Here is a 57671-nt window from a genome sequence, read left to right on the forward strand (position 1 = left end):
TTCCATGACCGCGACCGGAGCGAAGTTCTCCGACGCGATCATCTCCAGGGTGGACTGCTGACGGTGCAGCTCGGCGTCCACGGCCGCCGCGACATCGGGGTCGAGCTCGTGAAGAGGGGTGTTCAGCACAGACATGGGTACGGCGCCTCAGCTTCCGGAGAACTCGGTGTACTCGTCGGCGGACATCAGGTCGGCCTGCTCCTCGGAGACACGGACCTTGAAGAGCCAACCGCCCTCGAACGGGGCCGAGTTGACCAGGGACGGGTCGTTCACGACGTCCTCGTTGGCCTCGACGACCTCACCGGTGACGGGGGCGTACAGCTCGCTGACCGACTTGGTCGACTCCAGCTCGCCACAGGTCTCACCGGCGGTCACGGTCGAGCCGACCTCGGGCAGCTCGACGAAGACCACGTCGCCGAGGGCGTTCGCGGCGTGCTCGGTGATGCCGATCGTGGAGACACCGTCAGCGGCGGGCGACAGCCACTCGTGTTCCTTGCTGTAACGCAGTTCCTTGGGGTTGCTCATGGCCTGAATTCTCCTGTACGCGGGGAGGTGGTGGTGCAGACGGGTGACGACGGGGTGCGGGGGACTACTTCTGCCGCTGGTAGAAGGGCAGGGCCACGACCTCGTACGGCTCGTGGGTGCCGCGGATGTCCACGCCGACGCCCTTCGTGCCGGGCTCGGCGTGCGCGGCGTCGACGTACGCCATCGCGATCGGCTTGCCCAGGGTGGGGGACGGGGCGCCGGAGGTGACCTCGCCGATGACCGTGCCGTCGGCTCCGCCCGCGGCAACGACAGCCATGCCGGCGCGGGGCACGCGGCGGCCCTCGGCGATCAGGCCGACGAGCTTGCGCGGCGGGTTCTGCTCGGCGCGCTCGGCGGCGCTCGTGAGGGCGTCGCGGCCGACGAAGGCGCCCTCGTTGGCGGTCTTCTCGAACTTCACGACGCGGCCGAGGCCGGCGTCGAACGGCGTGAGGTCGGTGCTCAGCTCGTGCCCGTACAGCGGCATGCCCGCCTCCAGGCGCAGGGTGTCGCGGCAGGACAGGCCGGCCGGGACCAGGCCGTACTCCTGGCCGGCGGCGGTGAGGGCCTGCCAGACCTGCTCGGCGTGCTCGGGCGCGAGGAACAGCTCGAAGCCGTCCTCGCCCGTGTAGCCGGTGCGGGCGATGAGGGCGGGGGCGCCGGCGACGGTGCCGGGCAGGCCCGCGTAGTACTTGAGGCCGTCGAGGTCGGCGTTGGTGACCGACTTGAGGATGGCGGGGGAGTGCGGGCCCTGCACGGCGAGGAGGGCGTACGCGTCGCGGTCGTCGCGGACCTCGGCGTCGAAGCCCTCGGCGCGCTCGACGAGGGCGTCGAGGACGGTCTGCGCGTTGGAGGCGTTGGCGACGACCATGTAGGTGTCGGCTTCCAGGCGGTAGACGATCAGGTCGTCGAGGATGCCGCCGTCCTCGCGGCAGATCATGGTGTAGCGGGCGCGGCCGGGCTTGATGGAGCCCATGTTGCCGACCAGGGCGTGGTCGAGGAGGTCCGCGGCCTGGACGCCGGTGACGGTGATCTCACCCATGTGGGAGAGGTCGAAGAGGCCGGCGGCGGTGCGGACGGCGTTGTGCTCGTCGCGCTCGCTTCCGTACCGCAGGGGCATGTCCCAGCCCGCGAAGTCGGTCATGGTCGCGCCGAGCGAACGGTGCAGCGCGTCGAGCGCGGTACGGCGCGGCGATGCGGATTGGCTCATGTGTGTGGCTCCCGGGGGCATGACTGGCGAGGTCGTCCTCCCCATCTGTCATCGGAACCCGTGGTCTCACAACCTGGGGTTCACAACCTGAGAGGTTCGCCGGGAGCCCGGCTTGCACCTTGGGTGGAGCCACGACTGCGGCTCGCTTTTCAGATCTGCCTCGCCCGCGCGGTAAGTGGGCCTGAGAGATTCAAGGGAGGATCTTGCTCCTTCGGCGCCCCGATGCTGGTCGGGGGCTCTCCCGCGCGGATTCAAGCGGCCGGTATGGAGTTGGCCCGCACATCATTGCATGCCGCCGCCCGGGGTGGTCGGGCCGCTGCGGATCTGTGACCGGGGGTGCGGTGGAACCGGTTCCGGCGTGGCCTGAGTCCTGAGGGGGAGAGCGGGTGACGAGGGCTGTGCCACAGGTGAGGACGAGGGGTGTGCCACAGGTAATGCCGTAATCCGCTTGTGTCGCATTACCGTCTCTTTACAGTGGGCGGGGAAGAGTCGCGTGACCGAACGGGGAGGACGATCACGGTGCACAAGGCCAGCGCGTATCCGGCGATGACCGCGACGAGCGGTGTCGCGGTGCCCGAGCAGCCGGGCGCTGCGGCTGCGGAGGCGCGGGCCGGACGCGCCCTGGGGCCCGCGCCGGTGGTGCGTGACCTGCGGGACCGCGCGGGCCGTGCCCCGCGGCAGCTGTGCTTCGGCGCGGGCGACCTCGTGGTGGTCTCGGGCCTGCCGGGCAGCGGCAAGACGACGCTGATCGACCGCGTGGTGGCCTCGCCCCGTTTCGACTCCCAGGACGCCCGCGACCGCTGGGCCCGCCGCATGCCCCGCTTCCTGCCGTACGCGGTCTACCGCCCGCTGGTCCGGGCCGCGCACTACGCGGGGCTGCGCAGGGCTCTGCGGTCCGGCGCGAGCGTCGTCGTGCACGACTGCGGTACGCAGGCGTGGGTGCGCCGCTGGCTGGCCCGTGAGGCGCAGCGCCGGGGCCGCGGCCTGCACCTGCTGCTGCTCGACGTCGACCCGGGCACGGCTCTCGCCGGTCAGCGCGAGCGCGGCCGGGGCGTCTCGCGGTACGCGTTCGCGCGGCACCGCAGGGCCGTCGGCCGCCTGGTGCGGGACGCGGAGCGGGGCCGGATCCCGGCGGGCTGCGCGTCGGCGGTGCTCCTCGACCGGGACGCGGCGGACCGGCTGCGGGGGATCGGCTTCGGTCGCTGAGTGCGCTGAGTGCGCTGAGTGCGCTGGGCGGCTGAGAGAGCTGAGCACGGTGAGCGCGTTGACCGCGCCGGGAGTTAGGGTCTGTGGCGCAGGTCGGACATGTGGTCGGACACACAGCTGAGCAGGGCGGCAGAGGTACGAGATGGACATTCCGGTACAGGGTGCGCAGGGGCCTCAGGGGCATCCGTACGGAGGGTGGCCGGCGAACGAGCTGGAGGAGGTCCTCGCGGCCTCGCTCGGCGCTCAGGCCGCGCCCGGCCCCTCGTCGGCGGGCGCCCGGATCCTGCAGGTGCTCGGCCGCAGCCGGGTGTGGGTGCCGCTGCCCAACGGCGGCAGCCGGGAGAGCCAGAACCTCGACCTGCCGACGATGGACATCGGCGGCGCCGCGTACGTACCGGTGTTCAGCTCCGAGGGCGAGCTGAAGCGGGTGGCCGGGGAGCACATGTCGTTCACGGTGGCGCCCGCGGTGGAGTTCGCCCGCGGGCTTCCGCCACTGCTCGGCATCGCGGTGAACCCGGAGGGCACGGTCGGCGTTCCGCTGCCGCCGCCCGCGGTGGCCGAGCTGTGCCGGACCGGCCGCACCGAGCTGGACGGTCCCGCGACCGGCGGCCGGGTGCGGCTCTTCGAGCCGGACTGGCAGGACGACCCGGTGGACTTCCTGGCGGCGGCGGGCGAGGAGTTCGCCGCGACGGGGGTGGTGCGCAGCGCGCGCCGCTGTCTCGCGAGCATCGAGGGCGAGAGCCCGGTGCTGTTCGTCGGCGTCGAGCTGTCCCGCTGGGAAGGCAGTGACCGGAATCCGCCGATGGACGCGCTCGGCCGTGCGCTCGGCCGGGTGCCGGTGGCGTGGCCGGTGAACCTCGTCCTGCTCGACGTCACCCAGGACCCGGTGGCCGACTGGATGCGGGAGAAGACGCGGCCGTTCTACACGGACGGGAACTGACCACTGCGGAGCGGTGTGTTCCGTTTGTGGCCGGTATTTCGGCTGTGGAGCGCCGCGGCGAAGCGCGCCGCATAAGCTGGTTTCATAACCTGGGCGTCCCCGTCGCGGCCCGGGTATCCGGGTCGAGGAGAGCCGGGGAGAGTCGGGGAAGCAGTCGATGCGTACGGGGCGAAGGGGCGGTCAACTAGTGAGTGCGTCGGGCACGGCTGCGGCCGGGACGGTCGAGCACATGCTGCGCCAGGTCACACCCGGGCGGTACGACGCCTACGAAGCGCTGCTCGGCGCGATCACCGAGGGCCAGGTGTGGATGCTCCTCTGGCACGGCCAAGCCGGATCCCCGGACGCCCAGTACGGGAACATGGCCGTGGAGGGCCTCGGCTACGCCCCCTGTGTGACCTCCGCGCAGGAGCTCGCCGCCTCCGGCTGGAACCGTGCGCACGAAGTTGTCGCCGGGGTCGACGTGGCCCGCACTCTCTTCCCCGACCACTACGGCCTGTGGCTCAATCCGCATGCGCCCGGCGGTGGGGTCGGCGTCCCGTGGCTCGACCTGCGGCGGATCGCGACGGGCCTGGACAAGGCGCCCGCCGGCCCCCTCCGGCTCTCCGAGCCGGCCGTCGAAATCCCCCAGTTCTACGCCCACTTGACGCAGAACGCGCACCGGACGCCGGTCGTCCGCTCGCTGCGGCGCGCGTGGGTGCAGCCCGCGGTGGGTGCGCCTTATCTGGCGATCGGCCTGGACGTATACGGCACGGACGCGGCGTCCGTCGACGCGGTCCGGGCGATGATGCAACAGTCCATCGCCGCGGTCCCGGAGGGCCTGCCCGTCTCGACGGTCGCACTGTCCGACGAGTACGACCCGGTGGCGATGTGGCTCCGCGCCAACTCCCGCCCGTTCTACGACCGCGAGGCGCATGTCGCCCCGGGCGGCGCGGGGTACGGCTACCCGCAACAGGGCACGTACTGACCCGCTGGTCACGGGTACTCGTCCCGCCCCTTATTTCTCCCCACCCCGCCCCTTCCCGAAAGTCCTGCCGGACAACTCGGGGGCTGCGCCCCCGACCCCCTGCTCCGGGACTGCGTCCCGTGAACTCCGCTTCGGGGCTGCGTCCCTGGGCCCCGCTTCGGGACTGCCGCCCCTGGTCCTCGCTTTGGGGTTGAGCCCCTGGCCTCCTGCTCCGGGACTGCGCCCCTGGACCTCGCCTTGGGGCTGCGCCCCTGGCCTCCCGCATCGGGGCTGCCGCCCGTGAACTCCGCTCCGGGACTGCATACCTGGACCCCGCTTCGGGGCTTCGTCCCGCCCCCGCCCGGGGCTGGCCCTCGGGCCCCATCCCCGGGGGCCATCCCCAGACCCCCGCTCCTCAAGCGCCGGAGGGGCTGGATTTTGCGGGCCGGGGCTGGATTTTTGCGGGGTGGGGGGATTTTGTGGGCTGAGGCTGAGACGGGCCCCGATAGGGGCGCGGGGAACTGCGCGAGCGGCCACGTTGGCGCGGCAGGCGAATGGCAACTGGGTCGGGGGTGAAGTTCTGGCTTTGTCGGGGGCGCGGGGAACTGCGCGAGCGGCCACGTTGGCGCGGCAGGCGAATGGCAACTGGGTCGGGGGTGAAGTTCTGGCTTTGTCGGGGGCGCGGGGAACTGCGCGAGCGGCCACGATGGCGCGGCAGGCGAAAGGTAACTGGGTCGGGGGTGAAGTCCTGGCTTTGCAGGGGCGCGGGGAACTGCGCGACCAGCCACCATGGCGCGGCAGCCGAACAGCGGCCGGGGGCCGGGGCCCGGGGTGCAGCCCCGAGAGCCGTCCGGCGAGGACTTCGGGAAGGGGCGGGGAGGGGAGCAAGGGGGAGCGAGCCCGGAGGGCGACCGGGGTCCGGGGTGGAGCCCCGCGGCTCCGCGGTCGCGCGGTGGCAGCCGCAAGTGGAGCCCCGCGGCTCCGCGGTCGCGCGGTGGCAGCCGCAAGCGGAGACCCGCGAACGTCCGCTGAGGCCACGCGGCGTCAGCCGCAAGTCGACACAGTCGGGAAGGGGCGGGTAGGGGAAAACGACCGCCAACCGGGCAACCCGCCCGCACCCAAGGCGAGTTGATCAAACCCCCCGCCCACGAAGTGGGAACGCTCGACAACTTAGGTCTGTATACGGCCAGTTGACCGAATTTGCGCGCCCGCGAAGTCGACCCGGACGTTCGGATAACGGAAGCCTGCTGGCCACATCACGGTTGCGCATCCATTCCCGGCCAGCACTGGCGGGTGATCGCGGACACATTGAAGACTCCCCGGATGTACGGCCTTTCGGGCCTGTGTGCGAGCTGCCAGACCAAGCCGATCAGAGCGTCGGTGCCGCTTGCGCCACGCATACGAACCAGTCGCTACAGCGGCAAGTGTGGGCCGGTCACCACCGGTTGAGAGGGGTCCCTGCCACGATGACGGCGCCAATGCATGACACAACCACGGACGTGGACGAGCCCGCGCCCGTAGCGGCGGAGGCCACGGCCGAGTCCAAGGCGAAGAAGGTCGAAGGGCGCTCCCTCAAGCAGATCGCCTGGAACCGCCTCAAGCAGGACAAGGTGGCGCTCGCCGGTGGCATCGTTGTCGTACTCCTGGTCGTGGTGAGCGTCTTCGCTCCGGTCCTGGTCAGCCTCTTCGGACACCCGCCGAACGAGGGCAACCTGGACCAGCTCGAAGACCTCACCAACCTCCCCAAGGGAGCCCTCGGCGGCATCAGCGGAGACCACCTCTTCGGCGTCGAACCCAACACGGGCCGCGACGTGTTCAGCCGGATCGTGTACGGCGCCCGCATCTCGATGCTCGTCGCCGTGCTCGCCGCGGCCGTCGCCGTCGTTCTCGGCACGCTCTTCGGCATCATCGCCGGGTACTTCGGCGGCTGGGTCGACGCGATCATCAGCCGCGTGATGGACGTGCTGCTCTCCTTCCCGCAGCTGCTCTTCATCATCGCCCTGGTCTCGGTGCTCCCCGACGACCTGCTCGGACTCTCCGGCAGCGGCGTCCGCATCGCCACCCTGGTCCTGGTCATCGGCCTCTTCGGCTGGCCGTACATCGGACGCATCGTGCGCGGTCAGACGCTGTCGCTCCGCGAACGCGAGTACGTGGAGGCCGCGCGGAGCCTCGGTGGCGGATCGCGCCACATCCTCTTCCGCGAACTGCTGCCGAACCTGGTCGCGCCGATCACCGTCTACACCACGCTGATGATCCCGACCAACATCCTCACCGAAGCCGCGCTGAGCTTCCTCGGCGCCGGTGTCCGACCCCCGACGGCCTCCTGGGGCGGCATGCTTCGGGATGCGCTCAGCGTGTACGAGCACGATCCGATGTTCATGGTCTTCCCTGGTCTGGCGATCTTCCTGACCGTGCTGGCCTTCAACCTCTTCGGTGACGGGCTGCGCGACGCCCTGGACCCCAAGGGAACCCGCTAGAACCCCCCACATCTGACCTGCCCCTGCCGCACCGTCAGGTGGCTCTTCGCAAGGTTCCTAGGCAGTCGAAGCCAAGGACCGAGAATCTCGGAGGATGCGAGAAAATGCCCACTTCCACGAAACGCAGGTTCACCGCCGGTGCGGCGCTCGTCGTAGCCGCCCTGATGACCACCACGGCTTGCGGTGGCGGCGGCGGTGAAGAGGAGAGCGGCGAGGGCGCCGGCTACAACGCGGGCATCGGCAAGATCGCCAACAAGTCGAACAAGAAGGGCGGCACGCTCAAGTTCATCGCGAAGCAGCCCATCGACTCGGCCGACCCGCAGCGCGCCTACTACGGCATGACCTGGGACTTCATGCGCTACTACACGCGCACCCTGGTCACGTACGACACCAAGCCCGGCGAGGCCTCCAACAACCTCGTCCCGGACCTCGCCGAGGCCAAGGCCGAGATCAGCGACGACGGCAAGACCTACACGTACAAGCTGCGTGAGGGTCTGACCTGGGAGGACGGCTCCAAGCTGACCTCCAAGGACATCAAGTACGGCATCGAGCGCATCTGGGCCACCGAGGTCATCACCGGTGGCCCCGCCTACCTGAAGCAGGTCCTCGACCCCAAGGGCGAGTACGAGGGCCCGTACAAGGACAAGTCGAAGGACAAGCTCGGCCTGAAGGCGATCGAGACGCCGGACGACCGGACGATCATCTTCAAGCTCCCGAAGCCCAACAGCGACTTCGAGAACATGCTGGCCATGCCCTCCGGCTCCCCGGTGAAGCAGGAGAAGGACAGCAAGGCCAAGTACGCCAACGAGCCGTTCTCGTCCGGCCCTTACAAGTTCGAGTCGTACCGGCCCGGCAAGAGCCTCACCCTCGTCCGCAACAAGGCGTGGAAGAAGTCCTCGGACCCGATCCGCCCCGCGCTGCCCGACAAGGTCACCGTCACCTTCTCCGCCAACAAGGAGGAGAACGACAAGAAGCTGATCGCGGGCGAGTACGACATCGACATGAACGGCACCGGTATGACCCAGTCGGGCCGTATCACCGCCATGCAGGACCACCAGGGCAACGTCGACAACATGCAGACGGACTTCATCCGTTACGTGGCCCTGGTCACCAAGACGAAGCCGCTCGACAACGTCGACTGCCGCAAGGCCGTCTTCTACGGCACCGACTTCGCCGCCCTGCAGAAGACCCGCGGCGGCAAGCTCGCGGCCGGCGACATCGCCACCAACGTGCTGCCCAAGGCCATCCCCGGCGCCGACGACTACGACCCGTACGGCGTCCTGGAGCGCAAGGGCAAGCCGGACGCGGCGAAGGCCAAGGAGTCGCTGAAGAAGTGCGGCAAGCCGAACGGCTTCTCCACCAAGATCACCGCGCGTACCGACAACCCCGGTGAGAAGGAAGCGGCCACGCAGCTGCAGCAGGACCTCGGCAAGGTCGGCATCAAGCTCGAGGTCGACACCATCCTCGGCTCCGAGTCCTCCTCCATCACCGGCTCGCCCGCCGTCACCAAGAAACGCGGCTACGGCCTCGTGATGAGCGGCTGGGGCCCGGACTTCCCGTCCGGCCAGGGCTTCGCGCAGCCGCTCTTCGACAGCCGCTTCATCGCCGAGAACGGCAACTACAACGAGGCGCAGATCGAGGACAAGAAGATCGACAAGTACTTCGACGACGCCATCGGGGCCAAGTCGCCGGAGGACGCCGCCAAGATCTACACCGACCTGAACCACCGTGTGATGGACCTGGCCGTGTGGATGCCGTTCCTGCAGGAGAAGAACATCACCTGGCGCGGTTCGCGGGTGACCAACGTCTACTCCTCCGCCGCCTACAGCGGCCGCTACGACTACATCATGCTCGGCGTGAAGTAGTAGTCAGCCCGTCCCTCTCGCCGAACCCCGCCAGTCCGAAGGGCAGGTGATGGCCCCGGTCGGCGGTCGGATCCCCGCAACCCGGAGATCCGGCCGCCGACGGGCCGCGCACAGTGCTTGCTTATCTCATCCGGCGCCTGGGCGCCGTCATCGTGATGGTGCTGGTCGTCCTCCTGACGACCTTCGTCATCTTCTACATGCTGCCCAAGTGGGCCGGCCAGGACCTCGCTGTGCTCTTCGCCGGCAAGAACTCCGGCGCCGAGCAACTGGAGGGCATCCGGCAGAAGTTGGGCCTCAGCGATCCGCTGCTCGTCCAGTTCGCCGAGTTCGTCAAGGGCATCCCCTTCGGCCGGGACTTCGGCAGCGGCAACAACGTCACCCACTGCCCGTCGCCCTGCCTCGGCTACTCCTTCCGTACGGAGGCGCCGGTCTGGGAGACCATCAAGGACGCCCTGCCGGTGACGGCCGCCATGGCCGTCGGCGCCGCCGTCCTGTGGCTGCTCGGCGGTGTCGCCGTCGGTGTCGTCTCGGCCCTGAAGCGGGGCTCGATCTGGGACCGCTCCGCGATGGTCGTGGCGCTCTCCGGCGTCTCCATGCCGATCTTCTTCACCGGCATGATCGCGATGGGCATCTTCGTGCACAGCCTCGGCTGGCTGCACATCGACGACAGCCTCAGCTCCAACGACTCCATCGGCACCTGGGTGGAGACCCTGATCCTGCCGTGGATCGTGCTCGCCTTCCTGCAGGCGGCCATGTACGCACGCCTCACCCGCGCCACGATGCTGGAGGTGCTCGGCGAGGACTACATCCGTACCGCCCGCGCCAAGGGCGTCACGGAGCCGGTGGTCATCCGGCGGCACGCGCTGCGCTCCACCATGACGCCGATCCTCACCGTCTTCGGCCTGGACCTCGGCATCCTCATGGGCGGCGCGATCCTCACCGAGACGACCTTCAACCTGCCGGGCCTCGGCCGTGAGGCGGTCCAGGCGATCGACGGCAAGGACCTGCCGATGATCCTCGGCGTGACGCTGTGCATGTCACTCGCCATCGCCTTCGCCAACCTCATTGTGGACCTGATGTACGCCGTGATCGACCCGCGAGTGAGGCTCGGATGAGCGAGATGAGCGACCTGAAGAAGACCGGAGCCGCCGTCGGCGAGCCGGTCACCGACTCTCCCGCACCCTCCGCGTTCCTCGAAGTACGCGACCTGAAGGTGCACTTCCCGACCGACGACGGCCTGGTGAAGTCCGTCGACGGCCTCAGCTTCCAGCTGGAGAAGGGCCAGACCCTCGGCATCGTGGGCGAGTCCGGCTCCGGCAAGTCCGTCACCTCGCTCGGCATCATGGGCCTGCACACCGCCGGCCAGTACGGCAAGCGCAAGGCGCAGATCTCCGGCGAGATCTGGCTCGACGGGCAGGAGTTGCTCTCCGCCGACCCGGACGAGGTGCGCCGGCTGCGCGGCCGCGAGATGGCGATGATCTTCCAGGATCCGCTGTCGGCCCTGCACCCGTACTACACGATCGGCAAGCAGATCGTGGAGGCGTACCGGGTCCACCACGACGTGGACAAGAAGACCGCGCGCAAGCGGGCGATCGAGATGCTCGACCGTGTCGGCATCCCGCAGCCCGACAAGCGCGTGGACGCCTACCCGCACGAGTTCTCCGGCGGCATGCGGCAGCGCGCGATGATCGCGATGTCGCTCGTCAACAACCCCGAACTCCTCATCGCCGACGAGCCGACCACCGCGCTCGACGTGACGGTGCAAGCCCAGATCCTGGACCTGATCCGCGATCTGCAGAAGGAGTTCGGCTCGGCCGTCATCATCATCACCCACGACCTCGGCGTCGTCGCCGAGCTCGCGGACAACATCCTGGTGATGTACGGCGGCCGCTGCGTCGAGCGCGGCTCCGCGGAGAAGGTCTTCTACGAGCCCCAACACCCGTACACCTGGGGCCTGTTGGGCTCGATGCCGCGTATCGACAAGGAGCAGACCGAGCGCCTGATCCCGGTCAAGGGCTCCCCGCCCTCGCTGATCAACATCCCGTCCGGCTGCGCCTTCAACCCGCGCTGCCCGTACGCGGACCTGCCCAAGGACAACGTGACCCGCACGGTGCGCCCCGAGCTGGCCGAGAGCGAAGCCGGTCACTGGAGCGCCTGCCACCTCACGCCGGGGCAGCGGGAACGTATCTGGACCGAAGAGATTGCGCCCAAGCTGTGAGCGAAGACCGAAGCGAAGCCCGTAGCGAAGACCGAAGCGAAGACCGTAGCGAAGCGCGCGGCGAGGACAGCGAACTCCGCGAGATGCGCGAGAACAACGAGGACCGCCCGGCCGCGCCCGCCGCCGAGTCCGCATCCGAGCCCGACGCCGGCACGGTGGCCCTCGACAAGGACGCCGCGCCGGGGGAGGTGCTGCTCAAGGTCACCGGCCTGCAGAAGCACTTCCCGATCCGCAAGGGCGTGCTCCAGCGGCAGGTCGGCTCGGTCAAGGCCGTCGACGGCATCGACTTCGACGTCCGCTCGGGCGAAACCCTGGGCGTCGTCGGCGAGTCCGGCTGCGGCAAGTCCACGATGGGCCGCCTGATCACGCGGCTGCTCGAACCCACCGCGGGCACCGTCGAGTTCGAGGGCCGCGACATCACGCACCTCGGGGTGCGCGGCATGCGTCCGATGCGCCGCGACGTCCAGATGATCTTCCAGGACCCGTACTCGTCGCTGAACCCCCGGCACACGGTCGGCGCGATCGTCTCGGCGCCCTTCAAGCTGCAGGGCGTGACCCCCGAGGGCGGCGTCAAGAAGGAGGTCCAGCGACTTCTGGAGGTCGTGGGCCTCAACCCCGAGCACTACAACCGCTATCCGCACGAATTCTCCGGCGGCCAGCGCCAACGCATCGGCATCGCAAGGGCGTTGGCCCTGAAGCCGAAGCTGGTCGTCGCCGACGAGCCGGTCTCCGCCCTGGACGTCTCCATCCAGGCGCAGGTCGTCAACCTCCTCGACGACCTGCAGCAGGAGATGGGCCTCACGTACGTGATCATCGCCCACGACCTGTCGGTCATCCGGCACGTCTCGGACCGGATCGCGGTGATGTACCTCGGCAAGATCGTCGAGCTGGCGGACCGCAAGTCGCTGTACGAGTCGCCGATGCACCCGTACACGAACGCGCTCCTTTCGGCCGTGCCGGTGCCGGACCCGCGCCGGCGGGCCGCGAAGAGCGAGCGCATCCTGCTCCGCGGGGACGTCCCGTCCCCGATCGCCCCGCCGAGCGGCTGCCGCTTCCACACGCGGTGCTGGAAGGCGACGGAGATCTGCAAGACGGCGGAGCCCCCGCTGATCCCCCTGGCCACGGGCCACCAGGTGGCCTGCCACCACCCGGAGAACGCCGAGGACCAGGCCCCGCAGGACACGGTCCTGCTGACCGCGGCGGTGGAGGCCGCGGAGGCGGCGGGCGTGGAGGTCCCGGAGACGGCGGTACCGGATGCGTCGAAGGCGGAGGCGACCGAGGCCTGACCCTTCCCCACCCCGCCCCTTCCCGAACTGGGGCCAGCCCACCAGGCCCCCGCTCCTCAAGCCCCGACAGGGGCGCGGGGAACTGCGCGACCAGCCACGACGGCGCGGCAGCCGAAAGACTGCCGGGGGTCCGGGGCGGAGCCCCGAAGCTGCCGCAGGCTTTGGGAAGGGGCGGGGAGGGGAGGCAAAGCGCGGAGCGCGATCGGGGTCCGGGGCGGAGCCCTGGGGGTGGGCCGGGGCGGCCCGCGCCTGAACGCGTTCGTACGGACCGTGCACAATGCACCCCGTGATCCAGGACCTCTTCACACCTTCCGTCCAGCACAGCCTCGACCTGGTCGGAATCTTCGTGTTCGCCATCTCCGGCGCACTCCTCGCGGTGCGCAAGAACTTCGACGTGTTCGGCATCGCCGTACTCGCCGAGGTCACCGCGCTCGGCGGCGGCATCTTCCGGGACGTGATCATCGGCGCCGTGCCCCCGGCCGCCTTCACCGACCTCGGCTACTTCGTCACGCCCCTCTTCGCCGCGGCCCTGGTCTTCTTCCTGCACCCGGAGGTCGAGCGGATCAACCGCGCCGTCAACGTCTTCGACGCGGCCGGCCTGGGCCTGTTCTGCGTCGCGGGCACCGTGAAGGCGTACGAGTACGGGCTCGGCCTCACCGCCTCCGCCGCGCTCGGCCTGGCCACGGCCGTCGGCGGCGGCGTCCTGCGCGACGTGCTCGCCAACGAGGTGCCGTCGCTGCTGCGCTGGGACCGCGACCTGTACGCGGTGCCGGCCATGGTCGGCGCGGGCATCGTGGTCCTCTGCATCCGCTTCGAGGCGCTCAACACGTTCACCAGCGCCCTCGCCGTCGTCACCGCGTTCGTGCTGCGGCTGCTCGCCATCGCCCGGCACTGGCGGGCCCCGCGCGCCTGGAACCGGCGATCCGCCGTCGACGAAAAAGCTACCGCTCAGTAGTTACCTGTTGTACGGTGCCTGCCATGACTACGGGCACGACAAGGGCCGCCACCATCGGCGACAGCGAGTTCGACCGCGACACCGCAGTGGTGCGCCGGTCCGAGGGCGTCTACGACACCGAGCTCTCCGCGGGCTGGACGATCATCAACGCCGTCAACGGCGGCTATCTGCTCGCCGTCATCGGCCGCGCACTCGCCGACGCCCTGCCGCACTCCGACCCGTTCACCATCTCCGCGCACTACCTCACCGCCTCCCAGCCGGGCCCGGCCGTGATCCGCACGGAGACGGTCCGCGCCGGCCGCACCCTCTCCTCCGGCCAGGCCTCCCTCTTCCAGTACGGCGATGACGGCGCCGAGGTCGAACGCATCCGCGTCATCGCCTCGTACGGGGACCTGGACGCGCTGCCCGACGACGTCCGCACCTCCGCCGAACCCCCGGCCATCCCGCCGGTCGACCAGTGCTTCGGCCCGCAGGACGCGCCCGACGACGCCCCCGTGCAGGGCAGCACCGCCATCGCCGAGCGGCTCTGGCTGAAACTGGACCCGGCCACCCTCGGCTGGGCGCTCGGCGCGCCTTCCGGCAAGGGCGAGATGCGCTCCTGGTTCGGCCTCGCCGACGGCCGCGACGCCGACCCGCTCTCCCTGCTCCTCGCCGTGGACGCGCTGCCGCCGACCGCCTTCGAGCTGGGCCTTTCCGGCTGGGTGCCGACCGTCGAGCTGACCGTGCACGTGCGCTGCCGCCCCGCGCCCGGCCCGCTGCGCGTCGCCATCGCCACCCGCAACCTCGCGGGCGGCTTCCTGGAGGAGGACGCCGAGGTCTGGGACAGCGCGGGCCGACTCGTCGCCCAGTCCCGCCAGTTGGCCAGGACGGTCCTCGCCCGCTGACCGGCTTCAGGGTCGTACGCGATCCTGGGTGCCGTGAAGTCCGAACGGCTGCTCTCCATCCTGCTGCTGCTCCAGACCCGCGGCCGCGTGCCCGCGCATGAGCTCGCCGAGCGCCTCGAAGTCTCCGTACGCACCATCTACCGGGACGTCGAGGCGCTCTCCGGCAGCGGCGTCCCGGTGTACGCGGAGCGCGGGCGGCACGGCGGCATCGCGCTGCTTCCCGGCTACCGCACGGATGTCACGGGGCTCACGGCCGACGAGTCGCGCGCGCTGTTCGTGCTCGCCGCCGAGGGCACGCACGCCGCGCTCGGCCTGGACTCGGCGATCGGCTCGGCGCTGCGCAAGGTCATGGCCGCGCTGCCCGCCCCGCACCGGCCCGGCGCCGAGCTGGCGGCGCGGCGCATCCTCGTCGACCCGGTGCGCTGGCTCGGCGGACCGCAGCCGGCGGTCGACCTGGAGGCCCTGCAGGACGCGGTGTTCAGCGACCGCCGTATCGACGTCCGCTACCGGCACAGCGGGCGGTCCGAGATGCGCGCCTACACCGTCGACCCGTACGGCCTCGTCTCCAAGGCCGGGATCTGGTACCTGGTCGCCGACCGGGACGGCGCCCCGCGGCTCCTGCGCGTCGACCGGATCGAGGCGGCCACGGTGACGGACGAACCGGTACGCAGACGGGCCGGCGTCGAACTCGCCCAGGTGTGGGAGGAGTTGAGGCGCCGGGTGGAGGACCGGGCGGGCGCGATCGTGGTGGAGGCGCGGGTGCGGCGACCGTGGCTCGACATGTTCGTCCGCATGAACGGCGCATACATGACGGAGCCGCCCCGCCCTTCCGACTCCGACTCCGGCTCCGGCTCCGACTCCGGCTCTGACTGGGTCCCGGTCCGCCTGGCCTTCAACGACATCCGAGAGTCCCGCCAACTCCTCGCCTTCTCCGACCGAGCGGAGGTGCTCTCTCCGAGGGAGGTCAGGGAGGAGTTGCGGCGGGCGGCGAGGTCGATCGTCGCGCTGTACGCGGAGGGCCCCGACTGATCCCCACCCCGCCCCTTCCCGAAAGCCTGCGGCGCTCCGGGGGACTCCACCCCCGGACCCCCGCTCCTCAAACGCCGGAGGGGCTATTTTTGGGCGGCGATACGTGCCCCGATAGGGGCGCGGGGAACTGCGCGAGCAACCACGACGTCGGGAAAGCCGACCGACGGCGGGGGTGTTGTTCAGGGGCGCGGGGAACTGCGCGATCAGCCACGGCGGTGGGAAAGCCGAAGAACGAGGGGGATCCTGGGGTGGAGCCCCGGAGTGGGGTCCGGGGCGGTAGCCCCGGGCAGGGGGACGGGGGCGCTGCCCCCGTAACGCTCAGCTCTCGTTCAGCCAGTGCGCACTACCCACAGTAAGAAGCCGCAACCGACGCCGAGCCGTGTGCCCCGCCCCCGCAAGCGCCGCAGGACCCTCCGCGTCCAGGAACTCCGAAGCCGTCATCACCATCAGGTCCACGTACATTCCCCCGAGCATCCGCAGATCCTCCCCGCTCCACCCCCGCGAGCCCTCATCCGCGGCCAGAGCGGAGGTCAACTCCTCCGCGAACCGGTCGAGTTGGGCCGCGATGGCCTGGCGTACGGGCGCCACCCCGCCGTACCGCTCGCGAGCGAGGAAGCGGAAGTGGGCGGGCTGTTCCGCGACATGACGGGCGATCAGCTCCACGCTGCGGTCGATGCGCCGCTCGGTGTCCCCAGTCTCGGCCAGGACCGCGCCGATCACACCGTGCAGGCTTCCCAGCGTCTCCTCGACCAGGGCGACCCCGAGAGCCGGGATGTCGGCGAAGTGCCGGTAGAAGCCCGCGGGGGAGATCCCGGCCGCCCGCGCCACCTCGCGCAGGCCGAGGCTGCTGAGGCTCTGCTGCTCCAGCAGTTCCAGGCTCGCGGTGAGCAGGGCCTGGCGGGTCCTCAGTTTCTGTGCCTGGCGCGTGCCCGCGGCGTCCGGAGTGTGACTCATGGAACTCAGTAAACAACTGTTCTCCGGCACGAGCGCCCTCCGGCTCGGTTTAGACTCATGAGTCAGTGAACAATCGTACGCTGAAATTCTGAGAGGCGCATCGTGATCGCACTGGTCGCCGTACTGCTCCTGCTGGGCGTCCTGCTCGGCGCCATCGCCCAACTCCCCTTCTCCGTCTCCCTCGTGGCCGCCGCCGTCATCGCCGGCTGGCTGGCCGCCTTCGCCGTGCGCGAGCAGCTCGCGCGTCACCGTTCGGAGTGAGTGCCGTGTCCACGCCGCATGCGTCACCTGTGTCGGATTCGGCAGATGCGCCGGATTCATCGATCGGCGACGGAACCCGCCGGGCCGACTCCATGGCCGTGGCGTCCTTCGTCCTCGGCCTCGTCGGACTGCTCGTCCTGAACGTCGTCCTCGGCCCGATGGCCATCGCCCTCGCCTGCATCGCCCTGCGCACCGGCACGGCCCGCCGAGGCCGAGCGCTCCTCGGCCTCGGCCTCGGCTTCGCCGATCTGCTCGTGCTCGCCGCCCTGACCGCCGCCAACGGCACGGTGGTCTGGAACTTCGGCTGACCGCGACCGTCGCGTGGCGGCCCGGGGTCAGCCGAGGAAGCGGGCGAGCTCGGTCGCCAGCTCCGCGGGGGAGTCCTCCTGTACGAGATGCCCCGCGCCGTCGAACAGGCGCAGCTCGGCGCCCGGGATCGCCGCCGCCAGTTCGTGCGCCTTGGCGACCGGGATCCAGGTGTCCTCGGCGCCCCAGCACACAAGTACCGGCAGCTCCAACTCCCCGTACCTGCCCTGGATCTCGTCGGTGAAGCGCTGGTCGTTCAGGGCGATCTGGCGGTAGAACGCCGCCTGCCCCTCGGGCGTGCACCACGGCGCGAGCAGCCGCTCGTGGACCGCGGGGTGCAGCCCGCGGTGACTCCCCGAGCCCAGGTACTCGCGCACAAGGGCCGCGTGCAGCGGGGCCGGAAGCTGCGCGAACACCTCCGCGTTCGCCCCGATCAGCCGGTATGTCGGCGAGCCCCACGGCGCGAGCGCCACCGGGTCGACCAGGGCCAGGCGTGCGTACCGCGCCCCGTGCAGCAGATGCGCGCGCAGGGCGATGCAGCCGCCGAAGTCGTGCGCGACCACGGCGGGCCGCTCCAGGCCCCAGTGGTCGAGCAGTTCCGTGAAGACGCGCGTCTGCCGGCCGAGGGAGACGTCCTGGCCGGCCCGCATCTCAGAGGCGCCGTACCCCGGCAGGTCCCAGACGTGGACCCGGTGGTGCGGCGCGAGCGCGCGGGCGACGGCGCGCCAGACGTACGACGAGAACGGGGTGCCGTGGACGAAGGCGAGCGGGGGCGCCTCGGGCGCGCCGAACGAGGCCCAGCGGACTTCGCCGGAGGAGCTGTGGAAGGTGCGGTCGAGTGTCCAGTCATGGTCGAGGACCCGGTTGGCTGTCATGACCGTAAGGCTATTTGGTACTGACATCCGGCACCATGGTTTCACCGGACCTCGTCATGCCCCCCTGCGCCCGCCGTGCCCCCTCCGTACGGCTCGTAGAATCGACCGCACCATGGCCTATCTCGACCACGCCGCGACCACTCCGATGCTTCCGGAGGCCGTCGAGGCGATGACCACGCAGCTCACCGTCGTCGGCAACGCCTCCTCCCTGCACGCCGCCGGACGGCGGGCCAGGCGCACCGTCGAGGAGGCCCGCGAGACCCTCGCCGAGGCGCTCGGCGCCCGCCCCAGCGAGGTCGTGTTCACCTCCGGCGGCACCGAGGCCGACAACCTCGCCGTCAAGGGCCTGTACTGGGCCCGCCGGGCCGCCGACCCCGCGCGCACCCGCGTCCTCGCCAGCCCCGTCGAGCACCATGCCGTGCTCGACGCGGTGCACTGGCTCGGCGAGCACGAGGGCGCGACCGTCGAGTACCTGCCCGTCGACCGGTACGGCCGGGTGCACCCGGAGGTGCTGCGCGCGGCCATCGAGCGCAACCCCGCCGACGTCGCCCTCGCCACCGTGATGTGGGCCAACAACGAGATCGGCACCGTCATGCCGGTACGCGAACTCGCCGACGTGGCCGCGGAGTTCGACGTTCCCCTGCATGCCGACGCCGTCCAGGCCTTCGGTCAGCTCCCTGTCGACTTCGGCGCGTCCGGACTCGCCGCGATGACCGTCAGCGGCCACAAGGTCGGCGGCCCGTACGGCATCGGGGCGCTGCTGCTCGGCCGGGAGTACAGCCCCGTGCCCGTGCTGCACGGCGGCGGGCAGGAACGGCACGTCCGCTCCGGCACCCTCGACGTCCCCGCCGTCGCCGCGTTCGCCGTGGCCGGGCGGATCGCCGCCGAGCGCCGCGAGCGGTACGCGCAGGAGATCGGCGGCCTGCGGGACGAGCTGCTCGACGCCGTGCGCGCCGCCGCACCCGACGCGATCCTCGGCGGCGACCCGGCCCCGGCGGGCCCGGACACCCTCGGCCGGCTGCCCGCCAACGCGCACTTCACGTTCCCCGGCTGCGAGGGCGACTCGCTCCTCCTGCTGCTCGACGCCCAGGGCATCGAGTGCTCCACCGGCTCCGCCTGCACGGCGGGCGTGGCCCAGCCCAGCCATGTCCTGCTCGCCACCGGCATCGACCCGGACCTGGCCCGCGGCACACTGCGCTTCTCCCTCGGGCACACGACGACCCGCGCCGACATCGAGGCCGTCGCGAAGGCCATCGGCCCGGCGGTGGAACGGGCACGGTCGGCAGGGCTCAGCTGACGGCCGTCAGCCGAGGCTTCTCACGCGCTCCGTCTTCGCGCCGCCTCCCGGCACAGCTTCATGTACTTGTCCCAGTCCCAGTGCCGCCCCGGGTCCGTGTGCGTCGCGCCCGGGACCTCGTTGTGGCCGATGATGTGCTCGCGGTCGACCGGGATCTCGTACCGCGCGCAGATGTCCGCCGTCAGGCGGGCCGACGAGCGGTACATCACGTCCGTGAGCGTCTCGGGTCTGTCGACGAAGCCCTCGTGCTCGATGCCGATGCTGCGCTCGTTGTACCCGCGGTTGCCCGCGTGGAAGGCGACGTCCAGCTCGCGGGCCATCTGCGCGATGTGCCCGTCCTTCGCGCGGATCACATAGTGCGCCGCCGCGGCGTGCAGCGGGTCGCGGAAGACCCGCACCGCCGTCGCGTAACTGCCCTCCGTGACATGGATGACCACGCGGTCGACCGTGAAGTCCGCGGGCCGGTCCGCATACCGCAGATTCGCCTCCGAGGCGGCGATCCACTGCGCGCCTCTGTGGTCCACTTCCCCCTTGTTGCGCTGCTTGTCGATGCCGGGCACCCGCCACCACAGGCGGCCCAGCTCCTCGTGGAACAGCGCGGCGCCCGCGCCGACGGTGACCGCACCGCCGATAAGCAGCCCGCGCCGGCTGATGCCGCGCCCCGACCGCTGCTGTCTCTCCTCGCCCGACTGCTCGTCGGCCACCCGCATACCTCCCCGTGCTCCCCCGCGTCCCCGTGATCGTAGAAACGCGCGAAGGGTCGTCGAAGGTTCCGACTACCCTGGAGGAGTTATGACTGAGATCCCCGCAGCCCCGCAGCGCCGCCTCCGTGTCCTCGCCGCCATGTCCGGCGGGGTCGACTCAGCCGTCGCCGCAGCCCGCGCCGCGGAGGCCGGGCACGACGTGACGGGAGTGCACCTGGCGCTCTCGGCGAACCCGCAGTCCTTCCGCACCGGCGCCCGTGGCTGCTGCACCATCGAGGACTCCCGCGACGCCCGCCGCGCGGCCGACGTCATCGGCATCCCGTTCTACGTGTGGGACCTCGCCGACCGCTTCCGCGAGGACGTGGTCGAGGACTTCGTCGCCGAGTACGAGGCGGGGCGCACGCCCAACCCGTGCCTGCGCTGCAACGAGAAGATCAAGTTCGCCGCGCTCCTCGACAAGGCCCTCGCCCTCGGCTTCGACGCCGTCGCCACCGGGCACTACGCCCAGGTCGTCACGGACGCCGACGGCAACCGCGAACTGCACCGCGCGTCCGACATGGCGAAGGACCAGTCGTACGTCCTCGGCGTCCTGGACGAGCGGCAGCTCGCGCACGCACTGTTCCCCCTCGGAGACACGGTGACCACCAAGGACGAGATCCGCGCGGAGGCCGAGCGCCGCGGCCTCGCCGTCGCCAAGAAGCCCGACTCGCACGACATCTGCTTCATCGCCGACGGCGACACCCAGGGCTTCCTCGCGAACCGCCTCGGCAAGGCGGAGGGCGACATCGTCGACGAGTCCGGCGCGAAACTCGGCACCCATGAGGGGGCGTACGGCTACACCATCGGCCAGCGCAAGGGCCTGCGCATCGGCACCCCGGCACCTGACGGCAAGCCGCGGTACGTCCTGGACATCTCGCCGGTCAACAACACGGTGACGGTCGGCCCCCTGGAGGCGCTCGACGTCTCGGCCCTCACCGCGATCAAGCCCCGCTGGTGCGGCACCGCCCCGACAGGGCCCGGCACGTACACCGCGCAGCTGCGGGCCCACGGCGACGAGACCCCGGTCCGCGCGGAGCTGGTCGACGGCACGCTGCACGTCACGTTCGACGAGCCGGTCCGCGGCGTCGCCCCGGGCCAGGCGATCGTGCTGTACGCGGGCACGCGCGTGGTGGGCTCGGCGACGATCGCCACGACGGAACGGGCCACGGCAGCGGCGTAGGGGTTTCCCCTGCCACCCCTTCTGGGCTGCCGCCTTGTGTCCTGCGGGGGGCCGGTTCCTGCTAGGGGCGGGCGCCCTTGTACCCACCCGGGACTGTTGCCCCATTCACCGCTTAGGGGGCTGCTTCCCCGTGTCCTGCACACGGCTGCGGGGCTCGGTTGCTGTTTGGGGCCGGCGCCCCTGTCCCTGCCCGGGGCTGTTGCCCCGTTTGCCGGTTAGGGGGGGGCTGTTGTCCCGTGTTCTGCGGACGACTCCGGGGCCCGGTTCCTGCTCGGGGCCGGCGCCCCTGTCCCCACCTGGGGCTGTTGCCCGCCCCGTGCTTAGGGGGCTGCTGCCCCGTTCCCGCTTAGGGGGCCGCCGCCTCTGGACGCCACCCGGGGGCTGCCGCCCCGTCCCCCTCCAGAGGTGCAGCCCCTGGCCCCGCTTCGGGGCTCCGCCCCATCCCGGTTTCGGGGCTTCGCCCCGTCCCCGGCTGTCTTTTGGCTGCCCGCTTCGTCGTGGCTGGTCGCGCAGTTCCCCGCGCCCCTGAAAAGCGAGCCCCGCGCCCCCTGAAAAGCCAGCCCCCTGCCGGGGCTGAATCCCGGCCCAGTGCACGAAGCTCAGCCCATGCCGGGGCCAAATGCGGCCCCAGTCCGCGAAGTTCAGCCCTCCGGGCAGCCCCACCGACGCTTGAGCGGCAAGGGGCAAACGCAGCCCCTCCGGGACTTGAGGGGCGGGGCCAACCAGCCCCACTGGCCCTTGAGGGGCGGGGGGGAAAATCAGCCCCTCCGGCGTTTGAGGAGCGGGGGTTTCGGGGGCTGGCCCCCGAAGCGGGGTCCGGGGCGGAGCCCCGAGGCGGGTCCAGGGGCGGCAGCCCCGGGAGTGGGGGCCGGGGGCGCCGCCCCGAAGCCGTCCGCCAGGACTTTAGGGAAGGGGCGGGGAGGGGAGAACCCAGCCGCCCCTCCGCCCCGTACCGTTACCGCATGAACATCTGCGTCTTCCTCTCCGCCGCCGACCTCGACGAGCGCTACACCCGCCCCGCCCGCGAATTCGCCGAACTCCTCGGCAAAGCAGGGCACACCCTGGTGTGGGGCGGTTCCGACGTCGGCCTGATGAAGGTCGTCGCGGACGGCGTGGAGGAGGCCGGCGGCCGGCTCTTCGGCGTCTCCGTCGAGTTCCTCGAAGCCAAGGCGAGGCCCGTCACCGACCCGCATCAGATGCTGGTCACCGCCGACCTCGCCGAGCGCAAGGCCGCCCTCCTGGAGAACGCCGACGCCGTCGTGATCATGGTCGGCGGCACCGGCACGCTCGACGAGGCCACCGAGATCCTGGAGCTGAAGAAGCACGGCAAGACGCAGAAGCCGGTGGTGCTCCTGAACACGGCGGGGTTCTACGACGGCCTGAAGACCCAGTTCCGGCGCATGGAGGACGAGGGCTTCCTGCCCGTCCCCCTCACCGACCTGGTCTTCTTCGCGGACGAGCCGGTCGGCGCCCTCGCCTACCTCGAGGAGTCCATGGGAACCCGCTGACCCGCAGCTTGCGAGAATGGCCGGCATGGCTACCCATGTGATCACCGGAGCGGGCTCCGGCATCGGCGCCGCCGTCGCGCGCCGACTGCACGAGCGCGGCGACGAACTCGTCCTCCTCGCGCGCGACGCCGGCCGCGCCAAGGAACTCGCCGGACGGTACGAAAGCGCCCGCACCCTCGTCGGCGACCTCGCCGAACCGGACCGCCTCTCCTGGGCGTTCTCGCACCAGTCGCTGCCCGACCGGGTCGACTCGCTGCTGCACATCGCGGGCGTCGTCGACCTCGGCCGGGTCGGCGACCTCACCCCCAAGATCTGGCGCCACCAGCTGGAGGTGAACCTCATCGCCCCGGCCGAGCTGACCCGGCACTTCCTGCCCCAACTCCGCGTCGTCCAGGGCCATGTGCTGTTCGTGAACTCCGGCGCCGGCCTGAACGCCAACGCCGACTGGTCGGCGTACGCCGCGTCGAAGCACGGCCTGAAGGCACTCGCCGACTCCCTGCGCCACGAGGAGAAGCCCAACGGCCTGCGCGTCACGTCGGTCTACCCGGGCCGCACGGCCAGCCCCATGCAGGCCAAGGTGCACCAGCAGGAGGGCAAGGAGTACGACGAGGGGCGCTGGATCGACCCCGAGTCCGTCGCCACCACGATCCTGATGGCCCTCGACCTGCCGCGGGACGCGGAGGTCAACGACCTGACAGTGCGGCCCGGCCGATGAGCGACCTCGTCTTCGGCCCGGCCACCGGCGTCGGCTCGATGCCCGGCGGCGACGCCCGCGAGGCCGCGAAAACCGTCACAGGGACGTTCGAGGACTTCCCGTACCTGGCAGAACTGCCCGCACGCGGGCCGGGGGCCGACATGATCGGCCGCACGGCGGGCCTCCTCGTCGAGGTCTACGCGCGCGTGGAGCCCAGCGGTTGGCGCATCGGCGACCGCCCCGGCATGGACACCCGCCGCGCCAGGTCCTGGCTCGGCGAGGACCTCGACGCCCTGGAGGAGTACACGCAGGGATACGAGGGCCCGCTCAAGGTGCAGGCCGTCGGCCCGTGGACGCTCGCTGCCGCCCTGGAGCTGAAGAACGGCGAGGCCGCGCTGTCCGACGCGGGCGCGTGCCGAGACCTCGCGGGCTCGCTCGCCGAAGGCCTCGTCCGGCACCTGGAGGACGTGCGCCGCCGCGTGCCCGGCGCAGCCCCCGTACTGCAGCTCGACGAGCCGTCCCTGACCGCCGTCCTGCGCGGGCAGATCAAGTCCGCCAGCGGCTACCGCACGCACCGCGCGGTGGACCGCCAGATCGTCGAGGCCACGCTGCGCTCGGTCATGGAGGCCGCGGGTGTCCCCGTCGTGGTCCACTCCTGCGCCCCCGACGTGCCGTTCGCGCTGCTGCGCCGAGCCGGAGTCGCCGGCGTCTCCTTCGACTTCGGCCTCCTCACCGAACGTGACGAGGACGCCATCGGCGAGGCCGTGGAGGGCGGTACGAAGCTGTTCGCGGGCGTCGTGCCGTCCACCGACGCCGCATTGTCAGACCCGGCCAGTAACGTCAGCAGTGTCAGGACGCTGTGGCGCAGGCTGGGGCTGAATCCGGGGTCGCTCGCGGAATCGGTCGTGGTCACGCCGTCGTGCGGACTCGCGGGGGCCTCTCCCGCGTACGCCCGCAAGGCGCTCGCGCACTGTGTCACGGCGGCGAGATCACTCGCGGACAACCCTGAGTAACCGTTACGGGAGGACGACAACGGTGGCCGGCGACAAGGACGCACAGACTGCCTCGACCGCGAGCTCCGTGCCCGCGAAAGCGCGCGAGGAGCACCGCCAGCTCGCGGAGCAGATCGAGGAGCACCGCTTCCGGTACTACGTGAAGGACCAGCCGGTCGTCAGCGACGCGGAGTTCGACAAGCTCCTGCGCTCCCTGGAGGCCCTGGAGGAGAAGTACGGGGAGCTGCGCACCCCGGACTCCCCGACGCAGAAGGTCGCGGGGGCGTACGAGACGGAGTTCACCGCGGTCGAGCACCGCGAGCGGATGCTGTCCCTGGACAACGCCTTCGACGACGAGGAACTCGCCACGTGGGCCGACCGCGTGGCGAAGGAGGTCGGCTCGGGGGAGTACCACTTCCTGTGCGAGCTGAAGGTCGACGGCCTCGCGGTGAACCTGACGTACGAGCACGGCAGGCTCACCCGCGCCGCAACGCGCGGGGACGGCCGCACGGGCGAGGACATCACGCCCAACGTCCGTACGATCGCGGACATCCCGGAGCGCCTGCAGGGCGACCGCGTCCCGGAGCTCGTGGAGATCCGCGGCGAGGTCTTCTTCCCGATGGAGAAGTTCGAGGAGCTCAACGCCCGCCTGGTGGAGCACGGCGACAAGCCGTTCGCCAACCCCCGCAACGCGGCGGCGGGTTCACTGCGCCAGAAGGACCCCCGCGTCACCGCCACCCGCCCGCTGCACATGGTGGTGCACGGCATCGGCGCCCGCGAGGGCTTCGACATCGACTGCCTGAGCCATGCCTACGACCTGCTGCAGGAGTGGGGCCTGCCCACCGCGCAGTACAACAAGGTGGTCGAAGACATCGGCGGCGTGCGGGAGTTCATCGCGTACTACGGCGAGAACCGCCACTCCGTGATGCACGAGATCGACGGAGTGGTCGTCAAGCTCGACGAGATCCCGCTGCAGGGCCGCCTCGGCTCCACCTCGCGCGCGCCGCGCTGGGCCATCGCCTGGAAGTACCCGCCGGAGGAGGTCAACACCAAGCTGGTGGACATCCGCGTCGGCGTCGGCCGCACGGGCCGTGTCACGCCGTACGCGGTGGTGGAGCCTGTGACGGTGGCCGGCTCGGAGGTCGAGTTCGCGACGCTGCACAACCAGGACGTGGTCAAGGCCAAGGGCGTCTTCATCGGGGACACGGTGGTGCTGCGCAAGGCAGGGGACGTCATCCCGGAGATCCTCGGCCCGGTCGTGGACCTCAGGGACGGCAGCGAGCGGGAGTTCGTGATGCCCGCCGAGTGCCCCGAGTGCGGCACGCCACTGCGGCCCATGAAGGAGGGGGACATCGACCTGCGCTGCCCCAACTCCCGCTCCTGCCCCGCCCAGTTGCGCGAGCGGCTGTTCTACCTCGCGGGCCGCAAGTGCCTGGACATCGAGAACTTCGGTTACGTCGCGGCGACGGCGCTCACCCAGCCCCTGGAGCCCGCCGAGCCGCCGCTGAAGGACGAGAGCGGCCTCTTCGACCTCACCGTCGAAGAGCTCCTGCCCATCAAGTCGTACGTCCTGGACCAGGACACCGGTCTGCCCAAGCGGGACCCGAAGACCGGCGAGGAGAAGGTCGTCACGTTCTTCGCCAACCAGAAGGGCGAGGCGAAGGCCAACACCTTGGCGATGCTGAAGAACATCCAGGAGGCCAAGGACCGCCCCCTGGCGCGCGTCATCACGGGCCTGTCCATCCGGCACGTGGGCCCGGTCGCCGCCGAGGCGTTGGCCCGCGAGTTCCGTTCCATGGAGCGGATCGAGCAGGCGAGCGAGGAGGAGCTGGCCGCCGTCGAAGGCGTCGGACCGACCATCGCGGCCTCCCTCAAGCAGTGGTTCGAGGTGGACTGGCACCGCGAGATCATCGACCGCTGGCGGACCGCGGGAGTCCGCATGGAGGAGGAGGGCGCGGCCGACGAAGGGCCGCGTCCGCTGGAGGGAGTGACGGTCGTCGTGACCGGAACGCTCCAGACATATACGCGAGATGGCGCAAAAGAGGCCCTGCAGCGTCTTGGAGCCAAGGTGACCGGATCCGTCTCCAAGAAGACGTCTTTTGTGGTGGTTGGTGAAAATCCGGGTTCGAAATATGACAAGGCCATGCAGGTCAAAGTCCCGGTTCTGAACGAAGATGGCTTCGCGGTGCTCCTGGACCAAGGTCCTGACGCCGCGCGGGATGTCGCACTTTCGGCCGAGGAGTAGCGGTTGAAGGCCACCCGTTCAGCGCATACCAGATGCATACGGGTGGCCGGGTCGCATTCGGGCAACCGCTGTCGACCGCTGCCCGTAGAGGCCTTCTGCGGCCTACTGTTGAGAAGTGCGCCTGCCGTGCCCCGCTGCGAAGGGGGTGCCTCCTGCTCCACGAGAGCCGGGGGAAAGGGTTTTCAGACGCGGTGACTTCTGAAGACGAGGGCCGCGTGGCGTGGGCACCGCCGGCTGTGAGAGGGACGGGAATGAAACCGACCGAAAGCGCCGATCCGGTGTCAGGGCTGCGCCGGCTGATGGCGCCCGCGCTGCCGGCCGCCATCGCGGCCACCGCGGCAGTGGTCCTGGCAGCGGGGTTCGTCCGAGCCTTCACCGACCAGCACGCACTCTTCCCCAGCGGCGCCGTCGGCTCGTCGCTCGCCGTGCTCACCGGCGTCATCGTGGGCCATCTCGTACTCCTCGGCCGTGAGCGCTGGTGGGGCGGCACCGGCTCCGGCGCCGCCCTCACCCTCGCCGTCCTCCTTCTCTACGGCTGGGTGCCCGCGGGCATGGTCAGCCTCTCCGTCGTCGTCCTGGTCGCCGCCGCCCGCAGACGCCGCTGGCGCCAGGCCGTGCTGCACGGCGCGGTGGACATCATCGGCATCTGCGCCGGCGCCCTGGTCCTCGCGGCCTTCGGCCAGGCCCCGTCCGTCGAGACCCCCTGGGACCCGAACAGCTGGAACGCCTGGAGCGCCCCGGAGATCGTCCTGGTCGCCGCCGCGTATCTCCTCGTGACCCGGCTGCTCCTCTGGTACCTGAGCGCACCGCAGGGCGCGGGTCTGCCGACGGTCGCCCGTACCGCCGTGGTCCGCCAGGCTCTCGTCGGCGTCGCGCTGCTCGGCATCGCCCCGCTGATCTGCGTCGTCGCCACGGCTCTGCCGATCCTGCTTCCGCTGTTCGCGGTCCCGCTGATCGCCCTCGACTCCACCCTGTGGATCGCGCGCGCCCGAGCCGAGGAGCAGCTGCGCGACCCGCTCACCGGACTGCCCAACCGGCAGTGGCTGTTGGAGCGGACGTGGACGGCGCTCGACGAGGCCGAGCGGGTCGGGGCGCGTTCCGCGCTCGTCCTGATCGACCTCGACCGGTTCCGTTCCGTCAACGACACCCTCGGTCACCTCGCCGGGGACCGGCTGCTGCTGCAGATCGCCGACCGGCTCCGGCACGCCCTGCCGCGCGGTGCGGAGGCCGCGCGGCTCGGCGGCGACGAGTTCGCGGTGCTCCTGCCGACCTGCGACTCCACGACCAGCGCGCAGCGCGTCGCCCGCGGCCTGGTCGCCGAGCTCAGCTCCCCGCTCGACCTGGACGGGCTGACCCTCGTCCTGGAGGCCAGCGCCGGGCTCGCCGTCTTCCCCGACCACGCCCTGGACGCGGAGGGCCTGCTCCGCCGGGCCGACGTCGCGATGTACCAGGCGAAGCGGGACCGCACGGGCGTCGAGGTCTACGAGTCGAAGCGGGACTCCAACACCCCCGACCGCCTCGGCCTGTTGGGCGACCTGCGGCGCGCACTCGACGCGGGCGAGGTCGAGCTGCACTACCAGCCGAAGGTCCGCTTCGACGGCCAGGTCGCAGGGCTCGAGGCGCTGGTGCGCTGGGTGCACCCGGAGCGCGGCAAGGTCCCGCCGGACGAGTTCATCGCCATCGCCGAGTCCTCCGGCCTCATGCCGCACCTCACCGAGTACGTACTGGAGACGGCGCTCGCGCAGGTCGCGCGCTGGCACAAGCAGGGCCTGAAGGTGCCGGTCGCGGTGAACGTCTCCCCGCGGGACGTGCACACCCCCGGCTTCGCCGGAGCGGTCGCCGCCCGGCTCGCCCGGCACGGCGTCCCGGCGGGCGCACTCCAGCTGGAGATAACCGAGCACGTGCTGTTGGAGGACCCGCAGCGCGCCGCGGACACCCTCGCGGGGCTCACCGGGCACGGCGTGAAGATGTCCCTCGACGACTTCGGCACCGGGTACTCGTCGCTTGTGCACCTGCGGCGGCTGCCCGTCAGCGAGTTGAAGATCGACCGCTCGTTCGTGGCCCGCCTCGCGATCGACAACGAGGACGCGGAGATCGTCCGCTGCACCGTCGACCTCGCCCACTCCCTCGGCCTCCTCGTCGTGGCGGAGGGCGTCGAGGACGACGAGACCTGGGAGCGGCTGCGGGACCTCGGCTGCGACGCGGTGCAGGGCTGGCTGGTCGCGGCGGCGATGCCCGCCGTGGAGACCACGTCCTGGCTGCGCGCCCGCGGCTCGCGCGGCTGGCGCCGCCCCGCGGAGCTGTCGGCCGAGACCGACCCCGATACCCAGGAGGATGCGGAACGGCCCTCCGGGCACGTGGTGAAGTAACGGTCCTGCGGAGCCGCGCCCGCGCGCCGCCGCTGCGGAACCCCTCCGGCCGACCGTTTAACGGGCACAGCGCCGAGCCCCATAGGATTGGGCCAGACACACATCACGCTCATCCCAGTGAGGATCCGCATGCCTGGCATCACGCGCGAGGAGGTCGCCCACCTCGCTCGGCTGGCGCGTCTGGAGCTGAAGGACGAAGAGCTCGACCACTTCGCCGGCCAGCTCGACGACATTCTCGGCGCAGTAGCACGCGTCTCCGAGGTCGCCGACCAAGACGTACCGCCGACCTCCCACCCGCTGCCGCTGACCAATGTCATGCGCGCGGACGAGGTCCGTCCGTCGCTCACCCCCGAGCAGGCGCTCTCCGGCGCCCCGGCCCAGGAGCAGCAGCGTTTCAAGGTGCCGCAGATCCTGGGGGAGGACTAACCCACCATGACGGACATCATCAAGCTCACCGCGGCCGAGATCGCCGCGAAGATCGCCTCCGGCGAACTCACCGCCGTAGCGGTCACCGAGGCGCACCTGGCCCGGATCGAAGCGGTCGACGAGAAGGTGCACGCCTTCCTGCACATCGACCGTGAGGGCGCGCTCGCGCAGGCCCGCGCCGTCGACGAGAAGCGCGCCAAGGGCGAGAAGCTCGGCCCGCTCGCCGGCGTCCCGCTCGCGCTCAAGGACATCTTCACCACCGAGGGCGTCCCGACGACCGTCGGCTCGAAGATCCTCGAGGGCTGGCTCCCGCCGTACGACGCGACGTTGGTCAAGAAGCTCAAGGCCGCCGACGTCGTTGTGCTCGGCAAGACCAACATGGACGAGTTCGCCATGGGCTCGTCGACGGAGAACAGCGCGTACGGCCCGACGGGCAACCCCTGGGACCTGACCCGGATTCCCGGCGGCTCCGGCGGTGGTTCGAGCGCCGCGCTCGCCTCGTTCGAGGCCCCGCTCGCCATCGGCACCGACACCGGCGGCTCCATCCGCCAGCCCGCGGCCGTCACCGGCACCGTCGGCGTCAAGCCGACCTACGGCGGCGTCTCCCGCTACGGCATGGTGGCGTTCTCCAGCTCCCTGGACCAGGGCGGCCCCTGCGCGCGCACGGTCCTCGACGCGGCTCTGCTGCACGAGGCCATCGCCGGGCACGACCCGATGGACTCCACCTCCATCGACGCCCCCGTCCCGCCGGTCGTCGAGGCCGCGCGCAACGGCAGCGTGCAGGGCATGCGCGTCGGCGTCGTCAAGCAGTTCCGCGGCGAGGGCTACCAGGCCGGTGTCGTGCAGCGCTTCGACGAGTCGGTCGCGCTGCTCAAGGAGCTGGGCGCCGAGATCGTCGAACTGGACTGCCCGTCCTTCGACCTGGCGCTCGCGGCGTACTACCTGATCGCGCCGTCCGAGTGCTCCTCGAACCTGGCCCGCTTCGACGCCATGCGCTACGGCCTGCGCGTCGGGGACGACGGCTCGAAGTCCGCCGAGGACGTCACCGCGCTGACCCGCGAGGCCGGCTTCGGCGACGAGGTCAAGCGCCGCATCATGCTCGGCACGTACGCCCTCTCGAGCGGCTACTACGACGCGTACTACGGCTCCGCGCAGAAGGTCCGCACGCTCATCACGCAGGACTTCGCGAAGTCCTTCGAGCAGGTCGACGTGATCGTGTCGCCGACGACGCCGACCACCGCCTTCCCGATCGGCGAGCGCGCCGACGACCCGATGGCGATGTACCTCGCGGACGTGTGCACGCTGCCGACGAACCTGGCGGGCAACGCCGCCATGTCGCTGCCCTGCGGCCTCGCGCCGGAGGACGGCCTGCCCGTGGGACTGCAGATCATCGCCCCCGCCATGAAGGACGACCGCCTGTACAAGGTGGGCGCCGCCGTCGAGGCCGCGTTCGTGGAAAAGTGGGGTCACCCGCTGCTTGAGGAGGCTCCGTCGCTGTGACTGCCATGGCAAAGAAGGCCAAGAACTTCAAGAAGTCCAAGACCGGCGTCTACGTCTCGCTGGCCAGCACCGCTTTCGGTGCCCTGAGCGTCGCGAAGCAGGCGAAGATGGCCCGCCAGGACAACGACCTGCTGCGTCTCGCCGACGCCGCGGTCTCCGCCGCCGCCATCGTCACCGGCCTGGCGATCCTCTACCGCGAGCTGAAGCGGCTCGGCGACGACGACGTCCTGCTGGGCTGAGAGGGAAAGTTTCACCGTGACTGTCACGACTGACCTGGTGTCGTACGAGGACGCGCTCGCGTCGTACGACCCCGTCATGGGCCTCGAGGTCCATGTCGAACTCGGCACCAAGACCAAGATGTTCTGCGGCTGTTCGACCACGCTCGGCGCGGACGCCAACTCGCAGACCTGCCCGACCTGCCTCGGCCTGCCCGGCTCGCTGCCGGTGGTCAACGCGATCGGCGTCGAGTCGGCCATCAAGATCGGCCTCGCGCTGAACTGCTCGATCGCCGAGTGGTGCCGCTTCGCCCGGAAGAACTACTTCTATCCGGACATGCCGAAGAACTTCCAGACCTCCCAGTACGACGAGCCGATCGCCTTCGACGGCTACCTCGACGTGCAGCTGGAGGACGGCGAGGTCTTCCGCGTGGAGATCGAGCGGGCCCACATGGAGGAGGACACCGGCAAGTCGACGCACGTCGGCGGCGCCACCGGCCGTATCCACGGCGCGTCCCACTCCCTGCTCGACTACAACCGCGCGGGCATCCCGCTCATCGAGATCGTCACCAAGCCGATCGAGGGCGCGGGCGAGCGGGCCCCCGAGGTCGCCAAGGCGTACGTCGCGGAGCTGCGCGAGGTCATCAAGTCCCTGGACGTCTCCGAGGCGCGCATGGACAAGGGCCAGATGCGCTGCGACGTGAACCTGTCGCTGCGGCCCAACGGGACCAAGGAATTCGGCACGCGTTCCGAGACGAAGAACGTCAACTCGCTGCGCTCCGTGGAGCGGGCGGCGCGCTTCGAGATCCAGCGGCACGCGGCGGTGCTCTCCTCCGGCGGCACGATCGTGCAGGAGACCCGGCACTTCCACGAGGACGACGGCTCGACCACCTCGGGCCGCATCAAGGACAACGCCGAGGACTACCGGTACTTCCCGGAGCCCGACCTGGTCCCCGTCGCCCCGGCCCGTGAGTGGGTCGAGGAGCTGCGGGCGGGCCTGCCCGAGATGCCGCGCGTGCGCCGCAACCGGCTCCGCGAGGAGTGGGGCGTCACCGAGCACGACATGCAGTCGATGCTCAACGCCGGTGCGGTCGACCCGATCGTCGCCACGATCGACGCGGGCGCCCCGGCCGACCAGGCCCGCAAGTGGTGGATGGGCGAGCTGGCCCGTAACGCCAACGAGCAGGGCAAGGCGCTCGACGAGCTGTCGATCACGCCGGAGCAGGTCGCCCGGGTCACCGCGCTCGTCGCGGCCGGCGACCTCAACGACAAGCTGGCCCGCCAGGTCATCGAGGGCGTGCTCGCGGGGGAGGGCGACCCGGACGCCGTCGTCGAGAAGCGCGGCCTGAAGGTCGTCTCCGACGAGGGCGCGCTGACCGCCGCCGTCGAGGAGGCCATCGCCGGCAACCAGGCCATCGCGGACAAGATCCGTGGCGGCAAGGTGGCCGCGGCCGGCGCCCTGGTCGGCGCGGTCATGAAGGCCACCCGCGGTCAGGCCGACGCGGCCCGCGTCAAGGAGCTCATCCTGGAGAAGCTGGGCGTCGAGGGCTGACGCTCCGTTTCCTACGCTGACGAGGGCGGGACCGGAACTTCCGGTCCCGCCCTCGGCGTTCAGCTCCGGTTTGGACAACGCGGGCCGGTGCTTGGACCGTTCACCACCGGTACGGTCGTACGTCTTCCCTGATCCATCCGTGCTGCATAGCTTCCCGAGCGTCGATACGAACTCGGGAGGATCAGTTGGCCACGGACACTTCAGGCGCAGGGCTTTCGCGACGGCGGCTGCTCGCGCTCGGCGGCGGCGCGCTCGGCGTCGCCACGGCGGGCTCGCTGCTTCCGCCCTCGCTGCAGGCCGCCCTTGCCGCCGAGCCGCCCGCCGGCGGGCTGGAGGCGGTCAAGCACGTGGTGATCCTGATGCAGGAGAACCGGTCCTTCGACCACTACTTCGGCACCCTGCGCGGCGTACGCGGCTTCGGTGACCGCAACGCGATCCAACTGCCCGGCGGCAAGCCGGTGTTCGAGCAGCCCGCGCCGCTCGGCCGGACCGTGCTGCCGTTCCCGGTGCGCGCGGCGGCCGAGGCACAGCAGAAGGACCTGCAGTACATCGGCGACCTCGACCACTCCTGGTCGGGCGGCGCGAAGGCCTGGAACAAGGGCTGGATGGACAACTGGATCACCGTCAAGTCGGCGGCGACCATGGCGTACTACACGCGCGAGGACATTCCGCTGCAGTACGAGCTCGCGGACACCTTCACCGTCTGCGACGCCTACCACTCGTCGATCCACACCTCCACCAGCCCCAACCGCAACCACCTGTGGAGCGGCAAGACCGGCAACGAGGCGAACGGCAACCGCGCCGTCGGCAACGACGCCTACGCGGAGGGCACGCACCCCGGCTACGACTGGGGCACGTACGCCGAACGCCTGGAGAAGGCGGGGCGCAGCTGGCGCACGTACACCGAGTGGGAGAACTTCACCGACAACCAGATCGAGTTCTTCACCACCTTCAAGGCGATCGCCCGCAAGGTCCTCGCGAAGACCGAGCACACCTATATGGAGGCCTTCTACGCCAAGGTGCGTGAGGCGGCGAGCGACGCCGAGCGGGAGAAGCTGCTCGCCGTCCTCGAAGAGGGCGTGAAGTCCCTTGACGCGCGCGAGCGTTCGCTGTTCGAGCGGGCCCTGCGCCGGGTGCCGACCGGTGAGCTCGCCGACGAGTTCCGCCGGGACATCGCGGCGGGCAAGCTCCCCGAGGTGTCCTACCTGGTGCCGTCCGCGCTTGACTCCGAGCACCCCGGCTCGTCCTCGCCGATCCACAGCGCGACCCTGGTCTACAAGGTCCTCGACGCCCTCGCCTCGCACCCCGAGGTGTGGCGGCACACGGCCGTGTTCATCAACTACGACGAGAACGACGGCTTCTTCGACCACGTCCCGCCGCCCGTGCCGGCCGCCGACGTGGCCGACGAGCACTGGCAGGGGCAGCCCACCGGGCTCGGGATACGGGTGCCGATGCTGGTGGTGTCGCCGTGGACGGTCGGCGGCCATGTCACGTCCGAGGTCTTCGACCACACCTCCGTCATCCGCTTCCTTGAGCAGTGGACGGGTATCGAGGAGCCCAACATCAGCGCCTGGCGGCGGCAGGTCACCGGCGACCTGACCGGTGCCTTCGACTTCACGCGCGGCCGCCCGCAGCCGGAGGTCGAACAGCCCGGACCCGTGCCGCCGTTCACCGGCCGCTGGCGCCCCGAGCCGCCGCAGGACCAGAAGATGCCGGAGCAGGAGCCCGGCCGCCGGCCCGCACGCCCGCTGCCGTACCAGCCGGACGCGCACGGCCGGGTGAGCCGCGACGGCAAGCAGGTCGAGCTGACCCTGACCAACTCCGGCCGCTCCAGCGCGCACTTCGCGCTCTACCCGTACGCGGCGGAGTACGAGGTTCCGCAGCACCTCGATGTAAGGGGCTCCGCACCCTTGCGCGTGCCCCTTACCGAGGGCGCGTACCGCTTCACCGTGACCGGGCCCAACGGGTTCCGCCGCGAGTTCGCAGGGCGCGCCGACGGCTCGGCCGCCGTCACGACGAAGATCGACGCGTCCGCGCGCATCGTCAGCCTGACCCTGGGCAACACCGGCGGCGCCGACCTGACCACGAGAACGACGGCTTCTTCGACCACGTCCCGCCGCCCGTGCCGGCCGCCGACGTGGCCGACGAGCACTGGCAGGGGCAGCCCACCGGGCTCGGGATACGGGTGCCGATGCTGGTGGTGTCGCCGTGGACGGTCGGCGGCCATGTCACGTCCGAGGTCTTCGACCACACCTCCGTCATCCGCTTCCTTGAGCAGTGGACGGGTATCGAGGAGCCCAACATCAGCGCCTGGCGGCGGCAGGTCACCGGCGACCTGACCGGTGCCTTCGACTTCACGCGCGGCCGCCCGCAGCCGGAGGTCGAACAGCCCGGACCCGTGCCGCCGTTCACCGGCCGCTGGCGCCCCGAGCCGCCGCAGGACCAGAAGATGCCGGAGCAGGAGCCCGGCCGCCGGCCCGCACGCCCGCTGCCGTACCAGCCGGACGCGCACGGCCGGGTGAGCCGCGACGGCAAGCAGGTCGAGCTGACCCTGACCAACTCCGGCCGCTCCAGCGCGCACTTCGCGCTCTACCCGTACGCGGCGGAGTACGAGGTTCCGCAGCACCTCGATGTAAGGGGCTCCGCACCCTTGCGCGTGCCCCTTACCGAGGGCGCGTACCGCTTCACCGTGACCGGGCCCAACGGGTTCCGCCGCGAGTTCGCAGGGCGCGCCGACGGCTCGGCCGCCGTCACGACGAAGATCGACGCGTCCGCGCGCATCGTCAGCCTGACCCTGGGCAACACCGGCGGCGCCGACCTGACCTTCACGCTGCGCCCGCTCGCCTACACCGACGCCGCCCCGCGCACGGTCCGCGTACGGCCCGGCGCGAGCCGCACCGTCGCGTACGGGACGGACGAGGCGCACGGCTGGTACGACCTGGAGGTCGTGGCCGCGGGCGACGAACCGTTCCGGCGGCGGCTGATGGGGCACATCGAGAACGGCCGCGACAGCGTCTCCGGCTGACCCGCGCCCGTTTCGCCCGTGATGCGTGCGTCCCTTTCGTGGCCGTTCTCGCTTGTGAGGATGGCCACGAAAGGGGCAATCGATCACCACCAGCTGTCAGAGTGCTCCCTGTGCGACCGATGTCGGATATGTATCGGGTACGTGTTCTTTGCGGGTCTGTTCCCGATGAAGATCTACTGAACAACCAGGGAGCAGCTCAGTGGCAGCACTTGCTCGGTGGTGCATCAAGCACCGTCTCGTAGCCGTTCTGCTCTGGCTGCTCGCCCTCTTCGGCGTCGGCGCCGCGGCGGCCTTCGCCGGAACCGCGTACTCCAACAACTACGACGTCCCCGGCACCGAGTCGGGCCGCGCCACCGAGCTCCTGGAGTCCGGCTTCCCCGAACTGGCGGGCGACAGCAACACCGTCGTCTGGCACACCGACGACGGCACCGTGGACGCGGCCGGCGTCCAGCAGACCATGACCCGGACCCTCGACGAGATCGCGCGGCTGCCCGGGGTCGCCTCCGTCGTCAGCCCGTACCACGCCGACGGCGCCGGGCAGATCAGCCGCGACGGGCACACCGCGTACGCCACCGTCACCTTCGACGGGCCCGTCCACGACATCGAACCGGCCCAGGCCGAGGCCGTGGTCGACACCGCGCGTGCGGCCGATTCCGGCGATCTGACGGTGGCGCTCGGCGGCAGCGCCGTCGGCCTCACCGAGGCGCCCGGCGGACACCTCGCCGAAGCCGTGGGCGTCGCCGTCGCCGCGGTCGTCCTGCTCGTCGCCTTCGGCTCCCTCGCCGCCAGCCTGCTGCCCATCGCGACGGCCCTGGTCAGCGTCGGCACCGCGTACGCGGGCACCGTCCTGCTGGGCCACCTCATGACGGTCGCCGACTTCGCGCCCATGCTGGGCATGCTCATCGGGCTCGGCGTCGGCATCGACTACGCGCTGTTCATCGTGACCAGGCACCGCCGCGGCCTCAAACGCGGGCTCTCCGTGGCCGAGGCGGCGCAGAACGCGGTCGCCACCACCGGCCGTGCCGTCGTCTTCGCGGGCGCCACCGTGTGCATCGCCCTGCTCGGCATGCTCATCCTGCGCCTGAACTTCCTCAACGGCGTCGCGATCGCCGCGTCCCTCACCGTCGTGCTGACCGTGGCCGCGTCCGTGACGCTGCTGCCCGCGCTGCTCTCCCTCATCGGCATGCGCGCCCTGTCCCGCCGCGAGCGCCGCGCCCTCGCCGAGCACGGGCCGCAGCCCGAGCTGCCGACCGGGCTCGCCGCCCGCTGGTCCGCGTTCGTGGAGAAGCACCCGAAGCTGCTCGGCGTCCTCGCGCTCGTCGTGATCACGGTCCTCGCCCTGCCCACGCTCTCCCTCCGCCTCGGCACCTCCGACCAGGGCAACAACCCGACGACCTCGACCACCCGGCAGGCGTACGACCTCCTCGCGGGCGACGCCGGCGCGGGCGCCAACGGGGCAGGCTCGGGCTTCGGGCCCGGCGTGAACGGGCCGCTCACCCTCGTCGCCGAGATCCACGACGCCGAGGACAAGGCCGCCCTCGACCAGCTTCCGGCCACCCTGCGCGGCACGGACGGCGTCGCGACGGTCACCCCGGTGACGTACGACGAGCGCGGCGAGGTCGGCTTCCTCACCGTCGTGCCCGACTCCGCGCCGCAGTCCGAGGCCACCAGCGACCTCGTCGACCGGCTGCGCGGCGAGGTGCTGCCGGAGGCGCGCGCCGAGTCGGGCGCCGCGCTCGACGTCCACGTCGGCGGCGTCACCGCGGGCTACGACGACTTCGCCGACGTCATCGTCGGCAAGCTGCCGCTCTTCGTCGGCGTGGTGATCGGGCTCGGCTGTCTGCTGCTCCTGCTCGCCTTCCGGTCCGTGGGTATCCCGCTGAAGGCCGCCGCGATGAACGTGGCCGCGGTCGCCGCCGCGTTCGGCGTCGTCGTCGCGATCTTCCAGTGGGGCTGGGGCAGCGAACTCCTCGGCCTCGGCGCCGCGGGCCCGATCGAGCCCTTCCTCCCGGTGATCATGGTCTCGGTGCTCTTCGGGCTCTCGATGGACTACCAGGTGTTCCTGGTCAGCCGGATGTACGAGGAGTGGCTGGAGACCGGCGACAACAGGCGGGCGGTCCGGGTCGGGCTCGCCGAGACCAGCCGGGTCATCAACTCCGCCGCCGTGATCATGATTTCGGTCTTCCTGGCCTTCGTGCTCAGCGGCGACCGGGTCATCGCGATGTTCGGCATCGCCCTCGCGGCCGCCGTCGCGCTCGACGCGTTCGTCCTGCGCACTTTGCTCGTCCCCGCCCTCATGCACATGCTCGGCGGCGCCAACTGGTGGCTGCCGCGCTGCCTCGACCGCTGGCTCCCGCGCATCAGCATCGAGCCGCCGGAGTCCGGTGTGGCTGTGGCCGCCATACCTGCACAGCGGGCAGAGCCGGAGGCGGCCGCGGACAACGACGAGGGGCGCGACGAGGAAGCGGGCCGGGCGTCGGGCTCTGTGCGTTGAGGAAGCGCGTCGGGTGTCCGGTGCTGTGCGTTGAGGAAGCGTGTCGGGTGTCCGGTGCTGTGCGTTCAGGAAGCACCTCTGCGCGTTAAGAAAGCTCTCAGACGCGGCACCTAGCGTGCCCAAGATGAGCACAGAGACGAAGACAGCACGGGGCAGCACGAAGCCCGCCGTCGAGTCCGACGAGGCCGTGGAAGCGGTGGAGCCGGACGACGCGGTGGCGACCGAGGAGACGGTTTCCGCCGAGGCGCGGTCCGAGACGAGGACCGAGGCCGAGGCCGCGGCAGACGCTGCCGAGCTCGACGGGGACCTCGACGCCGACGCCGACGCCGACGCCGACGCCGACGCCGAACTCGAATCCGACGCCGACCTCGACCCCGTACCGCAGGACAAGCCCCACGGCGTGGGCCAGGGAGCCGCGGCCGTCGTCGCCGCCGGGCTCGGTGTCGTGTCCCTGACCGGGAGTTGGGTGGGCACGGTGGCCGCCGCCCGCTCCAACCTCGTCGGCCAGCTGCAGACCGCGCAGACCGCAGGCGTCGCCGATCAGATCCAGGCGCTCTACGGCGACCAGTGGCACCTCACCGCGCTGATCGGCGGTGCGTTCGCACTGCTCGCCGTGGTCGTCGGCCTCGCGGCCCTGGCCCGGCCCGCGTTCGGCGCGCCCGGCCGGGCACAGGCTCCGTGGATCAAGTCGGTGGCCTGGGCGGGCGTCGGGCTCGGCGTGATCGGGCTGCTGCTCGCCGTCGCCAAGTACACGGATCTCATCCTCGGACTGCCCTCAGCTTCCTGACCTGGGCCTGCCCTGAGGACCAGGCCCCCTGAAGGCCAGGTTCCGCCCCCTGAGGATCAGGGCCTCGGACCGCGTAAGTCCCCTCCTCGCGCGGTCCGAGGCCCTTCCCGCCGGTGACCCGGGGCCTGACGGGCCGCGAGCGGGACGTGCTGCGGCTGGTCGCGCTGGGCCGGGCGCAGCAACCGGCTGACAGCCGAGGAGCTGTTCATCTCGCGAGCGGCGAGCCTCACTTCACGTCGAGGCGCAGCACCCTGTCGTCGCCCTTCTCCGGCTCGCCCCGGGTGTCGGTCTCGCTCGTCACCAGCCACAGCTTCGCGCCGCCCTCGGCGACGACCGTGCGCAGCCGCCCGTACTTCCCGGTCAGGAAGGCCTGCGGCTCGGCCGCGGCTTTCGTGCCGTCGAGGGGGATGCGCCAGAGCCGCTCGCCGCGCAGGCCGGCCATCCAGATCGAGCCCTCGGCCCACGCGATGCCGCTGGGCGAGGCCTCGTCGGTCCGCCACTGCGCGACCGGATTCACGTACTTCGACGCGTCGTCCCCGTCGCCCCTGCCCTCGACCTCGGGCCAGCCATAGTTCCCGCCGGGCTTGATCAGGTTCAGCTCGTCCCAGGTGTGCTGCCCGAACTCGGCCGCCCACAGCCGCTGTTGCTCGTCCCAGGCGAGGCCCTGCACATTGCGGTGGCCGTACGAGTAGACGAGGGAGCCGGCCTCGGGGTTGCCCGGGGCGGGCCGGCCGTCCGGCGTCATCCGCAGGATCTTGCCGCCGAGGGACTCCTTGTCCTGGGCGAGGCCGGTGTCCCCGGTCTCGCCGGTGCCCGCGTACAGCATCTTGTCCGGGCCGAACGCGATCCGGCCGCCGTTGTGGATCGTGCCCTTCGGGATGCCGCGAAGCACCGTGTCGGGGGCGCCGAGCTGCTCGCCCGCGGGCTTCTTCTCGTCGTACAGCATGCGGGCGATGCGGTTGTCGGACGCGGTGGTGAAGTACGCGTACACCATGCGGTCCGTGCCGTGGTCGGGGGAGATCGCGAGGCCGAGGAGGCCGCCCTCGCCGCCCGGGGCGACGCCCGGCACGGAGCCGAGCTCGGTCTTCTCGCCGCTCTTGCCGTCGACGCGGGTGATCGTGCCCTCGTCACGGGACGACACGAGCAGGTCCCCGCCCGGCAGCGCCGCAAGTCCCCACGGCGACTTCAGGTTCTCGGTGAGCGTCCCGGTCACCTTCACCGCGCCCTTGTCGGGCGGTACGGACGCGTCGCCGCGCTGCGAAGGCGAGGCCTTGCCGCCGGGGCTCGCCTCGCCGCTCGCCGCCGTGCCCCGCTCGCGCCCCGGGCCGCCGCCGGCCTCCTCCCCGCCGCCGGAGCAGCCGGTCAGGAGCAGGGCGGAGAGGGCCAACACGGCCGCCACAGCTGGTCGTTGCACGGCAGGCATCCCTTCGACGGCGACGGCTTCACCCGTCCACGTTCACCCGTTCACACTCACCTGTTCATACACCGCAGCAGCCGCGGAAGTTCCCCGCAACAGCAATCACGTACGGCGACCCGACCGGGGCACTCCGCGACGCCGCGCGAGCCGAGGGCTACTCCCAGGAGTCCACGGCCACCGGCAGCTCCGCCAGCTCCGCCAGGTCGCGGTCCGTCAGGCGCAGCTCGGCCGCCGCCGCGTTCTCCGTCGCCCACCGCGCGCGCTTCGTCCCCGGTACGGGCACCACGTGCGGGCCACGCGTGAGCAGCCAGGCGAGCGCCACCTGGGCCGGGGTGACCTCCGGGCCGTGGCGCTCCGCGACGCGGCGCAGACCCACCACGATCGACTGGTTCGACGCCATCGTCTCGGCCGTGAACCGCGGGTGCCGGGCCCGCAGATCGTCGGGTTCGAAACCCTGACCGGGCGTCAGCGTGCCGGTCAGGAAGCCGTTGCCCAGGGGCATCGCCGCGAGCAGCCCGACGCCGCGCGCCTCGCACCAGGGCAGCAGCGTGTCCAGGGCCTCCGGCGACCACACCGAGAGCTCCGCCTGGACCGCGCTCACCGGGAACACCTGCTGGACCCGCTCCAGCTGCCGGATCGTTCCTTCGTACAGCGCCGCTCCGGGCCCGCGCCCCCGTGAGCCCCGCCGGCGCCCCGCCGCGGGAGTGTTGCGCTGTGCGCTTCGCTGCGCCCGCGCGCCCACCGCGCACAGCCCGAGCGTGCGCACCTTGCCCGCGGTGACGAGCTCCGCCATCGCGCCCCAGGTCTCCTCGATCGGCACCTCGGGGTCGGAGCGGTGCAGCTGGTAGAGGTCGATCACATCGGTCTGCAGGCGGCGGAGCGACGCGTCGCAGGCGCGCTTCACATAGCCGGGCCGCCCGTTGGCCACGATGTGCTGCTCGCCCACGAGGAGCCCGCACTTGGTCGACACGAACGCGTCCCCGCGCCGCTCCTTCAGGACCCGGCCGACGAGCAGCTCGTTGGTGAACGGCCCGTACATGTCCGCCGTGTCCAGGAGGCTCACACCGGCGTCGAGCGCGGCGTGCACCGTACGCAGCGACTCGTCCCCCCGCTGCTGCGAGCCGGTGTAGGCCCAGCTCATCGGCATGCAGCCGAGGCCGACCGCGCCCACATCGAGCGCCCCCGCGCCGATCGTCCTGCGCTCCACCTGCCCGTTCCTCCCCACGATACGAACCGCGCCCCAAACTAACGTCTGTGTCGGCGGGCACCGCGCTCAGCCCGACCCTGACCGCCCGAAACCGCCCACCACGCGCGCGTGCCGCGCCCCGAACGCGCCCGCTGCACGCACCTGTGCCGGTCCCCGAAACCGCCCACCACGCGCGCGTACCGCATGGCGAACACGTCATCCCGCCGTACGGGAACGGAAGTTAGCCTCCTGGCATGACCGCACGAGACGTATGGATCCCCTTCGCGCCCGACACCGTGCCCGGCCTGCCCGACGGCTTCGACTACCGAGTCTGGGACGGCGAGGACGCCTACCCGGCCGACCCGGCCGACTGCGCGTTCTACGTCGTGCCGTACATGAAGACGGCCGATGTCTGCGTCCGCCCGCTCTCCGCGATGACGTCCGTACAGGTCGTGCAGACCCTCACCGCCGGCATGGACCACATCCTGCCCGGCGCCCCGGACCTGGGCCCCGGCGTCCGGCTGTGCAACGCGCGCGGTGTGCACGAGGCGTCCACCGCCGAGCTGGCCCTCGCCCTGATCCTGGCCTCGCTGCGCGGCATCCCCGGCTTCGTCGAGGGACAGCGCAAGGAGGAGTGGCGCTCCGGCTTCTACCCGGCCCTGGCCGACAAATCGGTGCTCATCGTGGGGTACGGGTCGATCGGCGCCGCCGTCGAGGACAGGCTCGCTCCCTTCGAGTGCGCGCGGGTGGTGCGCCTCGCGCGCTCCGCCCGTACGACGGAGCGCGGCCCCGTGCATCCGTTCGTCGAACTGCCCGCCCTGCTCCCGGAGGCGGACGTGGTGATCCTCTGCACGCCCCTCACCGAGGGGACCAGGGGCCTCGTGGACGCGAAGTTCCTGGCCGGGATGCGGGACGGCGCGCTCCTCGTGAACGTCGCCCGCGGCCCGGTCGTCGACACCGGGGCGCTCCTGGCCGAACTGGAGAGCGGCCGGATCAGCGCGGCGCTCGACGTCACCGACCCGGAACCGCTGCCGGCCGGGCACCCGCTGTGGCATGCTCCGAAGCTTCTGGTGAGCCCGCACGTCGGCGGCAGCAGCTCGGCCTTCCTGCCGCGCGCAAAGCGGCTGCTGGCACGGCAGTTGAACCGGTTCGCCGTCGGTGATCCCGTGGACAACGTCGTACACACCACCAAATAAACGCCTCAACCAGGCCATTCCTCAAGGCTGTTGCGCACGCTCCGCCATCGCCCGCGTGCGCCCCGTGCTTGCATCACCGCAGGTGGTCACGGAGCGTAGAGAGACTATGTCCCTGAGTGACGAGACTGGTGTATCGTCCCGACAGGGGCTGCGCCAGGCAGAGTTCGGCGCCGGGGAGACAGCAGAGGACGAGGGGGGCGAGTGGCGATGCACGGCCGATGGACGAACACTCCGACGCGGCGAGGCCGCCGACGGCGGCTGCCGCACGTGCCGCTGCCCGCGAGCGACCGCAGGGCGCTCCGCGGCGGAACACCACGAGCGCGAGCGCCGTACGCCCGAGCGCTGCGCGGCAGGACCGCTCCGGCCGGGGACGCGAAGGCCCGGTGGCCCCGCCCGAGGTGGGTGGCCCGGTGAACGCGCCGGGAGCATGGCAGGCCCACCTCCTCGCCCCGCGCCGCAGCCAGCTGAACCAGCTGCTGTTCGCGGGCGTCTGCGCGGCCTACGCGGCCGGCTCGGCCTTCGGCTGGGGCTCGGTCCGACTCTCGTACGTCATGGGCGACTTCGGCCTCAGCGCTGCCGCCGCGACGGCCGCCGTCTCGTGCGTCCTCTACGCCCGCAGCAGGCGCAGCCGCTTCCGGCCCGCGTGGCTGCTGTTCGGCCTCTCCTCCGCGATGGCCGCCCTCGGCAACGCCGTCTGGGGCTGGTACGAAGTGGTGCTCCAGCGCCCCGTGCCCAGCCCGAGCCTCGCCGACCTGTTCTTCCTGTGCTTCGCGCCGCCCGCCATCGTCGGGCTGCTCGTGCTCGCCAAACGGCCCGTCACGCGCGCCGGCTGGGTCTGCCTCGGCCTCGACTCCTGGCTGATCGGCGGCTCGCTCCTGACCCTCGCGTGGAGCCTGGCCCTCGCGCACACCGCCGAGTTCGGCGACCTCAGCGTCTCGCACGCCGCGCTGTCGCTCGCGTACCCGCTGCTCGACATCGCGCTCGTCAGCATGGTCCTCGCGCTGCACTTCCGGCGCTCCGCGACCAACCGCTCCGCGGTGAACACCGCGATCGCCGCGATAGCCCTGACCGTGATGTGCGACGCCCTGTTCACCTCCCCGCTCCTGCGGGAGTCGTACCGCTCGGGCCAGATCCTCGACGCCGGCTGGTTCGCGGGCTCCCTGCTCCTCGCGTACGCCCCGTGGGTCACCTCCCGCGAGCAGGCCGCGAGCGAACCGGCGCCCGAGACCGGCCCCGAGGCGAGACGCGCGGTCGACGCGGCCGGGCTGCGGCACGCCGCCGGGCGCGGGCCGCGCCCCATCGCCGGCTCGCTCGCCGCGCTCACGCCCTATCTGGCCGCCGCCGTCTGCACGTTGGGGATCCTCTACAACACCCTCAACGGCCGCAGCGTCGACCGCGTCGTGCTCTTCACCGCCTGCACGGTGGTCCTCGCCCTGGTCGTCCGCCAGGCGATCATGCTGCTCGACAACATCACGCTCACCCAGGAACTCGCCCAGAAGGAGAACCACTTCCGCTCCCTGGTGCAGGGCTCCAGCGACGTGATCATGATCGCCGCCCCGAACGGCATCCTGCGGTACGTCAGCCCGGCCGCCGCCGGAGTCTGGGGCCGGGACGCCGACGAACTGGTCGGCTCCGAGCTGGCGACGCTGATCCACCCCGCCGACCTCGGCCGCGTCGTCCACGAGATCCGCCGCTTCCTCGCCGTACGGCCACAGGACGAGCCCACCACGCGCATCGAATGCCGCTTCCGCTCCGGCAACGGCACCTGGCTGAACGTGGAGTCGACCGTCAACAGACACCACGGCGGCCTCATCTTCAACAGCCGTGACGTGACCGAACGGGTGCGCCTCCAGGCCCAGTTGCAGCACAACGCCGAGCACGACCCGCTCACCGACCTGCCCAACCGCGCCCTGTTCACCAAGCGCGTCGCCGGCGCTCTCGGCGGCAGACGCATCGGGGACCGCGGCACCGCCGTGCTCTTCATCGACCTCGACGGCTTCAAGGGCGTCAACGACACCATCGGCCACCAGGCCGGCGACGAACTCCTCGTCCAGGCCGCCCGCAGACTGGCCGAATCCGTGCGCTCCGGGGACACCGCGGCCCGCCTCGGCGGCGACGAGTTCGCCGCGCTCATCGTCGGCGACGGCGACCGGGACCGCGCCGCCCGCGAGCGGATCATCCACGAGCTCGCGGACCGCCTGCGCGTCCGCCTCTCCGACCCGTACGTGATCGACGGGCGGGACGTGCGCGTGGCCGCCTCCATCGGCGTCTCCTTCGCCGAACCGGGCGTCACCGCGGGGGAGTTGCTGCGCAACGCCGACCTCGCGATGTACCGCGCCAAGGCCGCGGGCAAGGGCCGTGTCGTCCTCTACGCGCCCCAGATGCAGGCCGAGGTGGTCCGCAAGGCGGAGCTGGCCACCCGGCTGCGCAGCGCGCTGCACGAGGGCGAGTTCGTGCTCCTGCACCAGCCCGTGGTGACCCTCGACTCCGGGGACGTCACCGGAGTCGCCGCACAGGCCAGATGGCGCTCGGCCCAGGGACTCCTGTTCACCCCGGCGGAGTTCCTGCGCGTCGCCGACGACCAGGACCGCGCGGCCGAGCTGGGCCGCTGGCTCCTGGAGGAGGCCGTCGAGCAGGCCGCCGAGCGCGGCCGCGCCGGGCACGCCGTCCCCGTGACCGTCCGGATGGGCGCCCAGCGCCTCCTCGACCGCTCCATGCCCCTCGGCTCCGTGGAGGCGCTCCTGACGCGGTACGGGCTGCCCTCCGGCGCCCTCGTCATCGAGCTGGCCGAGAGCGACCCGCGCACGCCCCTCGACGAGCTCGAGCGGCGCCTGGCCGCGCTGCGCCGCCTCGGCGTCCGCATCGCCCTGGACGGCCTCGGCACCGGCCACGCCGCGATCAACGCACTGCGCCGACTCCCCGTGGACGTACTGAAACTGGACCGCTCCCTGGTCGAGGGGGTGGTCGAATCGGCCAGACTCCACAAGATCACCAGCGGTCTGCTGCGCATCGCGGGCGACCTCGGCCTGCAGTCCGTGGCCGACGGAGTGGACCTGCCCGAGCAGGTCGTGGCCCTGCGCGAGATGGGCTGTACGCACGGCCAGGGCATGGCCTTCTCCGGACCCGTGGACGAGTACCGGCTGCGCCGGGCGCTCGCCGGCGGGGACTATCCGCTGCCGCAGGGCCCGGCCGAGCCGGTCTTCGTGGGCGGGGCGGTGATCGGCGCTACCAGAGACACCCGACTCCGCTCACATAATGAGACTGCCGTCCCACCCACTTGACAGTCCCCTGCGGTGAGGGGGAAGGTCAGTGCCATGCGCACCCGAATTCTCGTACTTGGAAAGCGCGTCGGCTAAGGCTGAGCCTGCGGACACCGCAGAGATCTCAGCGCTACGGCACCGACGCGCTCCCCTCGCTTGCCTCCGGGCACGAGGGGTTTTTTGTTGCACTGGCACCGCCCCGCATCACCGTAGAAACTCTCGCAAAACACCCTCTTAGCTCCCGAGAAGAGAAGCCGATGACCGAGCAGGCCACCGGGTCCCATCCGCAGCCGCGGCCCCGACCCTCTGGACAGCAGACCGCCCCCGCAGAGCAGCTGACGGGCGCGCAGTCCCTCATTCGTTCTCTCGAGGAAGTCGGGGCCGAGACGGTATTCGGCATCCCGGGCGGCGCGATCATGCCGGCGTACGACCCGCTGATGGACTCCACCAAGGTCCGTCACATCCTGGTCCGCCACGAGCAGGGCGCGGGCCACGCGGCCACCGGTTACGCCCAGGCCACCGGCAAGGTCGGCGTCTGCATGGCGACCTCCGGCCCCGGCGCGACCAACCTGGTCACGCCCATCGCCGACGCGCACATGGACTCCGTGCCGCTCGTCGCGATCACCGGCCAGGTCGCCTCCAAGGCCATCGGCACGGACGCCTTCCAGGAGGCGGACATCGTCGGCATCACCATGCCGATCACCAAGCACAACTTCCTCGTCACCAGGGCCGAGGACATCCCGAGGACGATCGCCGAGGCCTTCCACATCGCCTCCACCGGCCGTCCCGGCCCGGTCCTGGTCGACATCGCCAAGGACGCGCTGCAGGCGAAGACCACCTTCAGCTGGCCGCCGCAGACCGACCTGCCGGGCTACCGGCCGGTGACCAAGCCGCACGCCAAGCAGATCCGCGAGGCCGCCAAGCTGATCACCCAGGCCAAGCGGCCCGTCCTCTACGTCGGCGGCGGTGTCCTCAAGGCACACGCCACCGCCGAGCTGAAGGTCCTCGCCGAACTCACCCGGGCGCCCGTCACCACCACCCTGATGGCGCTCGGCGCGTTCCCCGACAGCCACCCGCTGCACGTGGGAATGCCGGGCATGCACGGTGCGGTCACCGCCGTCACCGCGCTGCAGAAGGCCGACCTGATCGTCGCCCTCGGAGCCCGCTTCGACGACCGCGTCACCGGCAAGCTCGACTCCTTCGCCCCGCACGCGAAGGTCGTGCACGCCGACATCGACCCCGCGGAGATCGGCAAGAACCGCACCGCCGACGTCCCGATCGTGGGCGACGCCCGCGAGGTCATCGCCGACCTGGTCCAGGCCGTGCAGGCCGAGACCGCCGACGGCAACGCCGGCGAGGCCGCCAAGGACGGGTACGCCGCCTGGTGGGACCTGCTCAACAAGTGGCGCGAGACCTACCCGCTCAGCTACGACCTGCCCGCGGACGGCAGCCTCGCCCCGCAGCAGGTCATCCAGCGGATCGGCCAACTCGCCCCGGAGGGCACGGTGTTCGCGGCCGGCGTCGGCCAGCACCAGATGTGGGCCGCGCACTTCATCGACTACGAGAAGCCCGCGACCTGGCTCAACTCCGGCGGCGCCGGAACGATGGGCTACGCGGTCCCGGCCGCCATGGGCGCCAAGGCCGGCAAGCCCGAGGCCCCGGTGTGGGCCATCGACGGCGACGGCTGCTTCCAGATGACCAACCAGGAACTGACCACCTGCGCCCTGAACAACATCCCGATCAAGGTCGCGGTCATCAACAACGGCGCCCTCGGCATGGTCCGCCAGTGGCAGAACCTGTTCTACGACGGCCGGTACTCCAACACCGTGCTGCACGCCGAGGAGACCGGCCACGAGAACACCGGCTCCCAGGTCGGCGCCAGCCAGGCCGCCCGCAAGGGCACCCGCGTCCCAGACTTCGTGAAGCTGTCCGAGGCCATGGGCTGTGTGGCGCTGCGCTGCGAGGACCCGGCCGACCTCGACAAGGTCATCGCCGAGGCCAACGCCATCAACGACCGCCCCGTCGTCGTCGACTTCATCGTCCACGAGGACGCCCAGGTCTGGCCGATGGTCGCCGCCGGCACCTCCAACGACGAGGTCATGGCCGCCCGGGGCGTCCGCCCCGACTTCGGCGACATGGCCGACGACTGAGAACTGAGAGAGACGAAGGAACAGACACCATGTCCAAGCACACGCTCTCCGTTCTCGTCGAGAACACCCCCGGCATCCTCGCCCGGATCGCCGCCCTGTTCTCGCGCCGCGGCTTCAACATCGACTCGCTCGCGGTCGGCGTCACCGAGCACCCCGACATCTCCCGCATCACCATCGTGGTGAACGTCGAGGACCTCCCCCTCGAACAGGTCACCAAGCAGCTGAACAAGCTCGTCAACGTCCTGAAGATCGTGGAGCTCGAGCCCGGCCAGGCCGTCCAGCGCGAGCTGGTCCTCGCCAAGGTCCGCGCCGACAACGAGACCCGGTCGCAGATCGTCGAGATCGTCCAGCTGTTCCGCGCCAAGACCGTGGACGTCTCGCCCGAGGCGGTCACCATCGAGGCCACCGGATCCAGCGACAAGCTGGAGGCGATGCTCAAGATGCTGGAGCCCTTCGGCATCAAGGAACTCGTCCAGTCCGGCACGATCGCCATCGGCCGCGGCTCGCGCTCCATCACGGACCGCTCGCTGCGCGCCCTCGACCGCTCCGCCTGAGCGCCGCGCGCCCCGACGCGCACCTCTCGGATACCGAGACCCGACAACCTCCCAACCCCCGCCCGCCGTACGGTGGGAAGCACCACCAGCACACATAGGAGATTTCCAGTGGCCGAGCTGTTCTACGACAACGACGCGGACCTGTCCATCATCCAGGGCCGCAAGGTCGCGGTCATCGGTTACGGCAGCCAGGGCCACGCCCACGCGCTGTCCCTGCGCGACTCGGGCGTCGACGTCCGCGTCGGCCTGCACGAGGGCTCGAAGTCCAAGGCCAAGGCCGAGGAGCAGGGCCTGCGCGTGGTCACCCCGTCGGAGGCCGCCGCCGAGGCCGACGTCATCATGATCCTCGTCCCGGACCCGATCCAGGCCCAGGTCTACGAGGAGCACATCGCCCCGAACCTGAAGGACGGCGACGCCCTGTTCTTCGGCCACGGCCTGAACATCCGCTACGGCTTCATCAAGCCCCCGGCCGGCGTCGACGTCTGCATGGTCGCCCCGAAGGGTCCGGGCCACCTGGTCCGCCGCCAGTACGAGGAGGGCCGCGGCGTTCCGTGCATCGCCGCCGTCGAGCAGGACGCGACCGGCAACGGCTTCGCCCTCGCCCTGTCGTACGCGAAGGGCATCGGCGGCACCCGCGCCGGCGTCATCAAGACGACCTTCACCGAGGAGACCGAGACCGACCTGTTCGGCGAGCAGGCCGTCCTCTGCGGTGGTACGGCCGCGCTGGTCAAGGCCGGTTTCGAGACCCTGACCGAGGCCGGCTACCAGCCGGAGATCGCGTACTTCGAGTGCCTGCACGAGCTGAAGCTCATCGTGGACCTCATGTACGAGGGCGGCCTGGAGAAGATGCGCTGGTCCATCTCCGAGACCGCCGAGTGGGGCGACTACGTCACCGGCCCGCGCATCATCACGGACGCCACCAAGGCCGAGATGAAGAAGGTCCTCGCGGAGATCCAGGACGGCACCTTCGCCAAGAACTGGATGGACGAGTACCACGGCGGTCTGAAGAAGTACAACGAGTACAAGACCGCGGACTCCGAGCACCTCCTGGAGACCACCGGCAAGGAGCTGCGCAAGCTCATGAGCTGGGTGAACGAAGAGGCCTGAGCCTCGACCGACAGGGCCGGAGCAGCTCGCTCCGGCCCTGTCGTCCAGCCCGTCAGACACAGATGGGTGATCTCTGCCGTAGAGGCGCAAGACCACCTCCAGAGCGGCACTAGACTGCCGTACTACATACGCGTCAGGCCCACAGCGTCGTGCGTCTTCCACGCGGCTCCCGCGACACCGGAGAACCTCAGGCACGCCCCCGCGCCGCCCGGCACGCACTCTCGCCGCACCGGCCAAAGGCCCAAGTAGCTCCGCTACGAGGACCTTCGTCCGGCACACCGAGAGCACGCACCGAACGACGCAGGACCGCACCCGAAGTTCACCGGCGCCGCTCCCCTCCGCCTGCGGCCGTCGGGACGGCCGTCCGCAATGGACATGTGAGGACACACGTGAGCTCGAACCCTGCCAAACCCGTCGTACTCATCGCCGAAGAGCTGTCGCCCGCGACCGTGGACGCGCTGGGTCCGGACTTCGAGATCCGGCACTGCAACGGCGCCGACCGCGCCGAGCTGATCCCCGCGATCGCCGATGTCGACGCGATCCTGGTCCGCTCCGCCACCAAGGTGGACGCCGAGGCCATCGCCGCCGCCGGCAAGCTCAAGGTCGTCGCCCGCGCCGGTGTCGGCCTGGACAACGTGGACGTCTCCGCCGCCACCAAGGCCGGCGTGATGGTCGTCAACGCCCCGACGTCCAACATCGTCACCGCCGCCGAGCTGGCCTGCGGCCTCCTCGTCGCCACCGCGCGGAACATCCCGCAGGCCAACACCGCGCTGAAGAACGGCGAGTGGAAGCGCTCCAAGTACACGGGTGTCGAGCTCGCGGAGAAGACCCTCGGCGTCGTCGGCCTCGGCCGCATCGGCGTCCTGGTCGCCCAGCGCATGTCCGCCTTCGGCATGAAGGTCGTCGCGTACGACCCGTACGTACAGCCGGCGCGGGCCGCGCAGATGGGCGTCAAGCTCCTCACGCTCGACGAGCTCCTCGAGGTCTCCGACTTCATCACCGTGCACCTGCCCAAGACGCCCGAGACCCTCGGTCTCATCGGCGACGAGGCGCTGCACAAGGTCAAGCCGAGCGTCCGCATCGTGAACGCCGCGCGCGGCGGGATCGTCGACGAGGAGGCGCTGTTCTCCGCCCTCAAGGAGGGCCGCGTCGCCGGCGCCGGCCTGGACGTGTACGCCAAGGAGCCGTGCACGGACTCGCCGCTCTTCGAGTTCGACCAGGTCGTCTGCACCCCGCACCTCGGCGCCTCCACGGACGAGGCGCAGGAGAAGGCGGGCATCGCCGTCGCCAAGTCGGTGCGCCTCGCGCTCGCCGGCGAGCTGGTGCCGGACGCGGTGAACGTCCAGGGCGGTGTCATCGCCGAGGACGTGCGCCCCGGCCTGCCGCTCGCCGAGAAGCTCGGCCGCATCTTCACCGCGCTCGCCAGCGAGGTCGCCGTCCGCCTGGACGTCGAGGTCTGCGGCGAGATCACCCAGCACGACGTCAAGGTGCTCGAACTCTCCGCGCTCAAGGGCGTGTTCGAGGACGTCGTCGACGAGACGGTGTCGTACGTGAACGCCCCGCTGTTCGCGCAGGAGCGCGGCGTCGAGGTGCGGCTCACGACCACGTCCGAGTCGCCCGACCACCGCAACGTCGTGACGGTGCGCGGCACGCTGTCCGGCGGCGAGGAGATCGCGGTCTCCGGCACGCTTGCCGGCCCCAAGCACCTGCAGAAGATCGTCGCGATCGGCGAGCACGACATCGACCTGGCGCTGGCCGACCACATGGTGGTCCTGCGGTACGCGGACCGTCCCGGCGTCGTCGGCACGGTCGGCCGGGTCCTCGGTGAGGGCGGGCTGAACATCGCGGGCATGCAGGTGTCGCGTGCGGCGGCGGGTGGCGAGGCACTTGCGGTCCTCACCGTCGACGACACGGTTCCGGCGCAGGTCCTGACGGAGCTGGCGGCGGAGATCGGCGCGACGTCGGCTCGCTCGGTCAACCTCTCGGAGTAGTACGGGAGTTGGCGGGGCCCGGGGCGCGGTTGCTGCGCCTTGGGCCCCGCTTTTTTTCTTCCCTCCCCGCCCCTTCCCGAAAGTCCTCGCCGGACGGCTACCGGGGCTGCTGCCCCTGGCCCCTCTCCCGGGGCTGCCGCCCCTGGACCCCGCTGTCTTTCGGCTGCCGCGCCGTCGTGGCTAGTCGCGCAGTTCCCCGCGCCCCTTAAAAACCCGTCCCACTCCGGCAGATCCAGCCCCTCCGGCGTTTGAGGAGCGGGGGGCTGGGGGCGGAGCCCCCAGGAGCTGTCCGCAGGACTTTCGGGAAGGGGCGGGGAGGGGAAATTACAGGCGGGACGCCTTCAGGGCCATGTGCAGCAGCAAGCGGTCCTCGCCGCCGTCCAGGTCCAGGCCGGTGAGCTGCTCCACGCGCGACAGCCGGTAGTACAGCGTCTGACGGTGGATGCCGAGGGCCGTCGCCGTGCGCCCCGCCTGGCCCGCCTGGTCGAGGAACACCTCGGCGGTGCGGGCGAGTTCGGGCCGGGTGAGCAGCTGGGCCACCACCGGATCGTGCGCGGCCTCCGCCGGCAGCGAGGTGAGCAGCCGGTACGGCCCCAACTCGGCCCACTCCGCGATCCGTTCGGCCTCGCCCGCCGCCCCGCCGGGGCCCATGCTCGCCGCCGCCCGCCGGGCCGCCGCCGCACGCGCCGCAGCCGTGGCCTCCAGCCAGGCGGCGGGCAGTTCGGCAAGGCCCCGCCGGGCCGCCGCGATCCCCGCCGTGCCCGCCCCGCCCACCGTGTCGAGCAGCCGCGTGGCCGCCGTACGGGCCGGCCCGAGCACCTCCGCGGAGCGCAGCCGCACCAGCGCCGCCAGGTTCTGCGGGGCCGCCGCCTCCCCGGGAGGTCCCGGCACCGTGCACACCGAGACCGTGCCCGCCACACGCCGCGCCCCCGGGGTCGCCGACGCCGGCCACGGCGAGACGCACACCAGGGCGTGCAGCTCCTCGGCCGCCGCACCGAGCGCGTCCCGCAGCGCCGTAGTCGCCGCCTCGCGCTGCCAACCCGCCGGGGCGGTGAGCAGCGCACCCAGCTCGCGGGCCACGTCGTCGCCCGCCGAGGCCTCCGCCGCGAGCAGCACCCCGATCCGCTCCGTCACCTGGAGGGCCGCGTCCAGTTGGGCGGCGGAAGGTCCCGGCTCGGAGTCCAGCAGCCAGACGTACCCGTGCACGACGCCCCGGTGGCGTACCGGCAGACAGATCCGGGCGCGCAGCACGCCCGCGTCCGGGGCCGCCGGGATCCGCACCGGGCCCTCGGCGCGGGTGATGCCGAAGCCCTCGAACCAGGCCCGCACGGCCGCCGTCGACTTCCGGGTCAGGATCGAGCGCGTACGCACCGGATCGAGGTCCAGCTCGTCCATGCCGTCGCTGTCCTGCGCGCCGAACGCGATCAGCTCGAAATCCCGGTTCTCCAAGGTTGCGGGGGCGCCGAGCAGCGCGGAGATCTCATCGACCAGGTCCTGGTAATCGCCCTTCACGAGGGCCATTGTGCGGCACCCGGAAGCCCGTCCCATACAGATGTCTGAGATGCAGGGCACGGATGCGTGACACCTGTCGATGGTTCACGATCGGAGCGAACCTTAGGTTTCACGGTGGTTCCCCCTGCCGCTCCCTTTCGGTCACCGACCGCTTCGGAGCCGCTCCCTTCACATCCGTCCTGGAGGTGCCCCGTGCTGGCTCCCGTGATTCTCGCCGCGTCGCGCAGCGACAAGATGCGCCGCTTCGTGTCGGCCGCCCCGGGCACCAAGCAGGTCGTCGAACGGTTCATCCCCGGTGAGACCGTCGACCAGGTCGTGCCGGTCGTCGAGGACGCCGTCGCCAAGGGCCTCGAAGTGACCCTGGACGTCGTCGGCGAGGACATCACCACGCCCGAGCAGGCCGCCGCCGCCCGGGACGCGTACCTCGACCTGATCGCGCACCTGAAGGACCTCGGCCTCGGCACCAAGGCCGAGATGTCCGTGAAGCTTTCGATGTTCGGCCAGGCGCTGGAAGGCGGCCACGAGCTGGCGCTCGCCAACGTGCGCCCCGTCGTCGAGGCCGCCGCCGCCATCGGCACCACCGTCACCCTCGACGCCGAGGACCACACCACCCTCGACTCGATGTTCGCCATCCACGACGAGCTGCGGAAGGACTTCCCGCAGACCGGCTGCGTCATCCAGGCCTACCTGTTCCGCACCGAGGACGACGCCCGCCGCCTCGCCGCGAACGGCAGCCGCGTCCGGATCGTCAAGGGCGCCTACAAGGAGCCCGCCGAGGTCGCGTACCAGGACAAGGCGGAGATCGACAAGGCGTACGTCCGCATCACCCGCATCCTCATGGAGGGTTCCGGGTATCCGATGATCGGGTCCCACGACCCGCGCCTCATCGCCATCAGCCAGGAGCTCGCCCGCCGCGCCGGCCGCAAGCTCGACGAATACGAGTTCCAGATGCTGTACGGCATCCGCAGCGAGGAGCACGTCCGCCTGGCCGCCGAGGGACACCGCATGCGCGTCTACACCGCCTACGGCACCGACTGGTACGGCTACTTCATGCGGCGCCTCGCGGAGAAGCCGGCCAACCTGCTCTTCTTCGCCCGCTCGACGCTCACCAAGAACTGAGCGGTTGTTGTCGCCGCCCGGGTGTCCGGGGAGCGACAACAACCGCCCGTCGCCGACTCAGCGGCCGATTCCGCGACGCACACACAAGGAGGACGGAACCCGTGACTCCGCCCCGAAGGGCTTCTCACTCACCCGCCGTAGCGAGTGCGTGACGGTCAAGCCCTGACCACGCCCAACGATAAGCCAGCCCGTCGGCTGTAGGCAGCCGAAGCAAGGGACTCACCCGGAAGAGGTAACCCATGGACGCCGTGACCCAGGTCCCCACCCCCGTCAATGAGCCGGTGCACGGCTACGCCCCCGGCTCCGCCGAGCGCATCCGCCTGGAGGCCAAGCTCAAGGAGCTGGCCGAGAACCCGATCGACCTGCCCTGTTTCATCGGCGGCGAGCGTCGCATGGGCGGCGGCGACACCTTCCAGGTCGTCCAGCCGCACAACCACCAGAAGGTGCTCGGCACCGCGCGCAACGCCACCACGCAGGACGCGCAGGACGCCGTCGACGCCGCCCTCGCCGCCGCCCCGGCCTGGCGCGCGATGTCCTTCGACGACCGCGCCGCGATCATCCTGCGCGCCGCCGAGCTGCTCTCCGGCCCGTGGCGCGAGACCCTCGCCGCCTCGACGATGCTCGGTCAGTCGAAGACCGCCCAGCAGGCCGAGATCGACACCCCCTGCGAGCTCATCGACTTCTGGCGCTTCAACGTCTCGTACGCCCGCCAGATCCTCGCCGAGCAGCCCCCGGCCAACGCGCCGGGCGTCTGGAACCGCCTGGACCACCGCCCGCTCGAGGGCTTCGTGTACGCGATCACGCCGTTCAACTTCACGGCCATCGCGGGCAACCTGCCGACCGCGCCCGCCCTCATGGGCAACGTGGTCGTGTGGAAGCCGTCCCCGACGCAGACCCACGCCGCCGTGCTGCTCATGCAGCTCCTGGAGGAGGCCGGTCTGCCGAAGGGCGTCATCAACCTGGTCACGGGTGACGGCCTGGCGGTCTCGGAGGTCGCCCTGGAGCACCCGGAGCTCGCCGGCATCCACTTCACCGGCTCGACCAAGACCTTCCAGCACCTGTGGAAGACGGTCGGCAACAACATCGAGAAGTACCGCTCGTACCCGCGCATCGTCGGCGAGACCGGCGGCAAGGACTTCGTCGTCGCCCACCCGTCGGCCGACCCGGCGATCCTGAAGACGGCGCTGACCCGCGGCTCATTCGAGTTCCAGGGCCAGAAGTGCTCCGCCTCGTCGCGTGCGTACGTCCCCGCCTCGATCTGGAACAACGGCTTCAAGGAGCAGTTCGCGGCCGAGGTCGACGGCATCAAGATGGGTGACGTCACCGACCTGTCGAACTTCATCGGCGCCGTCATCGACGACCGCTCCTTCGCGAAGAACAAGGCCGCGATCGACCGCGCCAAGGCCGACGCGTCCTGCACGATCGTCGCGGGCGGCACCTACGACGACTCGGAGGGCTACTTCGTCCGCCCGACCGTCATCGAGTGCACCGACCCGGACAACGAGGTCTTCAAGGACGAGTACTTCGGCCCGATCCTCGCGGTGTACGTCTACGAGGACGAGAAGTACGAGGAGATGCTGGCGCAGATGGAGTCCGTCTCGGCGTACGCCCTGACCGGCTCGATCATCGCCGGTGACCGTGCGGCCGCGGCCGACGCCATGGAGAAGCTCCGCTTCGCCGCGGGCAACTTCTACATCAACGACAAGTCGACCGGCGCCGTCGTCGGCCAGCAGCCCTTCGGCGGCGGCCGCGCTTCCGGCACCAACGACAAGGCCGGCGCCCCGCAGAACCTGATGCGCTGGACGCTGACCCGCGCCATCAAGGAGTCCCTGGTCCCGCCGACCGAGTACGGCTACCCGCACATGGGCTGACGCCCACCCGGCCCTTTCGGGGCCGCCTGAACACCCGCCCCCGTACGGCCCGCACGCCGGACGGGGGCGGTGTTTTTGCTCCCCACCCCGCCCCTTCGCGAACTGGGGCTCCGCCCCAGACCTCGCTCCTCAAACGCCGGAGGGGCTGGATTTGGGCGGCGATACGGGCCCCGACAGGGGCGCGGGGAACTGCGCGATCAGCCACGACGGCGGGCAGGCCGAAAGACACCGCCGGAGGCTTTCGGGAAGGGGCGGGGAGGGGATCAAATCGCCCCAGACGCGCGGACGATGGTCTTGCCGACGTTCGCCCCGTGCAGCATGCCCAGGAAGGCCCGCACGATCCCGTCGAACCCCACCGTCACCGTCTCGTCCAACCCCACCCGCCCACTCTGCAGATGCGGTACGACGAACGCGTACAACTCGTCCTGCAAGTCCCGGTAGTCGCGGACGAGGAAGCCCTCCAGGCGGAGCGACTTCTCCACGATGTCGGCGTGGTTGAAGCGCACGGGCGGCGCCGCCGGGTCGTTGTACTGGCTGACCGTGCCGACCCGCACCACCCGCCCCCGCTCGCGCAGCGCGGAGATGCCCGCGCCGAGGTGCTCGCCGCCGACGTTGTCCAGGAACACGTCGAACCCGTCGGGCGCCGCCTTCGCCAACTGCTCGGCCACGGGCCCGTCGTGGTAGTCGAAGGCCGCGTCGTACCCGACCTCCGCGGTGAGGTGGGCGACCTTTGCCGCCGAGCCCGCGCTGCCCACGATCCGCCCCGCGCCGAGGAGCCGCGCGAATCGTGCCGTGGCCGTTCCGACGCCGCCCGCCGCGGCCGAGACGAACAGGTCCTCGCCCTCGCGGAGGCGGGCGATCCGGGTCAGCCCCACGTACGCCGTCAGTCCCGTGCCGCCGAGGACGCTCAGGTACGCCGACAGCGGCACCCCGTCGAAGCGCGGCAGGCGGCGCACCTCGTCCGGGGCGACCACGGCGTGCGTGCGCCAGCCCTGTCGGTGGAATACCAACTCGCCCTCCTTCAGGGCGGGTTCGCGGGATTCGACGACCCGGCCGATGGCCCGCCCCTCCAGCGGCGCGTCGAGCGCGAAGCCGCCGGGCACGTCGTCCATCAGCTCGCGGTGGTACGGGTCCACGGACCAGTACAGGTTCTCCACCAGCGCGGTCCCCGGGGCGGGCTCCGGGAGCGGCGACTCCACGAACGCGAAGTGGTCCGGGGTGGGGAAGCCGTGCGGGCGGGCGGTCTGCTGGACGGTGAGGGCGGTGTCGTTCGTCATGTCCGGAAACGTAGGAGGGAATCCGTGGGGCGGGCAGAGGGTTGGGCTCATGGAACGGCACCGGGCATGAGCG

At 71.1% G+C, this 57671-nt stretch carries 43 protein-coding genes, 3 pseudogenes and 1 riboswitch; of the genes and pseudogenes, 36 read left to right on the plus strand and 10 right to left on the minus strand.

Going from position 1 to position 57671, the window contains the following annotated elements; genetic code table 11:
- The 3 genes and pseudogenes from QIS96_RS32030 to gcvT form a co-directional block, all read right to left on the minus strand.
- Nucleotides 1-135 (minus strand): annotated as a pseudogene (locus QIS96_RS32030) (serine hydroxymethyltransferase); the annotation flags it as partial.
- Between the two features lie 12 nt (nt 136-147).
- A complete protein-coding gene (gene gcvH, locus QIS96_RS32035; protein WP_282546348.1) occupies nt 148-525 on the minus strand; it encodes a glycine cleavage system protein GcvH in 378 nt (125 codons plus the stop codon).
- Between the two features lie 64 nt (nt 526-589).
- The gene (gene gcvT, locus QIS96_RS32040; protein WP_282546349.1) at nt 590-1732 is read right to left on the minus strand and encodes a glycine cleavage system aminomethyltransferase GcvT; all 1143 of its coding nucleotides are present in this window, start codon (nt 1730-1732) and stop codon (nt 590-592) included.
- Nucleotides 1733-1891: 159 nt separating this feature from the next.
- A riboswitch (glycine riboswitch) is annotated at nt 1892-1986 on the minus strand.
- 292 nt (nt 1987-2278) lie between these two features.
- Between gcvT and QIS96_RS32045 the strand changes: the two genes are divergently transcribed.
- The 11 genes and pseudogenes from QIS96_RS32045 (at nt 2279) to QIS96_RS32095 (ending at nt 15535) form a co-directional block, all read left to right on the plus strand.
- On the plus strand, nt 2279-2938 hold the full coding sequence (locus tag QIS96_RS32045) for an AAA family ATPase (RefSeq protein ID WP_408907293.1): 660 nt from the start codon (nt 2279-2281) through the stop codon (nt 2936-2938).
- A gap of 142 nt (nt 2939-3080) precedes the next feature.
- A complete protein-coding gene (locus QIS96_RS32050) occupies nt 3081-3878 on the plus strand; it encodes an enhanced serine sensitivity protein SseB (RefSeq protein WP_282546350.1) in 798 nt (265 codons plus the stop codon).
- A gap of 187 nt (nt 3879-4065) precedes the next feature.
- Entirely contained in the window at nt 4066-4842 is a 777-nt protein-coding gene (locus QIS96_RS32055) for an enhanced serine sensitivity protein SseB C-terminal domain-containing protein (RefSeq protein WP_282546351.1), read from the plus strand.
- A gap of 1445 nt (nt 4843-6287) precedes the next feature.
- Nucleotides 6288-7298, plus strand: coding sequence for an ABC transporter permease (locus QIS96_RS32060; protein WP_282546352.1), 1011 nt, complete (start codon nt 6288-6290; stop codon nt 7296-7298).
- 104 nt (nt 7299-7402) lie between these two features.
- Entirely contained in the window at nt 7403-9163 is a 1761-nt protein-coding gene (locus QIS96_RS32065; RefSeq protein WP_282546353.1) for an ABC transporter substrate-binding protein, read from the plus strand.
- Nucleotides 9164-9276: 113 nt separating this feature from the next.
- Nucleotides 9277-10278 carry an ABC transporter permease gene (locus tag QIS96_RS32070; protein WP_282546354.1) on the plus strand — a complete coding sequence of 334 codons (1002 nt, stop codon included), beginning with the start codon at nt 9277-9279 and terminating at the stop codon, nt 10276-10278.
- Between the two features lie 5 nt (nt 10279-10283).
- The gene (locus tag QIS96_RS32075) at nt 10284-11381 is read left to right on the plus strand and encodes an ABC transporter ATP-binding protein (RefSeq protein ID WP_282546389.1); all 1098 of its coding nucleotides are present in this window, start codon (nt 10284-10286) and stop codon (nt 11379-11381) included.
- An 83-nt stretch (nt 11382-11464) separates the two neighbouring features.
- Nucleotides 11465-12664, plus strand: a pseudogene (locus tag QIS96_RS32080) (ABC transporter ATP-binding protein); the annotation flags it as partial.
- Between the two features lie 289 nt (nt 12665-12953).
- Complete coding sequence (locus QIS96_RS32085; RefSeq protein ID WP_282546356.1) at nt 12954-13622, plus strand: trimeric intracellular cation channel family protein; 669 nt, start codon at nt 12954-12956, stop codon at nt 13620-13622.
- A gap of 23 nt (nt 13623-13645) precedes the next feature.
- A complete protein-coding gene (locus tag QIS96_RS32090) occupies nt 13646-14506 on the plus strand; it encodes a thioesterase family protein (protein WP_282546357.1) in 861 nt (286 codons plus the stop codon).
- 33 nt (nt 14507-14539) lie between these two features.
- Nucleotides 14540-15535 carry a helix-turn-helix transcriptional regulator gene (locus QIS96_RS32095; protein WP_282546358.1) on the plus strand — a complete coding sequence of 332 codons (996 nt, stop codon included), beginning with the start codon at nt 14540-14542 and terminating at the stop codon, nt 15533-15535.
- 318 nt (nt 15536-15853) lie between these two features.
- Here QIS96_RS32095 and QIS96_RS32100 read toward each other — a convergent pair whose 3' ends face one another.
- Entirely contained in the window at nt 15854-16489 is a 636-nt protein-coding gene (locus QIS96_RS32100) for a TetR family transcriptional regulator (protein WP_282546359.1), read from the minus strand.
- Between the two features lie 102 nt (nt 16490-16591).
- Between QIS96_RS32100 and QIS96_RS32105 the strand changes: the two genes are divergently transcribed.
- Together QIS96_RS32105 and QIS96_RS32110 are read left to right on the plus strand one after the other, a co-directional pair.
- Complete coding sequence (locus tag QIS96_RS32105; RefSeq protein ID WP_282546360.1) at nt 16592-16750, plus strand: hypothetical protein; 159 nt, start codon at nt 16592-16594, stop codon at nt 16748-16750.
- 29 nt (nt 16751-16779) lie between these two features.
- Nucleotides 16780-17058 carry a DUF4190 domain-containing protein gene (locus QIS96_RS32110; RefSeq protein ID WP_408907291.1) on the plus strand — a complete coding sequence of 93 codons (279 nt, stop codon included), beginning with the start codon at nt 16780-16782 and terminating at the stop codon, nt 17056-17058.
- 27 nt (nt 17059-17085) lie between these two features.
- Here QIS96_RS32110 and QIS96_RS32115 read toward each other — a convergent pair whose 3' ends face one another.
- Complete coding sequence (locus QIS96_RS32115) at nt 17086-17931, minus strand: alpha/beta fold hydrolase (RefSeq protein WP_282546361.1); 846 nt, start codon at nt 17929-17931, stop codon at nt 17086-17088.
- Between the two features lie 112 nt (nt 17932-18043).
- Here QIS96_RS32115 and QIS96_RS32120 point away from each other — a divergent pair, with 112 nt between their 5' ends.
- Nucleotides 18044-19228, plus strand: coding sequence for a cysteine desulfurase family protein (locus QIS96_RS32120; protein ID WP_282546362.1), 1185 nt, complete (start codon nt 18044-18046; stop codon nt 19226-19228).
- A gap of 20 nt (nt 19229-19248) precedes the next feature.
- Here QIS96_RS32120 and QIS96_RS32125 read toward each other — a convergent pair whose 3' ends face one another.
- The gene (locus QIS96_RS32125) at nt 19249-19938 is read right to left on the minus strand and encodes an N-acetylmuramoyl-L-alanine amidase (RefSeq protein WP_408907292.1); all 690 of its coding nucleotides are present in this window, start codon (nt 19936-19938) and stop codon (nt 19249-19251) included.
- Nucleotides 19939-20020: 82 nt separating this feature from the next.
- Here QIS96_RS32125 and mnmA point away from each other — a divergent pair, with 82 nt between their 5' ends.
- From mnmA to QIS96_RS32195, 14 genes and pseudogenes are all read left to right on the plus strand, one after another.
- A complete protein-coding gene (gene mnmA, locus QIS96_RS32130) occupies nt 20021-21151 on the plus strand; it encodes a tRNA 2-thiouridine(34) synthase MnmA (RefSeq protein WP_282546364.1) in 1131 nt (376 codons plus the stop codon).
- A gap of 962 nt (nt 21152-22113) precedes the next feature.
- A complete protein-coding gene (locus QIS96_RS32135) occupies nt 22114-22659 on the plus strand; it encodes an LOG family protein (protein WP_282546365.1) in 546 nt (181 codons plus the stop codon).
- 16 nt (nt 22660-22675) lie between these two features.
- Nucleotides 22676-23374 carry an SDR family oxidoreductase gene (locus QIS96_RS32140; RefSeq protein ID WP_282546366.1) on the plus strand — a complete coding sequence of 233 codons (699 nt, stop codon included), beginning with the start codon at nt 22676-22678 and terminating at the stop codon, nt 23372-23374.
- Nucleotides 23371-24366 (plus strand): methionine synthase, encoded by a 996-nt coding sequence (locus tag QIS96_RS32145; RefSeq protein WP_282546367.1) that lies wholly within the window; start codon nt 23371-23373, stop codon nt 24364-24366. Before QIS96_RS32140 ends, QIS96_RS32145 begins: the two co-directional genes overlap by 4 nt.
- A 22-nt stretch (nt 24367-24388) precedes the next feature.
- Nucleotides 24389-26590, plus strand: a complete 2202-nt coding sequence (gene ligA / locus QIS96_RS32150) for an NAD-dependent DNA ligase LigA (protein ID WP_282546368.1) — start codon at nt 24389-24391, stop codon at nt 26588-26590.
- Between the two features lie 251 nt (nt 26591-26841).
- Nucleotides 26842-28959: a putative bifunctional diguanylate cyclase/phosphodiesterase gene (locus QIS96_RS32155; RefSeq protein ID WP_282546369.1), complete on the plus strand. Its 2118-nt coding sequence runs from the start codon at nt 26842-26844 to the stop codon at nt 28957-28959.
- Nucleotides 28960-29088: 129 nt separating this feature from the next.
- Nucleotides 29089-29385 (plus strand): Asp-tRNA(Asn)/Glu-tRNA(Gln) amidotransferase subunit GatC, encoded by a 297-nt coding sequence (gene gatC, locus QIS96_RS32160; RefSeq protein WP_282511819.1) that lies wholly within the window; start codon nt 29089-29091, stop codon nt 29383-29385.
- Nucleotides 29386-29391: 6 nt separating this feature from the next.
- Nucleotides 29392-30885, plus strand: a complete 1494-nt coding sequence (gatA, locus tag QIS96_RS32165; protein WP_282546370.1) for an Asp-tRNA(Asn)/Glu-tRNA(Gln) amidotransferase subunit GatA — start codon at nt 29392-29394, stop codon at nt 30883-30885.
- Nucleotides 30886-30890: 5 nt separating this feature from the next.
- Entirely contained in the window at nt 30891-31124 is a 234-nt protein-coding gene (locus QIS96_RS32170) for a hypothetical protein (RefSeq protein ID WP_282511984.1), read from the plus strand.
- A 16-nt stretch (nt 31125-31140) separates the two neighbouring features.
- Nucleotides 31141-32652, plus strand: coding sequence for an Asp-tRNA(Asn)/Glu-tRNA(Gln) amidotransferase subunit GatB (gene gatB / locus QIS96_RS32175; RefSeq protein ID WP_282546371.1), 1512 nt, complete (start codon nt 31141-31143; stop codon nt 32650-32652).
- 185 nt (nt 32653-32837) lie between these two features.
- Nucleotides 32838-34736: pseudogene (locus tag QIS96_RS32180) on the plus strand (phosphocholine-specific phospholipase C); the annotation flags it as partial.
- Between the two features lie 53 nt (nt 34737-34789).
- Complete coding sequence (locus tag QIS96_RS32185; protein WP_282546372.1) at nt 34790-35677, plus strand: phospholipase domain-containing protein; 888 nt, start codon at nt 34790-34792, stop codon at nt 35675-35677.
- A gap of 199 nt (nt 35678-35876) precedes the next feature.
- Nucleotides 35877-38171: an MMPL family transporter gene (locus tag QIS96_RS32190; protein ID WP_282546373.1), complete on the plus strand. Its 2295-nt coding sequence runs from the start codon at nt 35877-35879 to the stop codon at nt 38169-38171.
- A gap of 124 nt (nt 38172-38295) precedes the next feature.
- Nucleotides 38296-38958, plus strand: coding sequence for a hypothetical protein (locus tag QIS96_RS32195; RefSeq protein WP_282546374.1), 663 nt, complete (start codon nt 38296-38298; stop codon nt 38956-38958).
- Between the two features lie 226 nt (nt 38959-39184).
- Here the strand turns inward: QIS96_RS32195 and QIS96_RS32200 are convergent, their stop codons facing one another.
- Nucleotides 39185-40381, minus strand: a complete 1197-nt coding sequence (locus QIS96_RS32200) for a PQQ-dependent sugar dehydrogenase (RefSeq protein WP_282546375.1) — start codon at nt 40379-40381, stop codon at nt 39185-39187.
- A gap of 148 nt (nt 40382-40529) precedes the next feature.
- Entirely contained in the window at nt 40530-41582 is a 1053-nt protein-coding gene (locus tag QIS96_RS32205) for an aldo/keto reductase (protein ID WP_282546376.1), read from the minus strand.
- 233 nt (nt 41583-41815) lie between these two features.
- Here QIS96_RS32205 and QIS96_RS32210 point away from each other — a divergent pair, with 233 nt between their 5' ends.
- The 6 genes from QIS96_RS32210 (at nt 41816) to serA (ending at nt 51819) form a co-directional block, all read left to right on the plus strand.
- A complete protein-coding gene (locus tag QIS96_RS32210; RefSeq protein WP_282546377.1) occupies nt 41816-42757 on the plus strand; it encodes a 2-hydroxyacid dehydrogenase in 942 nt (313 codons plus the stop codon).
- Between the two features lie 218 nt (nt 42758-42975).
- Nucleotides 42976-46038: a putative bifunctional diguanylate cyclase/phosphodiesterase gene (locus QIS96_RS32215; RefSeq protein ID WP_282546378.1), complete on the plus strand. Its 3063-nt coding sequence runs from the start codon at nt 42976-42978 to the stop codon at nt 46036-46038.
- A gap of 236 nt (nt 46039-46274) precedes the next feature.
- Complete coding sequence (locus tag QIS96_RS32220; RefSeq protein WP_282546379.1) at nt 46275-48167, plus strand: acetolactate synthase large subunit; 1893 nt, start codon at nt 46275-46277, stop codon at nt 48165-48167.
- A 29-nt stretch (nt 48168-48196) separates the two neighbouring features.
- Nucleotides 48197-48721: an acetolactate synthase small subunit gene (ilvN, locus tag QIS96_RS32225; protein WP_282546380.1), complete on the plus strand. Its 525-nt coding sequence runs from the start codon at nt 48197-48199 to the stop codon at nt 48719-48721.
- A gap of 108 nt (nt 48722-48829) precedes the next feature.
- Nucleotides 48830-49828 (plus strand): ketol-acid reductoisomerase, encoded by a 999-nt coding sequence (ilvC, locus tag QIS96_RS32230; RefSeq protein ID WP_282546381.1) that lies wholly within the window; start codon nt 48830-48832, stop codon nt 49826-49828.
- A 389-nt stretch (nt 49829-50217) separates the two neighbouring features.
- A complete protein-coding gene (gene serA, locus QIS96_RS32235) occupies nt 50218-51819 on the plus strand; it encodes a phosphoglycerate dehydrogenase (protein WP_282546382.1) in 1602 nt (533 codons plus the stop codon).
- 324 nt (nt 51820-52143) lie between these two features.
- On the opposite strand, the gene QIS96_RS32240 is transcribed toward serA, so the two are convergent.
- The gene (locus tag QIS96_RS32240) at nt 52144-53340 is read right to left on the minus strand and encodes a helix-turn-helix domain-containing protein (RefSeq protein WP_282546383.1); all 1197 of its coding nucleotides are present in this window, start codon (nt 53338-53340) and stop codon (nt 52144-52146) included.
- 183 nt (nt 53341-53523) lie between these two features.
- On the opposite strand from QIS96_RS32240, the gene QIS96_RS32245 reads away from it, so the two are divergent.
- The gene (locus QIS96_RS32245) at nt 53524-54450 is read left to right on the plus strand and encodes a proline dehydrogenase family protein (RefSeq protein WP_282546384.1); all 927 of its coding nucleotides are present in this window, start codon (nt 53524-53526) and stop codon (nt 54448-54450) included.
- 239 nt (nt 54451-54689) lie between these two features.
- On the plus strand, nt 54690-56321 hold the full coding sequence (gene pruA / locus QIS96_RS32250) for an L-glutamate gamma-semialdehyde dehydrogenase (protein WP_282546385.1): 1632 nt from the start codon (nt 54690-54692) through the stop codon (nt 56319-56321).
- Between the two features lie 263 nt (nt 56322-56584).
- Here the strand turns inward: pruA and QIS96_RS32255 are convergent, their stop codons facing one another.
- Nucleotides 56585-57598 (minus strand): NADP-dependent oxidoreductase, encoded by a 1014-nt coding sequence (locus QIS96_RS32255; protein WP_282546386.1) that lies wholly within the window; start codon nt 57596-57598, stop codon nt 56585-56587.
- Nucleotides 57599-57671 lie beyond the last annotated feature (73 nt).

Origin of the sequence: Streptomyces cavernicola, assembly GCF_029968035.1 — a bacterium.
GTDB classification, from domain to species: domain Bacteria; phylum Actinomycetota; class Actinomycetes; order Streptomycetales; family Streptomycetaceae; genus Streptomyces; species Streptomyces cavernicola.

What these genes read in the sequence shown, in the direction of transcription:
- gcvH (WP_282546348.1), bottom strand. Translation starts at nt 525, where the DNA reads ATGAGCAACCCCAAGGAACTGCGTTACAGCAAGGAACACGAGTGGCTG.
- gcvT (WP_282546349.1), bottom strand. Translation starts at nt 1,732, where the DNA reads ATGAGCCAATCCGCATCGCCGCGCCGTACCGCGCTCGACGCGCTGCAC.
- QIS96_RS32045 (WP_408907293.1), top strand. Translation starts at nt 2,279, where the DNA reads ATGACCGCGACGAGCGGTGTCGCGGTGCCCGAGCAGCCGGGCGCTGCG.
- QIS96_RS32050 (WP_282546350.1), top strand. Translation starts at nt 3,081, where the DNA reads ATGGACATTCCGGTACAGGGTGCGCAGGGGCCTCAGGGGCATCCGTAC.
- QIS96_RS32060 (WP_282546352.1), top strand. Translation starts at nt 6,288, where the DNA reads ATGACGGCGCCAATGCATGACACAACCACGGACGTGGACGAGCCCGCG.
- QIS96_RS32065 (WP_282546353.1), top strand. Translation starts at nt 7,403, where the DNA reads ATGCCCACTTCCACGAAACGCAGGTTCACCGCCGGTGCGGCGCTCGTC.
- QIS96_RS32075 (WP_282546389.1), top strand. Translation starts at nt 10,284, where the DNA reads ATGAGCGACCTGAAGAAGACCGGAGCCGCCGTCGGCGAGCCGGTCACC.
- QIS96_RS32090 (WP_282546357.1), top strand. Translation starts at nt 13,646, where the DNA reads ATGACTACGGGCACGACAAGGGCCGCCACCATCGGCGACAGCGAGTTC.
- QIS96_RS32100 (WP_282546359.1), bottom strand. Translation starts at nt 16,489, where the DNA reads ATGAGTCACACTCCGGACGCCGCGGGCACGCGCCAGGCACAGAAACTG.
- QIS96_RS32115 (WP_282546361.1), bottom strand. Translation starts at nt 17,931, where the DNA reads ATGACAGCCAACCGGGTCCTCGACCATGACTGGACACTCGACCGCACC.
- QIS96_RS32120 (WP_282546362.1), top strand. Translation starts at nt 18,044, where the DNA reads ATGGCCTATCTCGACCACGCCGCGACCACTCCGATGCTTCCGGAGGCC.
- QIS96_RS32125 (WP_408907292.1), bottom strand. Translation starts at nt 19,938, where the DNA reads ATGCGGGTGGCCGACGAGCAGTCGGGCGAGGAGAGACAGCAGCGGTCG.
- mnmA (WP_282546364.1), top strand. Translation starts at nt 20,021, where the DNA reads ATGACTGAGATCCCCGCAGCCCCGCAGCGCCGCCTCCGTGTCCTCGCC.
- QIS96_RS32135 (WP_282546365.1), top strand. Translation starts at nt 22,114, where the DNA reads ATGAACATCTGCGTCTTCCTCTCCGCCGCCGACCTCGACGAGCGCTAC.
- QIS96_RS32140 (WP_282546366.1), top strand. Translation starts at nt 22,676, where the DNA reads ATGGCCGGCATGGCTACCCATGTGATCACCGGAGCGGGCTCCGGCATC.
- QIS96_RS32145 (WP_282546367.1), top strand. Translation starts at nt 23,371, where the DNA reads ATGAGCGACCTCGTCTTCGGCCCGGCCACCGGCGTCGGCTCGATGCCC.
- QIS96_RS32155 (WP_282546369.1), top strand. Translation starts at nt 26,842, where the DNA reads ATGAAACCGACCGAAAGCGCCGATCCGGTGTCAGGGCTGCGCCGGCTG.
- gatC (WP_282511819.1), top strand. Translation starts at nt 29,089, where the DNA reads ATGCCTGGCATCACGCGCGAGGAGGTCGCCCACCTCGCTCGGCTGGCG.
- gatA (WP_282546370.1), top strand. Translation starts at nt 29,392, where the DNA reads ATGACGGACATCATCAAGCTCACCGCGGCCGAGATCGCCGCGAAGATC.
- QIS96_RS32170 (WP_282511984.1), top strand. Translation starts at nt 30,891, where the DNA reads ATGGCAAAGAAGGCCAAGAACTTCAAGAAGTCCAAGACCGGCGTCTAC.
- QIS96_RS32195 (WP_282546374.1), top strand. Translation starts at nt 38,296, where the DNA reads ATGAGCACAGAGACGAAGACAGCACGGGGCAGCACGAAGCCCGCCGTC.
- QIS96_RS32200 (WP_282546375.1), bottom strand. Translation starts at nt 40,381, where the DNA reads ATGCCTGCCGTGCAACGACCAGCTGTGGCGGCCGTGTTGGCCCTCTCC.
- QIS96_RS32210 (WP_282546377.1), top strand. Translation starts at nt 41,816, where the DNA reads ATGACCGCACGAGACGTATGGATCCCCTTCGCGCCCGACACCGTGCCC.
- QIS96_RS32215 (WP_282546378.1), top strand. Translation starts at nt 42,976, where the DNA reads ATGGACGAACACTCCGACGCGGCGAGGCCGCCGACGGCGGCTGCCGCA.
- QIS96_RS32220 (WP_282546379.1), top strand. Translation starts at nt 46,275, where the DNA reads ATGACCGAGCAGGCCACCGGGTCCCATCCGCAGCCGCGGCCCCGACCC.
- ilvN (WP_282546380.1), top strand. Translation starts at nt 48,197, where the DNA reads ATGTCCAAGCACACGCTCTCCGTTCTCGTCGAGAACACCCCCGGCATC.
- QIS96_RS32240 (WP_282546383.1), bottom strand. Translation starts at nt 53,340, where the DNA reads ATGGCCCTCGTGAAGGGCGATTACCAGGACCTGGTCGATGAGATCTCC.
- pruA (WP_282546385.1), top strand. Translation starts at nt 54,690, where the DNA reads ATGGACGCCGTGACCCAGGTCCCCACCCCCGTCAATGAGCCGGTGCAC.
- QIS96_RS32255 (WP_282546386.1), bottom strand. Translation starts at nt 57,598, where the DNA reads ATGACGAACGACACCGCCCTCACCGTCCAGCAGACCGCCCGCCCGCAC.